Source organism: Actinomycetospora sp. TBRC 11914, assembly GCF_012933465.1.
Lineage (GTDB): Bacteria > Actinomycetota > Actinomycetes > Mycobacteriales > Pseudonocardiaceae > Actinomycetospora.
In genome coordinates, this window is record NZ_JABBND010000001.1 from 1 (window position 1) to 57671 (window position 57671).

The 57671-nt window shown below is 74.4% G+C and carries 48 protein-coding genes, 4 tRNA genes and 1 pseudogene (1 of these 53 running past the window's edge); 34 read left to right on the forward strand and 19 right to left on the reverse strand.

Going from position 1 to position 57671, the window contains the following annotated elements; genetic code table 11:
• The first annotated feature begins 389 nt into the window (after nt 1-389).
• Together HH311_RS00005 and HH311_RS00010 are read left to right on the forward strand one after the other, a co-directional pair.
• Nucleotides 390-463: transfer RNA gene (locus HH311_RS00005), tRNA-Arg, on the forward strand.
• 125 nt (nt 464-588) lie between these two features.
• Nucleotides 589-1317 (forward strand): metallophosphoesterase, encoded by a 729-nt coding sequence (locus HH311_RS00010; protein WP_169181569.1) that lies wholly within the window; start codon nt 589-591, stop codon nt 1315-1317.
• Between the two features lie 26 nt (nt 1318-1343).
• Here the strand turns inward: HH311_RS00010 and HH311_RS00015 are convergent, their stop codons facing one another.
• Nucleotides 1344-2249: an NAD-dependent epimerase/dehydratase family protein gene (locus HH311_RS00015; protein ID WP_169181570.1), complete on the reverse strand. Its 906-nt coding sequence runs from the start codon at nt 2247-2249 to the stop codon at nt 1344-1346.
• A gap of 19 nt (nt 2250-2268) precedes the next feature.
• Between HH311_RS00015 and HH311_RS00020 the strand changes: the two genes are divergently transcribed.
• Both HH311_RS00020 and HH311_RS00025 read left to right on the forward strand, forming a co-directional pair.
• Complete coding sequence (locus HH311_RS00020; protein WP_169181571.1) at nt 2269-2709, forward strand: nucleoside 2-deoxyribosyltransferase; 441 nt, start codon at nt 2269-2271, stop codon at nt 2707-2709.
• A 122-nt stretch (nt 2710-2831) separates the two neighbouring features.
• Nucleotides 2832-4289: a wax ester/triacylglycerol synthase family O-acyltransferase gene (locus tag HH311_RS00025; protein ID WP_169181572.1), complete on the forward strand. Its 1458-nt coding sequence runs from the start codon at nt 2832-2834 to the stop codon at nt 4287-4289.
• Nucleotides 4290-4305: 16 nt separating this feature from the next.
• Here HH311_RS00025 and HH311_RS00030 read toward each other — a convergent pair whose 3' ends face one another.
• On the reverse strand, nt 4306-5811 hold the full coding sequence (locus HH311_RS00030) for a gluconokinase (RefSeq protein WP_169181573.1): 1506 nt from the start codon (nt 5809-5811) through the stop codon (nt 4306-4308).
• Between the two features lie 118 nt (nt 5812-5929).
• Here HH311_RS00030 and HH311_RS00035 point away from each other — a divergent pair.
• The 7 genes from HH311_RS00035 (at nt 5930) to selB (ending at nt 15910) form a co-directional block, all read left to right on the forward strand.
• Nucleotides 5930-6025 (forward strand) — tRNA-Sec (locus HH311_RS00035).
• A 58-nt stretch (nt 6026-6083) separates the two neighbouring features.
• Nucleotides 6084-9317, forward strand: a complete 3234-nt coding sequence (gene fdh, locus HH311_RS00045) for a formate dehydrogenase (protein WP_248291976.1) — start codon at nt 6084-6086, stop codon at nt 9315-9317.
• Between the two features lie 38 nt (nt 9318-9355).
• Nucleotides 9356-10441: a 4Fe-4S dicluster domain-containing protein gene (locus HH311_RS00050; protein ID WP_169181575.1), complete on the forward strand. Its 1086-nt coding sequence runs from the start codon at nt 9356-9358 to the stop codon at nt 10439-10441.
• Entirely contained in the window at nt 10438-11523 is a 1086-nt protein-coding gene (gene nrfD, locus HH311_RS00055; RefSeq protein WP_169181576.1) for an NrfD/PsrC family molybdoenzyme membrane anchor subunit, read from the forward strand. Before HH311_RS00050 ends, nrfD begins: the two co-directional genes overlap by 4 nt.
• A gap of 137 nt (nt 11524-11660) precedes the next feature.
• Nucleotides 11661-12743, forward strand: coding sequence for a permease (locus HH311_RS00060; protein WP_169181577.1), 1083 nt, complete (start codon nt 11661-11663; stop codon nt 12741-12743).
• Nucleotides 12740-14044, forward strand: a complete 1305-nt coding sequence (gene selA / locus HH311_RS00065) for an L-seryl-tRNA(Sec) selenium transferase (protein WP_169181578.1) — start codon at nt 12740-12742, stop codon at nt 14042-14044. The genes HH311_RS00060 and selA overlap by 4 nt, the downstream gene beginning before the upstream one ends.
• A 27-nt stretch (nt 14045-14071) precedes the next feature.
• Nucleotides 14072-15910, forward strand: a complete 1839-nt coding sequence (gene selB, locus HH311_RS00070) for a selenocysteine-specific translation elongation factor (RefSeq protein ID WP_169181579.1) — start codon at nt 14072-14074, stop codon at nt 15908-15910.
• 129 nt (nt 15911-16039) lie between these two features.
• On the opposite strand, the gene HH311_RS00075 is transcribed toward selB, so the two are convergent.
• The 3 genes from HH311_RS00075 to HH311_RS00085 all read right to left on the reverse strand — a co-directional run bounded on the left by HH311_RS00075 (nt 16040) and on the right by HH311_RS00085 (nt 17891).
• Entirely contained in the window at nt 16040-16765 is a 726-nt protein-coding gene (locus HH311_RS00075; RefSeq protein ID WP_211189516.1) for an RNA polymerase sigma factor SigF, read from the reverse strand.
• A gap of 53 nt (nt 16766-16818) precedes the next feature.
• The gene (locus HH311_RS00080) at nt 16819-17220 is read right to left on the reverse strand and encodes an ATP-binding protein (protein ID WP_248291977.1); all 402 of its coding nucleotides are present in this window, start codon (nt 17218-17220) and stop codon (nt 16819-16821) included.
• A gap of 269 nt (nt 17221-17489) precedes the next feature.
• Entirely contained in the window at nt 17490-17891 is a 402-nt protein-coding gene (locus HH311_RS00085) for an anti-sigma factor antagonist (protein ID WP_169181582.1), read from the reverse strand.
• A gap of 299 nt (nt 17892-18190) precedes the next feature.
• Between HH311_RS00085 and HH311_RS00090 the strand changes: the two genes are divergently transcribed.
• Entirely contained in the window at nt 18191-18490 is a 300-nt protein-coding gene (locus tag HH311_RS00090) for a WhiB family transcriptional regulator (RefSeq protein ID WP_312029846.1), read from the forward strand.
• 24 nt (nt 18491-18514) lie between these two features.
• Here HH311_RS00090 and HH311_RS00095 read toward each other — a convergent pair whose 3' ends face one another.
• Nucleotides 18515-19021, reverse strand: a complete 507-nt coding sequence (locus tag HH311_RS00095) for a proteasome activator (RefSeq protein WP_396027410.1) — start codon at nt 19019-19021, stop codon at nt 18515-18517.
• Nucleotides 19022-19132: 111 nt separating this feature from the next.
• Between HH311_RS00095 and HH311_RS32985 the strand changes: the two genes are divergently transcribed.
• Nucleotides 19133-19906, forward strand: a complete 774-nt coding sequence (locus HH311_RS32985) for an ATP-binding protein (protein WP_169181583.1) — start codon at nt 19133-19135, stop codon at nt 19904-19906.
• Between the two features lie 16 nt (nt 19907-19922).
• On the opposite strand, the gene HH311_RS00105 is transcribed toward HH311_RS32985, so the two are convergent.
• Nucleotides 19923-20975 carry a DNA topoisomerase IB gene (locus HH311_RS00105; RefSeq protein ID WP_169181584.1) on the reverse strand — a complete coding sequence of 351 codons (1053 nt, stop codon included), beginning with the start codon at nt 20973-20975 and terminating at the stop codon, nt 19923-19925.
• A gap of 95 nt (nt 20976-21070) precedes the next feature.
• Here HH311_RS00105 and HH311_RS00110 point away from each other — a divergent pair, with 95 nt between their 5' ends.
• The 3 genes from HH311_RS00110 (at nt 21071) to malQ (ending at nt 25464) form a co-directional block, all read left to right on the forward strand.
• On the forward strand, nt 21071-22762 hold the full coding sequence (locus HH311_RS00110) for a RecQ family ATP-dependent DNA helicase (protein ID WP_169181585.1): 1692 nt from the start codon (nt 21071-21073) through the stop codon (nt 22760-22762).
• A gap of 87 nt (nt 22763-22849) precedes the next feature.
• On the forward strand, nt 22850-23248 hold the full coding sequence (locus tag HH311_RS00115) for a hypothetical protein (protein ID WP_169181562.1): 399 nt from the start codon (nt 22850-22852) through the stop codon (nt 23246-23248).
• Nucleotides 23249-23373: 125 nt separating this feature from the next.
• The gene (gene malQ, locus HH311_RS00120) at nt 23374-25464 is read left to right on the forward strand and encodes a 4-alpha-glucanotransferase (protein ID WP_312029847.1); all 2091 of its coding nucleotides are present in this window, start codon (nt 23374-23376) and stop codon (nt 25462-25464) included.
• A 158-nt stretch (nt 25465-25622) separates the two neighbouring features.
• Here the strand turns inward: malQ and HH311_RS00125 are convergent, their stop codons facing one another.
• Together HH311_RS00125 and rfaE2 are read right to left on the reverse strand one after the other, a co-directional pair.
• Nucleotides 25623-26474, reverse strand: a complete 852-nt coding sequence (locus tag HH311_RS00125; RefSeq protein ID WP_169181586.1) for a glycosyltransferase family 2 protein — start codon at nt 26472-26474, stop codon at nt 25623-25625.
• On the reverse strand, nt 26471-27970 hold the full coding sequence (gene rfaE2 / locus HH311_RS00130) for a D-glycero-beta-D-manno-heptose 1-phosphate adenylyltransferase (RefSeq protein ID WP_169181587.1): 1500 nt from the start codon (nt 27968-27970) through the stop codon (nt 26471-26473). The genes HH311_RS00125 and rfaE2 overlap by 4 nt, the downstream gene beginning before the upstream one ends.
• 275 nt (nt 27971-28245) lie before the next feature.
• Between rfaE2 and HH311_RS00135 the strand changes: the two genes are divergently transcribed.
• Nucleotides 28246-28638 (forward strand): STAS domain-containing protein, encoded by a 393-nt coding sequence (locus HH311_RS00135; protein ID WP_169181588.1) that lies wholly within the window; start codon nt 28246-28248, stop codon nt 28636-28638.
• Here HH311_RS00135 and HH311_RS00140 read toward each other — a convergent pair.
• The 7 genes from HH311_RS00140 to HH311_RS00170 all read right to left on the reverse strand — a co-directional run bounded on the left by HH311_RS00140 (nt 28629) and on the right by HH311_RS00170 (nt 35966).
• The gene (locus HH311_RS00140; RefSeq protein ID WP_169181589.1) at nt 28629-29372 is read right to left on the reverse strand and encodes an SDR family oxidoreductase; all 744 of its coding nucleotides are present in this window, start codon (nt 29370-29372) and stop codon (nt 28629-28631) included. The two genes, HH311_RS00135 and HH311_RS00140, sit on opposite strands and share 10 nt — an antisense overlap.
• Nucleotides 29369-31018 (reverse strand): PfkB family carbohydrate kinase, encoded by a 1650-nt coding sequence (locus HH311_RS31205; protein ID WP_312029848.1) that lies wholly within the window; start codon nt 31016-31018, stop codon nt 29369-29371. Before HH311_RS31205 ends, HH311_RS00140 begins: the two co-directional genes overlap by 4 nt.
• Nucleotides 31015-31704: an SIS domain-containing protein gene (locus HH311_RS00150; protein WP_248291978.1), complete on the reverse strand. Its 690-nt coding sequence runs from the start codon at nt 31702-31704 to the stop codon at nt 31015-31017. The genes HH311_RS31205 and HH311_RS00150 overlap by 4 nt, the downstream gene beginning before the upstream one ends.
• Complete coding sequence (locus tag HH311_RS00155; protein WP_169181590.1) at nt 31701-33026, reverse strand: glycosyltransferase; 1326 nt, start codon at nt 33024-33026, stop codon at nt 31701-31703. Before HH311_RS00155 ends, HH311_RS00150 begins: the two co-directional genes overlap by 4 nt.
• 182 nt (nt 33027-33208) lie before the next feature.
• Nucleotides 33209-34270: a glycosyltransferase gene (locus HH311_RS00160; protein ID WP_312029849.1), complete on the reverse strand. Its 1062-nt coding sequence runs from the start codon at nt 34268-34270 to the stop codon at nt 33209-33211.
• Between the two features lie 51 nt (nt 34271-34321).
• Nucleotides 34322-35392, reverse strand: coding sequence for a glycosyltransferase family 9 protein (locus HH311_RS00165; RefSeq protein ID WP_169181591.1), 1071 nt, complete (start codon nt 35390-35392; stop codon nt 34322-34324).
• Nucleotides 35393-35405: 13 nt separating this feature from the next.
• The gene (locus HH311_RS00170; RefSeq protein WP_312029850.1) at nt 35406-35966 is read right to left on the reverse strand and encodes an HAD-IIIA family hydrolase; all 561 of its coding nucleotides are present in this window, start codon (nt 35964-35966) and stop codon (nt 35406-35408) included.
• 218 nt (nt 35967-36184) lie between these two features.
• On the opposite strand from HH311_RS00170, the gene HH311_RS00175 reads away from it, so the two are divergent.
• From HH311_RS00175 to HH311_RS00195, 5 genes are all read left to right on the forward strand, one after another.
• Nucleotides 36185-36643, forward strand: coding sequence for an ATP-binding protein (locus tag HH311_RS00175; RefSeq protein WP_312029851.1), 459 nt, complete (start codon nt 36185-36187; stop codon nt 36641-36643).
• Nucleotides 36644-36777: 134 nt separating this feature from the next.
• Nucleotides 36778-37518, forward strand: a complete 741-nt coding sequence (locus tag HH311_RS00180; RefSeq protein WP_169182552.1) for an RNA polymerase sigma factor SigF — start codon at nt 36778-36780, stop codon at nt 37516-37518.
• A gap of 52 nt (nt 37519-37570) precedes the next feature.
• Nucleotides 37571-38506: a glycosyltransferase family 9 protein gene (locus tag HH311_RS00185; RefSeq protein ID WP_312029852.1), complete on the forward strand. Its 936-nt coding sequence runs from the start codon at nt 37571-37573 to the stop codon at nt 38504-38506.
• Nucleotides 38507-38514: 8 nt separating this feature from the next.
• On the forward strand, nt 38515-39591 hold the full coding sequence (locus tag HH311_RS00190) for an NADH:flavin oxidoreductase/NADH oxidase (protein ID WP_169181592.1): 1077 nt from the start codon (nt 38515-38517) through the stop codon (nt 39589-39591).
• 77 nt (nt 39592-39668) lie between these two features.
• Entirely contained in the window at nt 39669-40619 is a 951-nt protein-coding gene (locus HH311_RS00195; protein ID WP_169181593.1) for a DUF1206 domain-containing protein, read from the forward strand.
• Nucleotides 40620-40672: 53 nt separating this feature from the next.
• Here HH311_RS00195 and HH311_RS00200 read toward each other — a convergent pair whose 3' ends face one another.
• On the reverse strand, nt 40673-41452 hold the full coding sequence (locus HH311_RS00200; RefSeq protein WP_169181594.1) for a DUF4239 domain-containing protein: 780 nt from the start codon (nt 41450-41452) through the stop codon (nt 40673-40675).
• A 150-nt stretch (nt 41453-41602) separates the two neighbouring features.
• Between HH311_RS00200 and HH311_RS00205 the strand changes: the two genes are divergently transcribed.
• Nucleotides 41603-43093, forward strand: coding sequence for an FAD-dependent monooxygenase (locus HH311_RS00205; RefSeq protein ID WP_169181595.1), 1491 nt, complete (start codon nt 41603-41605; stop codon nt 43091-43093).
• On the opposite strand, the gene ligD is transcribed toward HH311_RS00205, so the two are convergent.
• On the reverse strand, nt 43090-44028 hold the full coding sequence (gene ligD / locus HH311_RS00210) for a non-homologous end-joining DNA ligase (RefSeq protein WP_169182555.1): 939 nt from the start codon (nt 44026-44028) through the stop codon (nt 43090-43092). The genes HH311_RS00205 and ligD overlap by 4 nt on opposite strands.
• A 393-nt stretch (nt 44029-44421) precedes the next feature.
• On the opposite strand from ligD, the gene HH311_RS00215 reads away from it, so the two are divergent.
• From HH311_RS00215 to HH311_RS00265, 11 genes and pseudogenes are all read left to right on the forward strand, one after another.
• Nucleotides 44422-44646, forward strand: a complete 225-nt coding sequence (locus HH311_RS00215; protein WP_169181596.1) for a hypothetical protein — start codon at nt 44422-44424, stop codon at nt 44644-44646.
• 44 nt (nt 44647-44690) lie between these two features.
• Entirely contained in the window at nt 44691-46706 is a 2016-nt protein-coding gene (locus HH311_RS00220; RefSeq protein WP_169181597.1) for an SDR family oxidoreductase, read from the forward strand.
• Nucleotides 46703-48334: an AMP-binding protein gene (locus HH311_RS00225; RefSeq protein WP_169181598.1), complete on the forward strand. Its 1632-nt coding sequence runs from the start codon at nt 46703-46705 to the stop codon at nt 48332-48334. Before HH311_RS00220 ends, HH311_RS00225 begins: the two co-directional genes overlap by 4 nt.
• 115 nt (nt 48335-48449) lie before the next feature.
• On the forward strand, nt 48450-49520 hold the full coding sequence (locus HH311_RS00230) for an acyl-CoA dehydrogenase family protein (RefSeq protein WP_169181599.1): 1071 nt from the start codon (nt 48450-48452) through the stop codon (nt 49518-49520).
• Nucleotides 49521-49648: 128 nt separating this feature from the next.
• Nucleotides 49649-50350, forward strand: a complete 702-nt coding sequence (orn, locus tag HH311_RS00235; RefSeq protein WP_169181600.1) for an oligoribonuclease — start codon at nt 49649-49651, stop codon at nt 50348-50350.
• 80 nt (nt 50351-50430) lie between these two features.
• Nucleotides 50431-50503, forward strand: a tRNA-His gene (locus HH311_RS00240).
• A gap of 70 nt (nt 50504-50573) precedes the next feature.
• A tRNA-Lys gene (locus HH311_RS00245) sits at nt 50574-50646 on the forward strand.
• 92 nt (nt 50647-50738) lie between these two features.
• Nucleotides 50739-51989, forward strand: a complete 1251-nt coding sequence (locus tag HH311_RS00250) for a phage integrase central domain-containing protein (protein WP_169181601.1) — start codon at nt 50739-50741, stop codon at nt 51987-51989.
• Between the two features lie 944 nt (nt 51990-52933).
• Nucleotides 52934-53272: a pentapeptide repeat-containing protein gene (locus HH311_RS00255; RefSeq protein WP_169181602.1), complete on the forward strand. Its 339-nt coding sequence runs from the start codon at nt 52934-52936 to the stop codon at nt 53270-53272.
• On the forward strand, nt 53229-53453 hold the full coding sequence (locus HH311_RS00260) for a pentapeptide repeat-containing protein (protein WP_248292031.1): 225 nt from the start codon (nt 53229-53231) through the stop codon (nt 53451-53453). The genes HH311_RS00255 and HH311_RS00260 overlap by 44 nt, the downstream gene beginning before the upstream one ends.
• 610 nt (nt 53454-54063) lie before the next feature.
• Nucleotides 54064-54848: pseudogene (locus HH311_RS00265) on the forward strand (IS256 family transposase); the annotation flags it as partial.
• A gap of 1772 nt (nt 54849-56620) precedes the next feature.
• On the opposite strand, the gene HH311_RS00270 reads toward HH311_RS00265, so the two are convergent.
• Nucleotides 56621-57671: the final stretch of a tetratricopeptide repeat protein gene (locus HH311_RS00270; RefSeq protein WP_169181603.1), read on the reverse strand. Its footprint extends 2771 nt past the window's final position; 1051 of the gene's 3822 nt are visible here — the last part of the coding sequence; its start codon lies beyond the right edge, outside the window; its stop codon occupies nt 56621-56623.

Here is a 57671-nt window from a genome sequence, read left to right on the forward strand (position 1 = left end):
GCGCCGAACCCGCCGGTTTCCCGGCGATCCCGTTCGCGGTGATTCCCACGCTACACGATCGTCGTCGGGGCGTTTCGCGGGGGGTGATCCCCGTTCGGGCCCGTGGAAGGACGACCGCGCAGACCTCCGCCCACCCGCCGGAGCAGGCAGGCGTCGATCTCGTCTTCATCTGTGGTGACCGCCGGCGGGAGCGACTCCCGCGCGATCTTCGCGACCCCGGCCGGCCGCACAGAGCGTCCGTTCCCCGGGTGCGGCGACAACAGTACGCCTGCGCGCGGGCACCGTCGAAGCAGGGGGGTGCCCTGGTCGATCGGGCCAGGTCAGGTCGTGGGCGACCCACCTCCACGGGGCGCCGCCCGGACCCTGCCCCGTACCCTCACGGGGCGCAGGCCCCCGTAGCTCAGCCGGACAGAGCAAGGCCCTTCTAATGCCAAGGTCGCAGGTTCGAGTCCTGCCGGGGGCGCGCCTGCCACGCCACCGTGCCGGCCACGACCGGCGCGACCCGGCCGTGCCCGGCGTCTTCCGACGAGCCTGATCGCGTCGGGGAAAGCACTCCCGAGCACCGGTGGTACCGGCCATGCTCGACCGGTGCTCATCGCCCACCTGTCGGATCTGCACCTCGATCTCGGCCGGCGCAGCGCCGACCGCGTGAGGACCGTCGTGGAGCACGTCCGCGCCCTGTCGACCCGCCCCGACCTGACCGTGGTCACCGGCGACGTCGCCGACCACGGGGAGGCCGCGGAGTACGACCGGGCCGCTGAGCTGCTCGACGGACTCGGGGCGTTCCTCGTGCCGGGCAACCACGACGCCCGGCCCACCATGCGGACGCTGCTCGGGCTCCCGGACGGCGCCCCGTTCGCCCGGACCACGGTCGTCGGCGGCACGACGGTCCTCCTCGCCGACTCGCTCCTCGCGGGGCACGACCACGGCGAGCTGTCGCCCGAGAGCCTCGCCCTCCTGGCCGAGGTGTCCGCCCGGCCGGGACCGGTGGTCGTCGCGCTGCACCACCCGCCCCTGCCCGTCGGCAGCGCCCTGCTCGACCCCATCCGGCTGCGGGACCCCGAATCGCTGCTGACCCCGCTGCGGGAGCGCGACGACCCCGCGGTCGTGCTGTGCGGCCACGCGCACACCGCGCTGAGCGCCACCGTCGACGGCGTCCCCGTCCGGATCGCCCCGGGCGTCGCGTCGACGTTGCGCCTGTCCTACGAGCCCGACCCAGACACCCTGGACCGCGCCGCTCCCCCGGGGCTGGCGCTCCACCACCTCGACGAACGCACCGGGGCGCTGCACACGCACATCCGGGCCTTCGCGACCTGAGCACCGACCGAGAGCGCACGCGACGCTCAGCGCCCGACCGCCGCCCACGCGTCGGCGACGATCCGCTCCGGCGTCGACCGCGACGCGGTCCAGCCGAGCTCGGCCCGGGCCCGCGTCGGGTCGGCCACCAGGCGCGGCGGCTCCTCGACCGGGTCGTCGTGGTGCACCGGCACCGGGCGGCCGGTGACGGCGCCGACCACCTCCACGAGCTCGGCCACCGACGTCGGGCGCCCCGAGCCCAGGGTGTAGGCCCGCCACGTGCCGGGCCCGGCGACACCCAGCGCCGCCACGACACCCTCCGCGAGGTCGGCGACGTGCACCAGGTCGCGGACCGCCGACCCGTCGCCGTGGACGGTGAAGCGCTCCCGCTCCCCCAGCACCGTCGCGAGCAGGCCCGGGACGAGCCGGGTCCGGTCGCCGTCCCCGCGCCCCGCGACCGCGCCGGCCACGTTGGCGGCGCGCAGACAGACCACGCCGGCGCCGCCGGCGAGGGCCACGTCCCGGGCGAGGAGGTCGGCCGCCAGCTTGCTCGCCGCGTACGGATGGGCCGGGGCGAGCGGGGCGTCCTCCCGGACCGGGTCGTCGGCCGGGGCGTAGACCGCGCACGTGGACGTCATCACCACCGGGACGTCGGGCCCGGCCGCTGCCAGCACCGTCCGCGTCCCGTCCAGGTTGGTCCGCCAGAAGCCGAGCGGGTCGGTCCACGACTCGCGGACGCGGACGCGCGCGGCCAGGTGGCAGACGGCGTCGGCGCCCCGCAGCGCGGTCGCGACGACGTCGGGGTCGAGCACCGAGCCCGTCACCGGCCGGACACCCGTGGGCAGTCGTCCCGGGTCGCGGGCGAGCCCGACCACCTCGTCGCCGCGCGCGAGCAGCACGTGCGCCACCGCCGCCCCGACGAAGCCCCCGGCCCCGGTCACCACCACGCGCACGGCGCGCCATGATCGCAGGGTGCGCCGCACCGCCTACGTCGCCAGCCCCTACGGCTTCGCCGAGTCCACCCGGCACTTCTACGACCAGCGGCTGCTCCCGCTGGTCCGCGCCCACGTCGACGTCATCGACCCGTGGGTGGTGGACCTGCCCCCCGGTGACGACCCGGCGCAGCGCTGGCTCGCGCTCGGCGACGTCCATCTGGCCGCGATCGCCGAGCGCGCGGACCTCGTCGTCGCCTGCCTCGACCAGGAACCGCCGGACAACGGCACCGTCGTGGAGGTGGCGTGGGCCGCGGCGCACGGCCGCCCCGTCGTCGCCTACCGCGGCGACCAGCGCCAGGGCGGCGAGGAGGGCCTGTCGTACAACCTCATGATCGGCGCCGCGGTCCGGCGCAGCGGCGGCGTGGAGGTGGCGACGCTCGAGGATCTCGACCGCGCGCTCGCCCGACTGGCCGCATGACCAGGGCGGTTTGACCCCTCGGTGCGACGGGCACCACAGCCCTCCGGACGGGCGCCGCGACATCCCGACGGCACGCAGGGCGTTCTTCCCACGAGACACCCCACGGCGGGAGGATTCTGGGCATGGGTGTGATGTCGTTCCGGGACTCGATGTTCCTGCTGGCGGAGTCCCGCGAGCGGCCGACCCACGTCGGGTCGCTCCTGCTCTTCGACCGCCCGGAGGACGCCGGGCCGGACTTCCTCGGGGACCTCCACCGGCGGCTGGTGTCGTCGAACGAGGTGGCGCCGACCTTCGCGCGCCGGGCGGTGCGGTCGGTCGGGACGCTCGGGCAGTGGGCGTGGGAGACCGACCACGACCTCGACATCGAGTACCACGTGCGGCTCTCCGCGCTCCCGCGCCCGGGCCGGATCCGGGAACTGCTCGAGCTCGTCTCCCGCCTGCACGGCACGCTGCTCGACCGCCACCGGCCGCTGTGGGAGTTCCACCTCATCGAGGGCGTGGAGGGCGACCGGTTCGCGGTCTACTTCAAGATCCACCACGCGATGATGGACGGCGTCACCGGCATCCGGCACCTGCAGAAGGCGCTCACCACCGACCCCGACGTCCGCGAGATGCCGCCGTTCTGGCAGGTCGACCCGCGCTCGAGGCGCCGGCCGTCGTCGGAGCGGTCCGCCGAGGTCGCGGTGCCCCCGCAGCAGGGCGGGGTGCTCTCGACGGTGGGCGGCGCCCTGGCCGGCGGCTGGAACACGGTGAGCGCGGCGGTGACGGACACCGCCCGGACCACCACCCAGGCGCTCGGGATCGCGCCGGCCCTCGTCGGCGCCCTCTACGACGGCCTCGCGAGCCGGGACACGACACTGCCCTTCGAGGCACCGCACAGCATGCTCAACGTCCCGATCACGGGGGCCCGCCGCTTCGCCGCCGAGTCGTGGCCGCTCAAGCGGATCCAGCGGGTGCGGGAGCGCACCGGGTCGACGGTGAACGACGTCGTGCTCGCGATGTGCTCCGGCGCGCTGCGGCGCTACATGCTCGACCTCGAGGAGCTGCCCGAGCGGCCGCTGGTGGCCGCCCTGCCCGTCTCGCTCGGGACCAGCGGGGAGGGCAACCAGCTCGGCGCCATCCTGGTCACGCTCGCGACCGACGAGCCCGACGCCGCCACGCGCCTGGCGCGCATCAAGGCCTCCGGGCGGGCCGCGAAGGCGAACCTCGACCAGCGCGACCCGATGGCGATCGCCGCGCTGTCGATGGCGGTGGCGGCCCCGCTGCCGCTCGGCGCGGTGCCCGGGACGTCGTCGGTGCTCAACCCGGGCTTCAACCTGATCATCTCCAACGTCCCCGGCCCCAAGGCGCCGCTGTACTGGGAGGGCGCGAAGCTCAGCGGGCTGTACCCGCTGTCGGTGCCGCTGGACGGGCAGGCCCTCAACATCACGGTCTTCTCCTACGCCGATCACATGGAGTTCGGGCTGACCGGCGACCGGCGCAGCGTGCCGCGCCTGCAGAAGCTGCTGGGCTACCTCGAGGACTCGCTGGCCGAGCTGGAGGAGGCCGCCGACGCCGCGGACGCGCTCGCGGAGGCGTGAGGGTCCCGACGACGGGTCAGGTCGCCCGGAGCTCTCCGGTCACCTCGGCGAGGGCGTCCTGGGCCCGCTCGAGGAGCGCGAGCCGGTCGGTGTAGCGGCGGGCGGCGGCCGTGGGCCTCGCCGTCGTCGGGATCCCGACGTGGTCGGCGGCCCCGGTGAGGGCGTCGACGCCCGGGTCGAGGGCGCCCACCGCCTGCAGACCGAGCAGGGCGGCGCCCCACGCCGAGCCCTGGTGCCCCTCGGGGTAGCCGACGGGGACGCCGAGCACGTCGGCGAGCAGGCCGCGCCAGAAGGGGCTGCGGGCGAACCCGCCGGTCGCGCGCACCTCCTCGACGGCCATCCCGGCCTCGTACAGCGACTCGAGGACCAGCCGCAGCTGCAGGCAGACCCCCTCGAGGAGCGCCCGCGTCAGGTGGCCGCGGCGGTGGGTGTGGCGCAGCCCGAGGAAGGCGCCGCCGAGCGCGCCGTCCCAGCGCGGCGCCCGTTCGGCGAGCAGGTGCGGCACGGCGAGGAGCCCGTCGGCGCCCGGGAGGACGTCGGCGGCCTCGGCGAGCAGCGTCGCGCGGTCCGCACCGAAGGCCTCCGCGGCCCAGTCCAGGACGACACCGCCGTTGGTGGTCGCCCCGCCCGCGACCCAGCGCTCGCGCGTGAGCTCGTAGCAGAACAGCCGGCCCCGGGGGTCGACGCCGGGACGGTCGACCGCGAGCCGCAGCGCGCCGCTGGTGCCGATCGAGCAGGCGAGCACGCCGGGGCGCACGGCGCCCAGCCCGAGATTGGCCAGCGGCCCGTCGCCCGCGCCGGCGACGACCGGCAGGCCGCGCGTCACGCCCCAGGCGTCCGCGACCCGGTCGGTGAGGTGCCCGACGACGTCGGTGGTGTCGACGAGCTCGTCGAGGGCGTCGGGCACGAGGCCGGCGAGGTCGAGGGCCTCGTCGTCCCAGGTGCGCGTCGCGAGGTCGCGCAGCCCGGTCCCGGAGGCGCACGAGGCGTCGGTGACCCGGCGGCCGGTCGCCCGCCCGACGACGAACTCCTTGAGCCCGCCCCACCGCGCCGGCGCGGTGTGCAGGCTCGGGCGCTCGCGGCGCAGCCACGCGAGCTTCACCAGGGGGCTCATGGCGTGGACGGGGGTGCCGGTCCGCCGCTGGAGGGCGACCACGTCGACGGCGCCGGCCCGCCACCGGGCCGCGACGTCCGCGGCCCGCGAGTCGGCCCACGTCATCAGCGGTCCGACCGGCTCGCCGGCGGCGTCGACGCCGAGCAAGCCGTGCATCGCGCCGCTGAACGCGACCGCGACGAGCTCGCGGTGCCCGGCCGCCGTCGTGACCGCGTCGCCCACCGCGTCGCCCACGGCCTCCCAGACCACCTCCGGGTCCTGCACGGCCGCGCCCGGCTCCGGCTCGGCGAGCGGATAGCCGGCGTCCCCGGCACCGAGGACGGTGCCGTCGGCGGCGAAGACGACGGCCTTCGTCGAGGTGGTCCCGAGGTCGACGGCGAGGACGGCGGTCGGGCGCGGCTCGGACAATCCTCGGGACCCCATGATCGACGACGGTTTCCTGACGTCCAGTGTCTGCAACGAGGCTTTCCTGACGTCCGGGACCTCGACACTGCACGGCGGCCGGGTCCTCCCTAGGGTGGCGACCGGAGGCGTCAGGGTTCCTGGTGGGCCCCGCGGTCTTCAACACCGACGTGGCCGGGTATCTCGGCCAGGCGGGTTCGATTCCCGTCCGCCTCCGCCACTTCTCCCCCGGTCCAGAGTCGGGCCCCGGGGCCACCACATCCCAGGAGGTCCACCCCATGGGCGTCCGTACCTGGCTCGGCGAGTGGCCGATCTTCCGCCAGGCCACCGGTCCCGATCCCCTCGCCCGCGGCGCCGCCGTGGAGAGCCCGCGCACGAAGGCGCTGGAGCCGCGCACCGACTCCGCCGACGCCGTCGTGAAGTCGGTCTGCCCGTTCTGCGCCGTGGGCTGCGGGCAGAACGTCTACGTGCGCGACGGGCGCGTCACGCAGATCGAGGGCGACCCCGACTCCCCGATCTCCCGCGGGCGGCTGTGCCCGAAGGGGTCCGCCTCGACGTCGTTGGTGACCTCCCCCAGCCGCGTCACGACGGTCCGCTACCGCCGGCCGTACGGCACGGAGTGGGAGGACCTCGACCTCGACACCGCGGTCGACATGATCGCCGACCGGGTGATCGACGCCCGGCGCCGCGGGTGGCAGGACACCGACGACGAGGGCCGCGTCCTGCGGCGCACGCTGGGCTTCTCCAGCCTCGGCGGCGCGACGCTGGACAACGAGGAGAACTACCTCATCAAGAAGCTGTTCATGGCGCTCGGCGCGATCCAGGTGGAGAACCAGGCGCGCATTTGACACAGCGCCACCGTCCCCGGTCTGGGGACCAGCTTCGGCCGCGGAGGGGCCTCGAACTTCCAGCAGGACCTGATCCACTCGGACTGCATCGTCATCGAGGGATCGAACATGGCGGAGGCCCACCCGGTGGGCTTCCAGTGGGTCATGGAGGCGAAGGCGCGCGGCGCCAAGGTCATCCACGTCGACCCGCGGTTCACGCGGACCAGCGCCGTCGCCGACCTGCACGTGCCGTTCCGGGCGGGCGGCGACATCGCCTTCCTCGGCGGGCTCATCAACTACGTGCTGGCCAACGAGCTCGACTTCCGCGAGTACGTGCAGACCTTCACCAACGCCGCCGACCTCGTCGGTGAGGACTTCGTCGACACCGAGGACATGGCCGGGCTCTTCTCCGGCTACGACCCCGAGACCGGGCGCTACGACCCGATCAGCTGGCAGCTCGAGGACCAGTTCGAGGCGCCGGCGGCCGGGCAGCGCGACCACTGGGAGGCCGGGCTGCGCGAGCACCACGCCGCGCAGACCTCCGACACCGGCGGCGGCAGCGGTCAGGGCGCGGCCACGACGGACAACCCGGCCCGCGACGAGACGCTGCAGCACCCCCGCTGCGTCTACCAGGTGCTCAAGCGGCACTACGCCCGCTACACACCCGAGGCCGTCTCCCAGGTGTGCGGCATGGACCCGGAGCAGTTCCTCGAGGTCGCGCGCGCGATCACCGAGAACTCGGGCCGGGACCGGACGACCGCGTGGGTGTACTCGGTGGGCTGGACCCACCACAGCGTCGGCGCCCAGTACATCCGCGCCGCGTCGATCCTGCAGACGCTGCTCGGCAACATGGGCCGCCCGGGCGGCGGCATCCTCGCCCTGCGTGGGCACGCGTCGATCCAGGGCTCCACCGACATCCCGACGCTCTACGACCTGCTGCCGGGCTACATCCCCATGCCCAACGCGCACCTGCACGAGGATCTGCAGAGCTTCCTCGACGCGGACGCGGCGAAGACCGGGTTCTGGGGCAACATGGACGCCTACCTGATCAGCCTGCTCAAGGCGTGGTGGGGCGACGCGGCGACCGCGGAGAACGACTGGGCGTTCGACAACCTGCCGCGCCTGACCGGCAACCACGGCACGTACGGCATCGTCCGGGACCAGATCGACCGGAAGAGCTTCGGCTACTTCCTCGTCGGCGAGAACCCGGCGATCGGGCACGCCAACGGCAAGATGCAGCGTCTCGGCCTGGCCAACCTGGAGTGGCTCGTCGTCCGGGACATGCAGATGATCGAGTCGGCCACGTTCTGGAAGGACGGGCCGGAGATCGAGACCGGGGAGCTGCGGACCTCCGACATCGGCACCGAGGTCTTCTTCCTGCCGTGCGCCAACCACACCGAGAAGTCGGGGACGTTCACCAACACCCAGCGCCTGCTGCAGTGGCGCCGCGAGGCGGTGCACCCGCCGGGCGACGCCCGCTCGGAGCTGCACTTCTACTACCACCTGGGCCGGAAGATCCGGGAGAAGCTGGCGGGCTCGACCGACGAGCGGGACCGCCCGATCCTCGACCTCACGTGGGACTACCCGACGTTCGGGATCCACTCCGAGCCGGACCCGGAGGCGGTCCTCGGGGAGATCAACGGGTACGACGCCGAGGGCCGCCCGCTCTCGACCTACACCCAGCTGAAGGCCGACGGGTCGACGACGGCCGGCTGCTGGATCTACACCGGGGTCTACGCCGACGGGATCAATCAGGCCGACCGGCGCAAGCCGGGCTCGGAGCAGGACTGGGTCGCCGCGGAGTGGGGCTGGGCCTGGCCCGCGAACCGCCGCACGCTCTACAACCGGGCCTCGGCCGACGCCGAGGGCAAGCCGTGGAGCGAGCGCAAGGCCTACGTCTGGTGGGACGACGAGTCCGGACGCTGGACCGGGCACGACGTGCCGGACTTCGAGGCGACCAAGGAGCCCGGCTACAAGCCGCAGCCGGGCGCCCGCGCGCAGGACGCGCTCGCCGGCACCGACGCGTTCATCATGCAGGCCGACGGCAAGGCGTGGCTGTACGCGCCCGCCGGCCTGGCCGACGGGCCGTTGCCGACCCACTACGAGCCGGTCGAGTCGCCGGTGGCGAACCTGCTGCACGACCAGCAGGACAACCCGGCCCGGGAGGACATCGACCGCGCCTGGAACCGGCTCAACCCGGCGCGCTCCGAGGTCTATCCGTACGTGTTCCTCACCTACCGGCTCACCGAGCACCACACCGCCGGCGGGATGAGCCGCACGCTGCCCTACCTCTCCGAGCTGCAACCGGAGTTCTTCTGCGAGGTCTCCCCCGCGCTGGCGCGCGAGCGGGGGCTCGAGCACATGGGGTGGGCGACGCTCGTCTCGGCGCGGACGGCCATCGAGGCCCGCGTCCTGGTGACCGAGCGCATGAAGCCGCTGCGGATCGGGGACCAGACCGTCCACCAGATCGGCCTGCCCTACCACTGGGGGGCCAACGGGGTGTCGACCGGCGATCCCGCGAACGACCTGCTCGGTGTGGTGATGGACCCCAACGTCCACATCCAGGAGTCGAAGGTTGCGACCTGCGACATCCAGCCGGGCCGGCGCCCGCGGGGCCCGGCACTCCTCGAGTTCGTGGAGCAGTACCGGCGCAAGGCCGGCGTCGAGCCGGGAGGGATCCACTAGATGACTTCGGGAGACGAAGCGGAGCGGGAGCTCGACCGATGACGAACGTGTGGGACGCGTTCTCGAGGACGGACGACTCGCTCTACGGGCCGCTGCCCGACCCGGCGGCGAACGCGGGGTTCGCACCGGACCACCCCAAGCGGGTCGGGTTCTTCACCGACACCTCGGTGTGCATCGGGTGCAAGGCCTGCGAGGTGGCCTGCAAGGAGTGGAACCTGGTCCCCGACGACGGGACCGACGCCTCCGACCTCTACCGCCTCACCGGGATGTCCTACGACAACACCGGTGACCTCGGCGCCTCGACGTGGCGGCACGTGGCGTTCATCGAGGACGTGCGCCCGCACGGGACGGCGACGACCGCCCACGGCGGCGAGGTCACGACGGGGCACATCCCGGCCGGCCTGCCCGCGCTCGGCGGCGGCGCGCTGCCGAAGGCGCGGGACGCGGCGACGGCGCCGCCCGGCCCGGGCGGGAACGGCGAGGGCACCGTCGACCTCCTGTCGCTGCTGCCCGAGTCCGGCGCGCACGGCCAGCAGACCCCCGACGACGAGCGCGACGTCCGGTGGCTGATGGCCTCGGACGTCTGCAAGCACTGCACGCACGCCGGGTGCCTCGACAACTGCCCGACCGGGGCGCTCTTCCGCACCGAGTTCGGCACCGTCGTGGTGCAGGACGACATCTGCAACGGCTGCGGGTACTGCGTGCCGTCGTGCCCCTACGGCGTCATCGACGTCCGCGGGTCCGACGGCGGCGCCCACAAGTGCACGCTCTGCTACGACCGCCTCGGCAGCGGGCTCGAGCCGGCCTGCGCGAAGGCGTGCCCGACGAACTCCATCCAGTTCGGCGACCTCGACGAGCTGCAGGCCGCCGCGGACGCGCGGCTCGCCGAGCTGCACGGGCGGGGGGTGGAGGAGGCCCGGCTCTACGGGCGCGACGAGGACGACGGGGTCGGCGGTGACGGCGCGTTCTTCCTGCTGCTCGACGAGCCGGAGGTCTACGGGCTGCCGCCGGACCCGATCGTCACCACCCGGGACCTGCCCGAGATGTGGCGCAACGCGGCGCTGACCGCCGTCGGCCTCGGCGTCGCCGCGGTGGCGGCGTTCTGGAAGGGCGGCCGGCGATGACCCACGACACGAACCCCACGGAGATGCCCGAGCGGTCGCGCATCGACCACGACCAGGTCAAGCCCCGCCGGGGCGGGGGCCGCAAGGGCGAGCAGCTGCAGGTCCCCGAGGCCGAGTTCCGCTCCTACTACGGCCGGCCCATCATCAAGGCGCCGGTGTGGAAGAACCCGGACGTCCCGCTGTACCTGTTCCTCGGCGGGCTGGCCGGGTCGTCGTCGGTGCTGGCCGCGATGGCCACCGCGACGGACCGGCCGACGCTGCGCCGGGCGGGCCGTGTCGCGGCGGTGGGCGGCGCCATGGGCGGCACCGTCTTCCTCATCCACGACCTGCACCGCCCGAGCCGCTTCCTGCACATGCTGCGGGTGTTCAAGCCGACCTCGCCGCTGTCGGTGGGCTCCTGGATCCTGTCGCCGTTCGCGGCCTTCGCGACGGCGACGGCGGGTGCGGAGGCGCTGTCGTCGGTCGTCGGCGACACCCGGTGGGGTCGCTTCGTCCGCCGCGCCGGTGACGTGTCGGGCGTCGCGACCGCGGCCGTGGGCCCGGCGCTCGCCACCTACACGGCGGTGCTGATCTCGAACACCGCGGTGCCGACCTGGCACGAGGCGCACCGCCACCTGCCGGTGCTCTTCGCCGGCAGCGCGGCCGCGGCCGGCGGTGGCTGGGGACTGCTGTTCTCCTCGGTGCGCGACAACGAGCCGGCCGCCCGGCTCGGCGTCCTCGGCGCGGCCGTCGAGCTCGCGACCGAGGAGAAGATGACCCGCGACCTCGGCATGCTCGCCGACGTCTACGACAAGGGCCGCGCGAAGACGCTGATGACGGCGTCGAAGGCCTGCCTGGCCCTCGGCGCGGTCGGTGCCGTGCTCGGCCGCAGGCGACGGTGGGCCGCGGCCCTCTCCGGCGCCGCGCTCATGGCCGGGTCGGCCCTGACCCGGTTCGGGGTGTTCGACGCCGGGATCGCCTCGGCGAACGACCCGGCGCACATCGTGGTCCCGCAGCGCGAGCGCATCCGGCAGCGCGAGGAGGCCGTCCGGCCCGGGACGACGCCGCCCGACCGCCGGTACGTGCCCGCGGCCGGGTCGTAGGCCCGCTCCGGGCGCACGAACGGCCGGTTCGTCACCGAAGAAGGTCACGAACCGGCCGTTCGTGCGTCGTGGGGTGGGGCCGGGCCCACACCGGGCTCCCGTGCGGGAGCGCCCGACGCCCCGCAGACTGATCTCCCGTGACGACCTCCGGCTCCCCCGTCCCCCGGGCCGTCCCGGCCGGCGTCCTCGCCGGGGTGGTCGCCCTCCTGGCCGTCGGGCTCCTGCTGTGGGCCAAGTGGCTGCCGTACGCGGCCAAGCTCCCGACGGTGGCCGGGTCGCGGTCGTTGGGCAGCTCGATCGTGACGGGCGGGGCGGCCGCGCCACCCCCGGTGTCGCTGTCCGCGGGGCTCGCCTTCGCGGGGACCTACTTCGTGGCGATCGGGCCCGCACTCCTCGCGGGCCTGCTGCTCGCGGCGGCGGTGCAGACGGTGCTGCCGAGCGACTGGGTGGCGCGGCTGGTCGGGCGCGGGCGCGGCGCGGTCGCCGGCGGGACGCTGGCCCTGCCCGGGATGATGTGCAGCTGCTGCGCGGCACCGATCGCGGTGGGGCTGCGCCGCCGCGCCGCGGACGTGCGGGCCGCGCTCGCGTTCTGGCTCGCGAGCCCGGCGCTGAACCCGGTGGTGCTCGCCTTCTGCGCGTTCGTGCTGCCGTGGCCCTGGACGGTGCTGCGCCTGGCCGGCGGGCTCGTCGTCGTCGGGCTGGCGGCGCTCCTGGCCCGACGGGGCCGGACCGTCCCGCGCGACGCCGAGGACCTGGTGGGCAGGGACGCACCCGGCGACGCACCCGACGAGCGCCCGCTCCCCGTCCGGTTCCTCACCGCGCTCGGCGGCCTCGCGCTGCGTCTGCTGCCCGAGCTGGCCGTGCTCGTCGTCGTGCTCGGGGCGCTGCGGGGTCTGCTGTTCCCGGTCGGGGCCGGGCTCGCGGCGACGCACGGCCTCGTCGTCGTGGGCGTCGTCGTGCTGCTGGCGGTCGCCGGGACGCTCCTGCCGGTGCCGACCGGCGCGGAGGTCGCGGTGGTGGCCGCGCTCCTCGCCGCGGGCGTCGCCCCCGCGGTCGCGGCCGCGCTGCTGCTCACGCTCCCGACCGTCAGCCTGCCCTCGCTGCTCATGGTGCGGCGCGCGTTCCCGCGGACGCTGCTGCTGGGCGTCGCGGGCGTGGTCGTGCTGGTGGGGGTCGCCTCGGCGCTCGTCGTCGCGGCAGGAGGATCCTGGGGCGCATGACAGGGGCGAGCACCGTGGACCCGCGGCGACGGATCCCGCGCACCGACGCCGTGCTGGCCGACCCGCGGGTGGCCGGGGCGGTCGACGTCGTCGGGCGCGCCCGGGTGAAGGACCTCGTCACCGCCGCCCAGGACCGCGCCCGCCGCGGCGAGCTCGCGCCCGAGGAGGTGACCGACGCCGTCGTCGCCGAGCTCGCGCGGCTCGGGCCGACCGCGGCGAGCCTGCGCCCGGTGATCAACGCCAGCGGGGTGCTGCTGCACACCAACCTCGGGCGGGCCCCGCTCTCGGCGGCCGCGCGGGACGCCGTCGTCGCCGCGGCCGGGACGACCGACGTCGAGCTCGACCTCGCGACCGGGGACCGCGGCCGTCGGGGGGCCGGCGCGCTCGACGCGCTCGCCGCGGCGGTGCCGGACGCGGGCGGGGTGCACGTCGCCAACAACGGCGCCGCGGCCCTGGTCCTCGCGGCGACCGCGCTCGCCGCGGGCCGGGAGATCGTGATCGCCCGGGGCGAGATGGTCGAGATCGGCGACGGGTTCCGGGTGCCGGACCTGCTGGAGTCGACGGGCGCGCGGCTGCGCGAGGTCGGCACGACGAACCGGGTGCACCCCCGCGACTACGCCGACGCGGTCGGGCCCGACACCGGGATGATCCTCAAGGTCCACCCGTCGAACTTCCTGGTCACCGGGTTCACCTCCGCGGTGCCGACGGCCGGGCTGGTCGGTCTGGGGGCACCCGTCGTCGTCGACATCGGGTCGGGTCTCCTCGCGCCCGACCCGGCGCTGCCCGACGAGCCCGACGCCGCCACGGCCCTGCGCGCGGGCGCCGACCTCGTCACGGCCTCGGGCGACAAGCTGCTCGGCGGACCGCAGGCGGGTCTGCTGCTCGGCACCGCGGAGCTGGTGCACCGGCTGCGCCGCCACCCGCTGGCGCGGGCGCTGCGGGTGGACAAGCTGACCCTGGCCGCGCTCGAGGCCACGCTGCGCGGACCGGAGCCGCCGGCGCGGGCGATGCTGCACACCCCGGTCGCCGCGCTGTGGGCGCGGGCCGAGGCGCTCGCGGCCGAGCTGGGGCTCCAGGCCGTGGCGTGCGCGGCCGCCGTCGGGGGTGGCGGGGCGCCGGGCGTGGAGCTGCCGAGCGCGGGGCTCGCGCTGCCGGTCGGGGCGGCGGCCGCGCTGCGGGCCGGGACCGACCCCGTCGTCGCGCGGGTGGAGCACGGCCGGTGCGTGGTCGACCTGCGCTCGGTCGACCCGGTCGACGACGCGCGCCTCGCGGTGGCGATCCGGGCCGCGGTGCTGCCATGAGGAGGTCGACACCGTGAGGTCGGCACCGTGAGGGTCGTCGCGACGGCCGGCCACGTCGACCACGGCAAGTCCACGCTGATCCGGGCGCTGACCGGGATGGAGCCCGACCGGTGGGCCGAGGAGCGCCGGCGCGGGATGACGATCGACCTCGGGTTCGCCTGGACGACGCTGCCGGGCCTGGCCGAGCCGGTCGCGTTCGTCGACGTGCCCGGGCACGAGCGGTTCGTGACGCAGATGCTGGCGGGCGTCGGGCCGGTCCCGGCCACGATGTTCGTCGTCGCCGCCGACGAGGGCTGGATGCCGCAGTCCGGCGAGCACCTCGACGCGCTGCACGCGCTCGGGGTGCGGCACGGGCTGCTGGTGGTGACGCGCTCGGACCTCGCCGACCCCGAGCTCGCGCGTGACGAGGCGCTGGAGCACCTGGCGGAGTCGTCGCTCGGGCGGCTGCCCGCGGTGTGCGTGTCCGGCGCGACCGGCGAGGGGCTCGACGAGCTCCGGACCGCGCTGGTCTCCCTGGTCGAGGGGCTCCCGGCGCCCGACCGCGGCGGCGACGTGCGACTCTGGGTCGACCGGGCGTTCACCATCCGGGGCGCGGGCACCGTCGTCACCGGGACGCTCGGGGGCGGACGGATCGCGGCGGGCGACGAGCTGGTGCTGGCCGGCGCCGACGGCGACCGCCCGGTGACGGTGCGGGGCCTGCAGGCGCTGGGGGCGCCGGTCGAGGCCGCCGAGGCCGTGTCCCGGGTGGCGGTGAACCTGCGCGGCGTGCCGCTGGAGGCGCTCTCCCGCGGGGACGCGCTGCTCACCCCGGGGCGGTGGCTGGCGACGTCCGTCGTCGACGTCCGGCTCCACCCGCCGCGCGGGACCGGCGCGCGGAGCGCCGACGACGCCCTGCCCGCGCAGGTCATGCTGCACGTCGGGTCCGCGGCCGTGGCGGCCCGCGTGCGGCCGCTCTCCCGCGCCGACGCCCCGGACGCCGGCGCCGAGCCGGGCACCCGCACGCTGCGGCTGACACTGCGCGTCCCGCTGCCGCTGCGCCCCGGCGACCGCGCGCTGCTGCGCGACCCGGGCGCGCACGCCGTCCTCGGCGGCGTGACGGTGCTCGACGTCCGCCCGCCCGAGCTGCGCCGGCGGGGCGCGGCGCGGTCGCGGGCAGCGCAGCTCGCCGGGACCTCCGGGGCACCCGACCCGGCCGCGGAGCTGCACCGTCGCAAGCTCCTGCGGATCGACGACCTGGCGGGGCTGGGGCTCGCGGGGGCGCCACCCGACGCGCCGGGGCTGGCGGGCTGGCTCGTCGACCCGGAGCACCTGGACGCGCTCGCGGGCCGGCTCGTCGACGCGGTCGCGGAGCACGCGCGGGCGGACCCGCTCGACCCGGGGCTACCCGCGCGGGCCGCCGCCCGGGCCCTGGAGCTGCCCGAGCCGCGGCTGCTCGCGCTCGTGCTCGCCCGTCCGCCCGCCTCGGACGACCTGACCGAGGAAGGCGGACGGATCCTGCGCCGTGGCGACGGCGGGCTGCCGCCGGCCGTGCGGACGGCGCTCGCGGAGGTCGCGAAGGACCTGGCGTCGTCGCCGTTCGCGGCACCCGACGCGGACCGGCTCGCCGAGCTCGGGCTCGGGGCGAAGCAGCTGGGGGCGGCGGTGCGGGCGGGGGAGCTGCTCCGGGTCGCCGACGGGGTCTACCTGCTGCCCGACGGCCCGGACCGCGCGGTCGAGGTGCTCGCGACGCTCGAGCAGCCGTTCACGGTGTCGGCGGCCCGCCAGGCGCTGGGGACGACGCGGCGGGTGGCGGTGCCGCTGCTCGAGCTGTTGGCGCGGACGGGCCGGACCCGGCACGAGGGGGGAGCGCACTCCGTGCGCATGTGAACGATTTTGGTCGCTGGGACGACCAAAATCGTTCACAACATAAGGGGTCGCGCAGTCTCGCGACGCACCCCGTCCATGTGAACGTTTTTGGTCGTCCCAGCGACCACAATCGTTCACATGGCCTCCGGCCTATTCCGACAGCTCCTGCCGCAGCGCCGCCAGCGTGCGGGTGAGCAGCCGGGACACGTGCATCTGCGAGACCCCGACCCGCTCGGCGATCTGGGTCTGGGTCATCCCGCCGAAGAAGCGCAGCATCACGATCGTGCGCTCCCGCTCGGGCAGCCGGCGCAGGGCGGGCTGGACGGTCTCGCGGTGCTCGACCTGGGTGAGCTCGTCGTCGTCGGTGCCGAGCACGTCGGCGAGGCGCCCGGAGGAGGGGTCGTCGACGAGCATGTCGTCCAGCGAGCTCGACCGGTACGCGTTCGCGGCCTCGAGCGCCTCGAGGACCTCCTCGCGGGGCCGCTGCAGCCGGTCGGCGAGCTCACCCGCCGTCGGGGCGCGGCCCAGCTCCTGGGAGAGCGCGGGCATCGCGGAACCGATCGCGAGGCGCAGGTCCTTGAGCCGGCGCGGCACGCGCGTCGACCACGCCTTGTCGCGGAAGTAGCGACGCACCTCGCCGGTGATCGTCGGCACCGCGTAGGACAGGAAGTCCGAGCCGCGCTCCGGGGAGAACCGGTCCACCGCGTGGATCAGCCCGACCGTGGCGACCTGCTCGAGGTCCTCCTGCGGCTCGCCGCGCTGGGAGAAGCGTCGGGCGATGTGGCGCGCCAGCGGGAGGTAGCCCTCGACGAGGCGGTCGCGCAGGGCCTCGCGGCGGGGGTCGTCCGCGGGGAGGTTGGCGTGCTCGATGAGCATCGGCACGAGGTGGCCGTAGGAGTCGTCCCCGCGCTGTTCCCCGGCCGGCGCGCTCACGTCGTCGACCGGTCCTTCAGCAACCGGATGCCGATCCACCCGCCGTCGCCACCGAGGACCTCGGCGGCGTCGGTGAGGGTGTCCAGCACCCGCCAGCCGAACGTGTCCTGGCGCAGCGTGGTGGGCGACTCGACGGGCACGCGGGCCACCACGGCGATCCGGCCCTCGGCGACGGTGAACCCGCACCGCAGCTGCCCGCCCGGCGCGGCCAGCGGCACGAGGGCCGAACAGGCCTCGTCGACGGCCATCCGCAGGTCGGACACCGCGTCGAGGTCGAAGTCGGCCCGGGCCGCGAGGTCCGCGGCGACGGCGCGCACCGACGGGATCAGTGCCGGGTCGGCGTGCACCCGCACCTCGACCGGGCTGGGCACCTCCGCGAGGTCCTTCGTGGCCGGCAAGCCGTCGACCTCCGTCGCCGCTCCCGGAGCGGGAACCTCGGGCACGCGCTCACGCTGGGCGGGTTCGGGCGTCTGCACGACTGCGGGTCTCCGTTTCGCGGCGGGTCGGACGGGGCCGACGAGATGTTCCGGGGGTGGGGGCACGATCGGGCACCGGGGGTGCGGCGATCGTGCGTCACCGTATCGGCGCACGCGTCGCCGGTCACGACCGGTGGCGACGAGCGTGTCGGCTGCCCGTCGCGACGGTGTTCTCCCCGGGGCGGGCCGCCTCAGGCGGCCAGCGCCTCCTCCACCGTGGGGTGGATCTCGAAGAGGTCGGTGAGGCCGGTGGCCTGCAGCGGACGGCTGACCGGCCGGCTGTCGGCGACCAGGCGCAGGGCCACACCGCGGTTGCGCGACTCGTCGAGGGCCTCGACCAGCAGCGCGAGCCCGCTCGAGCCGAGGAACTCGACGGCGAGCATGTCGAGGACGAGCACGGTGAGCCCGGCCCCCAGCTCCTCGGTGACCTTGGCCCGCAGCGCCGGCGTGGTCAGCATGTCGATCTCGCCGGACAGGCGGATCACCGACGTGTCGCCGGAGCGCTCGACCTCGACCCCCATCGGCTCCTCGGTGGAGAAGTCGTCCTCGGTCGCCACGACCTCACGCCCCCCGTTCCCTGCGCTCTCGGACATGCACTGCACTCCTCTTGGGTGTCTCTGGGCTGCGGTGACGCCAGTGCGGCCGCACGATACCCACTGTCGGCGACCCTACTCGCGACGCACGGTCGCCGACCCACCGCGGCGAGGATGGCCCGTCCCACCACTCACCGCCCGGTCGACCGCCACCCGTCCGTGGACCACCGGGTCCGACCGGGTGATCGAACCCGGGTTTGTCGTGGTCGAGGGATGGCTATACCCGCGCTGACCGGGTCGGGCCACACCGTTCCGACCCTCCACGGCGCCCAGCGCGCTCTTCGTACCTGGAGGTCCTCGTGGCCGACGTGCGCCTGCTCCCCGGACCGATCATCGACGAGTGGGACTGGCAGCTCCACGGGTCCTGCCGCGGGATGGACTCGAGCTTCTTCTTCCACCCCGACGGTGAGCGTGGCCCGCGTCGCGAGCAGCGCGCCAGCCAGGCGAAGAAGGTCTGCATGAGCTGCCCGGTCCTCGAGCCGTGCCGCCGCCACGCCCTCGCCACCCGGGAGCCCTACGGCGTCTGGGGCGGGCTCACCGAGGACGAGCGCCGCTCCGCGCTGCGCCGCCCGACGAGCGACGTCGTCCTCGAGGCCTGACGCCGACGGGGCCGCCGGACGGCGTCAGAGGTACTGGCCCCCGAACTGACCCCCCTCGACCGCCTCGCCGAGGGCACCCCCACGACCCCGCCGCATCTGCTCCAGCTGGCCGCGCGCCGACATCTGCTGGGCGAGCACGGCGCTCTGGATGCCGTGGAAGAGCCCCTCGAGCCAGCCGAGCAGCTGGGCCTGCGCGATCCGCAGCTCCGCCTGACTGGGCACCGCGTCGGTGTCCAGCGGCAGCGAGATGCGGTCCAGCTCGTCGCGCAGCTCCGGGGCGAGGCCCTTGCCCAGCTCGTCGATCGAGCGGGCGTGGATGTCCGCGAGACGCGCGCGCCCGGCCTCGTCGAGCGGGGCCTGCCGGACCTCCTCGATGAGCTTGCCGACCATCCCGGCCACGCGCATGACGGCGCCGGGCGACTCGACCAGCTCGCCCGTGCCCGCGCCATCGCCCGCGCCGCTGGCGGCCGCCGCGGCCAGCGCCGACCGCTCGCGGGCCTCCTGGATCACGCCCTCCGCGTCCTCGCTCACCACCCCATGATGTCCTGCCCGGCCCGGGCCCGCCCGCGCACCGTCCCCGATCCGTCGTCCACCCGGGCTTGGGTCCCCCGGACCCGGGGTACCACGGCCGCGAGGTGAATCGTGCAGAAGCTCGCGTGGGAAGTCCGGCCCGCGCCGCCCGCGGGCGGCGCGGTGGTCGTGACGGTCGGCGGTGACCTCGACCGCGCCGGTCGCGCCGAGTTCGTCACCGGGCTCACCGCCCTGATCGGCGAGCACCACGGGGTGGTCCTCGACGTCTCCGCGCTGGTCCCGCACCACAGCTCGACGGTGCACGTCTTCACCGAGGCCCTGGCCCGGGCCGGCGGGTGGCCGGGCGCCTGCCTCGGGCTCGTCGCGCCGGACCCGGCGCTGTCCTCGCTGCTGACCGCCTCCCGGGTCGACCAGGAGGTGCCGGTCTACGACACCGTCGACGAGGCGCTCGCGCACCTCGCCGACCGTCCGCCCGTCGTGCGCGACAGCTGGCGCTTCGAGGTCGACCCGCACGCGCCCGGCCACGCCCGCGCCCGGGTCCGGGAGGTCTGCCGCCGCTGGGGCCTCGACGTCGACGTGCGGGAGGCCGCGGAGATCGTCATCACCGAGCTGCTCACCAACGCCGTCGAGCACGCCACCAGTCCCTCGGTGGTGGAGGTCGAACGGCACGGCGACGCGTTCCGCATGGCTGTGCGCGACTACGACACCGGCGCGACCGGCCACGACGTGCCGGCGGCGACGACGTGGCAGGCGCCGCCGACGTCGTCCCCGCGCGGCCGGGGCCTCGCGATGGTGGCCGCGGTGTCGCACTCCTGGGGCGTGCTGCGCCACCCCGACGGCAAGACGGTGTGGGCCGAGATGACGGCCCGGCCCGCGACCGCCTAGACCGCCGGGCCGGTCCCTAGGCCCCGCCGCGGTCCCCGACGAGCGTCAGCACCGCCTCCTCGATGCGGTCGCGCATCGCGAGGTCGGAGGGGTCGGCGCCGAGGATCGCGTCGCGCACCGTGCGGCCGGCCTCGAAGTGCTCGACGAGCACCGGGTCGACGTAGGAGCGCTTGGACACCGCCGGGGTGTTGCCGAGCTGCCCGGCCACCGTCTTCATGGTGTGGGTGACGGCGGCCTTGAGCTTGCGCTGCGCCCGCGGCGGGGCGCCGTCGTCGTCGACCTGTGTCGCGAGCGCGACGGCGGCCACCACGCCGGCGTTCCAGGTCCGCAGGTCCTTCGCGGTGAACTCCTCGCCGAGGAGCTCGCGGACGGCGTCGTTGACGTCGTCGGCGGTGACGTCGTGCCACGTCCCGCCGCGGCGGCCGCGCCGCCAGGCCAGGAGGTCGTCCCCGCCGCCCCGGCGGCGCTTGAGCGAGGAGATCAGCCGGTGGGTCTCGGGGTCGTGGATCGTCATGACCCGGTCGACCCCGGCCTTCGCGGTGTAGTGGAACTCGACCGCGCCGTCGCGGCGGGCGGTGGCGTGGTCGCGGCGCAGCGTCGCCAGGCCGAAGGACGCCTCGCTGTGGCGGTCGCGCTCGGCGTACTCCTCCCCGCCCACGCGGAACGCGCCGAGGTCGAGCAGCCACACCGCGCCCGCCATGACGCGGTCGCGGCCGAGGCCGTCGGTGGCGAGCTGTTCGGTGAGGCGACGGCGGGCGTCGGGCATGAGCGCGCCGAGACGGGCGACCCGGGCGAACTTCTCCGCGTCGCGCTGGGTGACCCAGTCGGCGTGGTACCGGTACTGCCGCCGGCCCGCGGCGTCGGTGCCCACGGCCTGGATGTGGCCGTCGGGGACCGGGCAGATCCAGACGTCGCGCCAGGCCGGGGGGATGACGAGCGCCTCGATGCGGTCGAGCGCCTCCGGGTCACGCACGGCCTCGCCGGTCGTGAGGTCGTGGTAGCTCCACCCGCGGCCGCGCCGACGGCGCCCGATCCCCGGGCCGTGGGGGTCCACCTTCTGCAGCGTCACCGCGTCGGCGTACCCGTCACCGCGTTGCCCACAACCGTGGCGTCGACCTGCGATCGGACCGTTTCGGGCGGGTCGGCGATGCCCATCCCGGCGCCGTGACCGACGAGCTCACCCAGGGCCCCTGCGGACCCGTCGCCGCCGATCTCGCCGACGCCGTCGGCCCGGCCACCGTCCGGGTGCTGGGCGAGGGCGCGGAGCTCGGCAGCGGCCAGCGCGACGCGATCCTCGCGACGCTGACCACGGACGCCCTCGCGGTGCTCCCGCCCGCCGCCGGCAAGACCGCGATCTACGCGATCGCGGGGGCGGTCCTCGGCGGGCGCACCGTCGTCGTGTCTCCGACGCTGTCGCTGCACCGCGACCAGGTCGCGCACCTGCGCGACGCCGGCGTGAGCGCCGAGGCCCTGAACTCCGAGCTCCCGGCCGGGCGCCGCGGCGAGCTCCTGAGCGCCTTCGCCGCCGGGGAGATCGAGGTGCTGGTGACCTCCCCCGAGCAGCTCGCCCGGCCCGACGTGCTCGCCGAGCTGGCGGCCGGCTCGCCGACGCTGCTGGCGGTCGACGAGGTGCACTGCGTGTGCGACTGGGGCCCGGACTTCCGGCCGGACTACCTCGCCCTCGCGCCCGCCGCCCGCGCCCTCGGATCGCCGCGGGTCCTCGGGCTCACCGCGACCGCGTCGGTGCCGGCCCGCGAGGAGATCCTCGAGCTGCTCGGCATCCCCGACGCCTGCGTGGTGGTGCGCGACGTCGACCGCCCCGCCACCCACCTCACCGTGCACCTCGTGCACGACGAGGAGGCCAAGTGGGAGCAGGCGGTGGACCAGGTGACGACGCTGCGCACCGAGGCGGGCCCCGTCGGCATCGTCTACGTGACCACCCGCGGGCACACCGAACTGCTCGCCGAGCGGCTCACCGCCGCGGGGACGGCGGCCGAGGCGTACCACGGCGGGCTGCGCAAGGCCGACCGGCAGCGCATCCAGGACGCGTTCATGGGCGGCGAGCTCGACGTCGTCGTCGCCACCAGCGCCTTCGGGATGGGCATCGACAAGCCCGACGTCCGCTGGGTGGTGCACGCCGACGTGCCGACCTCGATCGACGCCTACCACCAGGAGATCGGCCGGGCCGGGCGCGACGGCGGGTCGGCGCGCGCGGTGCTGCTGCACCGCCCGCAGGACCTCTCGCGCCCCAAGCTCTTCGCCTCCGGGCGCGACGCGAAGGCCGCGGCGCTGGCCACCGTCGTCGAGGCGGTCCGGCTGCACCCCGACGACGGCGTCGCGCAGGCCGAGCTGGCCGACGCGGCCGGGCTGTCGAAGGCCGCGCTGTCCCGGGCCGTCCCCGCGCTGGTGACCGGCGGTTCGGCCCGCCAGGTCCCCGGACGGCGGCTGGCGGCCGGGACGAACACCGATCCCGCGACCGCGGTCGGCGAGTCCGCGGCCGGGCTCGTCGCCCGGAGCCGGGAACGGCAGCAGAGCAAGGTCGAGCTGGTCCGCCGGTACGCCGAGGGGCGCGGCTGTCGTCGGCGCACCCTGCTCGAGGTGCTCGGCGAGCCCCGCGAGGAGCCCTGCGGGAACTGCGACCACTGTGACTCCGGCGACGTCGGCGATCCCGGGGAGCGCTCCGGGACGTCCCACGGACAGCCGGCACCGGGCGAGACCGTGGCCCACGAGGAGTGGGGGCGCGGAGTGGTCCAAACGGTGGAGGACGACACGGTGGTCGTGCTCTTCGACGACGCCGGATATCGCACGTTGTCGATACCGGTGGTCCGCGAACGCGGCCTGTTGACCCCCGTGTGACCGGGCCGGTGTTTCGGTGTCACACAGCGTGCGCACCCTGGTAGTAGTTGTCCCCGTAGACGTTTGTCATCCGAACGGAAGGTGACCGTGCTCCTCGATCCCATCTCCACCCGGCTCGACACCGCCGTCCCCGCCGCCCCTGCCCCCGACTCCCCGATCACCCCCATGACCGTGCTGCCCGACGCTCCCGCCCCCGAGGCCCCGGCCGCGCCCGCTCCCGAGCTCCCCGCCGACCTCGCGCCGCTCGTCTCCCGCGCCCGCCGCGAGCGCGGCTCCGCGCTCGCCCTCGTGCACCTGCTCCTCGAGCGCGGCTGGACCGCCACCGAGGTCGGGGCCGCGCTCGACGGCGAGATCGGCCTCACCCGCACGCAGATCGAGGCGCTCGCCACCGTGCGCCGGCCGCGCACGTCGGCGTCCGACGTCGCCGACCGCCTCGTCGCCTCGCGCCGCCCGCTCGCCCGGGTCCCGCACCAGCGCCGTCCGTAGGTCCGCTGCGCCGCGTGGGCACTCTCCGGTGGTCACGACCACCGGAAAGTGCCCACGTGCCGAGGGCACCGTTCGGGCACCTGGGACCCTGACCCCCCGCATCGCCCGACCCCCGAGGAGCACCGGTGCCCTCCGTCCCAGACGACCTCGCCGAGCTCGCGGCGGCCCACGGCGTCGCCACGCGCTACCGCGACGCGGCGGAGCGCACCGTGGAGGTCGACGCCGACGTCGTCGTCGACGTCCTCGCCGCCCTCGACGTCGACGCGTCCTCGCCCGACGGCATCCGGGACGCCCTGGCGTCCCGGTCGGCCCGCGACCTCCCGCCGACGATCGTCGCGCCCACCGACCGCGCCCTCCCGGGCCCCGGTGAGCTGACCCTCGAGGACGGCACGGTCCGCAGCGTCACCGCCCTGGACGCGGCGACCACCGCCGAACTGCCCGTCGGCTACCACCGGCTGCGCTGCGGGACGGACGAGGCGACGGTGCTCGTCGCGCCGCCGCGGGCCCCCGAGCCCCCGCGCACGTGGGGCTGGATGGTCCAGGTCTACGCGCTGCACTCCGACGAGTCGTGGGGCTGCGGCGACCTGGTCGACCTGCGTGACCTGCTCACGGCCGCCGCCGGGCAGGGCGCCGGCGCGGTGCTGACCAACCCGCTGCACGCGCTGCGCCTCGACCCGACCGTCGAGGCGTCCCCGTACTCGCCGTCGTCGCGCCGCTTCCTGCACCCGGTGTCGCTGCGCGTGCAGGCCACGCCCGCCTACCGGGCGGCCCCGGCGCACGTCCGCCACGCCGTCGACCGGCTCGCGCCCGGCCACGACACCGCCGACGTGCTCGCCGAGCGCGACGACCGCGGGCTCATCGACTACGACGAGGTGTGGAGCGCCAAGCGCTCCGCCCTCGCACTGCTGCGCCCCTTCGCCGGGTCGGTCGGCGCGCTGCCCGGCATGCCCGACCGGGAGCCGCCGCTGGTGCCCGGCGGGTTCCTCGCGCCCCCGGACCCCGAGGCCGCCGACGAGCACGCCACGACCGAGGGGGCGCTGGCCGCCGAGCACCGGGCCGCGCTGGCCGCGATGGAGCCGGGCCTGCGCGACGTCGCCACGTGGTTCGCGCTGGCCGAGCGGTACGGCCCGGAGTGGCGCAGCTGGCCCGAGGGGCTGCGCTCCCCCGACGGCGAGGGCATCGACGCCGCGCGCGCCGAGCTCGCCGACCGCATCGTCTTCCACGCCTGGTGCCAGTACCTGCTCGACCTCCAGCTCGCCGAGGCCCACGCGGCCACCTTCGGGATGCCGGTCGGGCTCATCGCCGACCTCGCCGTCGGCTGCGCCCCGGACGGCGCCGACGCGTGGGCCCTGCAGTCCTTCCTGGCGCCCGGGGTCCACGTCGGGGCCCCGCCCGACGACTTCAACCAGCGCGGCCAGGACTGGTCGCTGCCGCCGTGGCGCCCCGACCGGCTGGCCGAGGCCGGCTACGGCCCGGTGCGCGACATGCTCTCCGCGGTCCTGCGCCACGCCGACGGCGTGCGGATCGACCACGTCGCCGGGCTGTGGCGGCTCTGGTGGATCCCGCCGGGCCGCCCGGCGACCGAGGGCACCTACGTCTCCTACGACGCCGAGGCGATGCTCGCCGTGCTGGCGATCGAGGCCACCCGGGCCGGGGCCATCGTCGTCGGGGAGGACCTCGGGACGGTCGAGCCGGAGGTCACCGAGGGCCTCGAGGCCCGCGGGATGCTCGGGTGCGCGGTGCTGTGGTTCGAGCGCGACGACCACGGCGACCTGCTGCCGCCGCAGCAGTGGTCGCAGACCAGCCTCGGCACGATCTCGACGCACGACCTCCCGACCGCCGTCGGGTTCCTGCGCGACGAGCACGTGCGGGTCCGCGAGGAGGCGGGGCTGCTGACCGACGCGGACGGCGCGCGCAAGCAGGCCGAGCGGGACCGGGCGGAGCTGCTGGCGCTGCTCGTCTCCCAGGGCCTGCTCGCCGAGGGCGACACCGACGAGGAGCGGATCGTCGCCGCGATGCACGCGCTGCTGGCGCGGGCCTCCTCGCGGATCGTGCTGGCCGCGTTCACCGACGTGCTCGACGAGCCGCGGCAGCCCAACCTGCCCGGCACCACCGACGCCTACCCGAACTGGCGCATCCCGCTTCCGAGCTCGATCGAGGAGATGCTGCGCGACCCGCGGGTGCAGGCGACGGTGCAGACGCTGCGGAACCGGTAGGCCGCGAGCTCACCGCGACGGAAGCAATGGCACATTCCTGCCATCCGACGCGAGGACGGCGCCGCTCGCTCGTCGTCGGGCCACCCACCCCCAGCGAAGCAATGGCACATTCCTGCCATCCGACGCGAGGACGGCGCCGTTCGCGCACGGCGGCCCCCTCAGAGCGAGCGGAGATCCACCGCTGACTGCCCCCGGTCGGGCAGCGTCGTCTCGGACTCCTGGTGGTACGCGCCACTGGGCAGGATGCCCGCCCCGCCACGGCGGGCCATGACCCGCTGCTGGACCAGTACGTCCTCGCCGTGCGCGTTCTCCGGGACCTCGCGCCAGAAGTCGAACCCGCCGGCCTCGGTCAGCGCGGACCGGTCGAAGAGCACGCAGCCGGCCGCCCACGCGATCCGGTAGGCGCGCCACGTCGACGCCGCCGGCACCGGCCCGCCGCGCGTGTCGAGCCCGAGCGACTCGGCCAGGTGCACGCCGTTGGCCGCGTTGCCCAGCCGCCAGCGCTCCCACGCCGCCGAGCCCTTCTCGATCCGCTCGGGACGGACGCCGTCGCTCCACTCGGCGTAGTGCGCGCGCTCCGCGGGCCGGTCGTCGTCGACGTGCGAGAGGCCCTGCATCGCGGCCGCGACCATCCCGCAGCCCAGCGTGCGCAGCGCCGTGTGCAGCCGCGCGAGCACGCCCGGCTCGAGCCACACGTCGTCGTCGAGGAAGAGCACCGCGTCGGCCTCGGCGCACGAGAGCAGGAAGGCCCGCTGCTCGGCGATCCCCCGCCGCGGCAGGTGGCGGCGCAGCTCGACCTCGACGCCGCGGTGGCGCAGGACCCGGACCATCGCCGTCGCCGACGCGGTGTCGAACGAGGCCGGACCGGACCCGTCGTCGGGACCCGACTGGTCGGAGACCACCACGCGGAACGACGGCCCACCCGTCTGCGCGGCGAGCCCCGCCAGCGTCGTCGCCAGCTCCACCGGCCGGTCCCGGGTCGGGATCATCACGTCGACCTCGTGGCTCATGCCTGCACCCGGCCGCCGCGGATCCGCTCGAGCGTCGCGGTGGTCGACCGGTCGGCCAGGTAGTCCAGGATCACCACGCGCCCGCCGGAGGCCTCCACGGTCGGGGTCTCCGGCAGCATCTCCGGGGTGTAGTCGCCGCCCTTGGCGTAGACGTCGGGGCGCAGCGCCTCGAGCAGCTCCACGGGGGTGTCGTCGGCGAACCCGACGACGTGGTCGACGCACGAGAGCGCGCCGATGACCGCCGCCCGGTCGGCCAGGGTGTTGACGGGCCGGTCGGGGCCCTTGAGCCGCCGCACGCCCTCGTCGGCGTTGAGCGCCACGACGAGCACGTCGCCGAGCCGCTTGGCCTGGTTGAGGTAGGCGACGTGGCCGCGGTGGACGACGTCGAAGCAGCCGTTGGTGAACACGATCCGCTTGCCGGCGGCCCGGTCGGCGGCGACGAGCCGTTCGAGCTCGGCCGCGGTCGCGAGCGTCCCGCCGGAGGCGCCGACGCGGGCGGTGAGGTCGCCGGTGGAGCACACCGCGGTCCCGGCGCGCCCGACGACGACGTCGGCGGCGGCCTGCGCCAGCTCGACGGCGGTCGGCGCGGGGGTGCCCGCGGCGAGGGCGAGGGAGAGCGCGGCGGTGAACGAGTCGCCGGCCCCGCAGGCGCGGCTCTCGGGGACCGGGCGCGCCCACGTGCGGTGGGCCGGCAGGCCGTCCGCGAGCAGCAGCGCGCCCTCCCGGTCGAGGGTCACGACGACGCTGCCCGCGCCGGACCGGGCGCGCAGCTCACCGGCCGCGGCCTCGGCCGCACCGGCGCGGTCCGGCCCGCCCAGGTCGCGCCCGAGCAGGGTGGCCGCCTCGCCGGCGTTGGGGGTGACGACGTCGGGCGTCACCGGCGCCCAGCGGCCGGGGTCGTGCGCGTCGACGACGAGGACACCGCAGCGGGCCCGCCGCGCGGCGAGGGCGGCGACCGCCGCCTCGTCGAGGACGCCGGTGCCGTAGTCGCAGACCACGACGGCGTCGGGGTCGGTCTCGAGGGCGGCGTCGAGCGCGGTGGTGAAGCCGTCGTGGGAGCGCGGCGGCGGGAGGGTGTCGTAGCGGGCGACCATGGCCTCGTCGGCGACGATGCGCCGCTTGGCCGCCGTCGGGCCCTCGCCCGCGAGCAGCCCGGCGGTGTCGACGTCGGCCTCCTCGAGCAGCCGCCGCAGGGTGCGGCCGTCCTCGTCGTCGCCGGCCACCGAGACCAGGCGCACCTTCGCGCCCATCGCGGCGAGGTTCACGGCGGTGTTGGCGGCGCCGCCGGGCGAGGCGTGGGTGACCTCGACCTCGACGACGGGGACGGGGGCCTCGCGGGAGAGCCGCCGGGAGGGGCCGCTCATCCAGCAGTCGAGGACCGCGTCGCCCACCACCACGACGCGCGGCGCGGCCGCGGCGAGGCGCTCCGGGAGGTCGGCCGCCAGGGGCGCCGACGTCAACGGCTGGGACACGGGGTTGGTCGTCCTCTCGGTCATGGTCGGGGGCCGTCGTCGGTGGTCGGCGGCGGTCCTGGAGTCCTCGGTGGCCCCGGCGGAGTGACGGTCGCCCGGCGGGCCACCCGAACGGAGGGGGCCCACGGGGACGCTGCGTGGCCCGGCCGCGGGCGGCTCGCTAGGGTTCGGCAACGCCGCCGCGGGGTGGAGACACGCGCCCCCGGCCCCCGCCGACCTGCCGTCCCGAGCACTGCCCCCGCGTCGCGCCGCCGCCGCGCCACGCGAGGTCGCGCGGTGCCCGTGTCCCTGGAGGCCGAGTGCACGCCGATCCCGCTGCCGACGGGCCCGCTCCGGGCACCGTCGACGTCGCGGTGCGCCCGGCCGGGCCCGGTGTGCACGTCGTGGCGGTCGTCGGCGACGTCGACGCGGCCGGCGTCGGTGCGGTGCGGGCGGGGGTCGACGAGGCCGTCGGCACCGGGGCGCGCACGGTGGTGCTCGACCTGACCGGCGTGGTCCTGCTCGCGTCCGCCGGCATGACGCTGCTGCTCGAGGTGGACCAGGACCTGCGCGGGCGCGGCTGCGCCCTGCTGCTGGTCGCCGGCTCGGTGCGCTCGGTCCGCCGTCCGCTCGCGATCACCGGGCTGGACCGGGTGCTCACGCTGCACGACGACGTCCCGGGCGCCCTCGAGGCCGCGTCCGATCACGGGTAGGAGCCCTCCTCGGAGGCGGCCACCACCATCTCCCGCACCTCGCTGCCCGCGGGGCGGGTGAGCGCGTACAGCACGGCGTCCGCGGTCTCGGCGGGGTCGTTGAGCCGGGCGTCGGCGCCCGGCTTGTACTGGTCGGGCCGGTCGTCGAAGAAGTGGGTCCACATCCCGCCCGGCACGAGCAGCGTGACGCCGACCTTGCCCGCCCACTCGGCGGCGAGCGCCCGGGTGAACCCGACGACGCCGAACTTCGAGGCGCAGTAGGCGGTGGCGTCGGAGACCGCCTTCACCCCGAGGGTGGAGGAGACGGTGACGACCTTGCCGCGCCGGGCCTCGAGGTGCGGCAGGGCGGCGCGCACGACGGCGGCGGTGCCGAGCAGGTTGACCGCGATCACGCGCTCCCACTCCTCGCGGGCCACGTCGACGATCCGGCCGCAGCGGTCGATCCCGGCGGCGGTGACCACGGCGTCGATCCCGCCGTGGGTGTCGGCGGCCTGCGCGACGGCCGACTCGGCGGCCGCGGTGTCGGCCAGGTCGACCTCGACGAAGGCGTGCCCGGCGTCGGGCGCCTTGAGGTCGAGCACGACGGGGGTGCCGCCGGAGGCGGCGACGGCGTCGGCGACGGCCGCGCCGAGCCCCGACGAGCCGCCGGTCACCAGGACGGTGCCCAGCGCGCCGGCGGGGCGGGAGGGCTCCGTCGTCGAGGCGGGATCGGGGGTGGGCAGCGGTGAGCTCATGCGGTTCCTTCCTGGTGGTGATCCGGCGCGCCGACGCCCGCGGCGGCGGCGAGCCGGGTCGACGAGCGCCCGGCGTGGTACGGGACGGCGACGACGTCGCCGCCCCAGGAACGGACCAGACCGGCCTCGGGCAGGTCGTCGGGGACGTAGTCGCCGCCCTTGACCCAGACGTCGGGGCGCAGGTGTCCGAGCACGGTCTGGGGGCCGTCCTCGTCGAACACGGCGACGGCGTCGACGCAGGCCAGCGCGGTGAGGAGCTCGGCGCGGTCGGCCTGGCCGACGATCGGGCGCGCGGGCCCCTTGAGCCGGCGCACCGAGGCGTCGGAGTTGAGACAGACGACGAGCACGCCGTCGGGCCCGGCCAGTTCCCTGGCGGCGCCCAGGGTGCGGGCGTGCCCGGCGTGCAGGAGGTCGAAGCAGCCGCCGGTGGCGACCACGCGGGCGCCCCGGGCGCGGGCGGCCTCGACGACGGCGAGGGCGTGGTCGCCGTCGCGCTCGGGACGGTTTGGGCGAAGGGCGCCCACGGCCGATCTAGTCGAGCGAGGGTGCCCATCGCTCGAGTCGGCCTCGGTGCCGCCAGCCTGGTGGTGGGCGCCCACGGCCGATCTAGTCGAGCGACGGTGCCCATCGCTCGAATCCGCGGACGCGAGCTCCGGGCCGGCCGATGCGCGAGGGGAACTTCCGGCCGCTCTAGTCGACCGAGGGGTCCCCTCGCGCGGCAGGAGGCCCGGGGCGTGCCAACCGTCCGCGTCGCGGCGGACCGCGCCCGCTCCCCCGCCGCCGACGAACGACCCGGCGGCGGACACGGCATCGGAGACGGCCTCGTCGGCGGTGCGGCCGGCGGCCAGGGCGAGCGCGGCGGCACCGGCGAACCGGTCCCCCGCGCCGCACGGGTCGCCGCCGGTCGCGGCACGGGCGGGCACGACGGCGAGGCCGCCGGCGCCCTGCAGCACGGCGCCTCGGGCCCCCGCCGTCACCGCGACCGACTCGGCCCGCCAGCCCGTGCGCAGCGCGGCGGCTGCGCGGGACGCCGTCGGCAGCCAGTCGCCGTCGGGCTCGCCGGAGGCCGCGCGGGCCTCGGCGAGGTTGGGGGTCGCGAGCGCGACGCCGGGGACGGGGTCGGTGCCGCGCGGGTGCGGGTCCCAGACCACCGGGACGCGCCGCGCAGTGTCGGTGAGCAGGTCGCGCACGCCCGGGTCGGCGGTGACGCCGCGGCCGTAGTCGGCGACGAGCACCCCGGCGGCGTCGGCGAGGGCGTCGCGGGCCGCGGCGAGGGCGGCATCGTCCCACGGCCCGGCGTCGAGCCCACCACGGTCGAGGCGCAGCAGCGGCCGATCGCCCGCGAGCATCCGGCTCTTCACCGGCAGCGAGCCGCCGGCGGGCAGCGCCACGACCTCGACCAGGCCGTCGAGCAGCGCCCGCACCCGCCGGGAGTCGGCGTCGTCGCCGAGCGGGGCGACCAGGCGGACCGGGCGCGGCGAGGCGAGCGCGGCGAGCAGCGCGGCGAGCGCGGCGCCGCCGGGGCGCTCGTGCTCGGCGTCCGCGTCGAGCACCGGGACCGGGGCGTCGGGGCAGAGCCGGGTGACGCGGCCGTCGACGTCCACGTCGAGCAGGGCGTCGCCGACGACGACGAGGGGGCCGCTCACCGCGCGCCCCCGGGATCCTGGACGACCGAGCGACCCAGGGCCGCGTCGACCATCTCGCAGAGCAGGTGGACCGCGACGAGGTGCGCCTCCTGCACCGAGGGCGTCGCACCCGGCAGGCAGATCGCCTCGTCGCTGAGCCCGGCCAGCGGGTTCGGGTCCGCCCCGGTCACCGACCACACGGTGACCCCGAGCGAGCGGGCCACCTCGGCGGCGGCCAGCAGGTTCTCGCTGCGCCCGCTCGTGGAGAGCAGGACGAGGACGTCGCCCGGGCGGCCGTGGGCCCGGACCTGCCGGGCGTAGATCTCGGTGTAGCCGTAGTCGTTGCCGAGCGCGGTGACCGTCGAGGTGTCGGCGTGCAGGGCGATCGCCGAGAGCGGCTCGCGCTCGCCCCGGTAGCGCCCGACCAGCTCGGCCGTCAGGTGCTGCGCCTCGGCCGCGCTGCCGCCGTTGCCCGCGGCGAGCAGGCGCTGCCCGCGACTGAGCCGTCCCGCCAGCTCGGTGCCCCACGCCGAGAACCGCGGCGCGTGGGTCCGCAGCGCGGCGAGGGTCGCGCCCAGGCCGTCGAGGTGGTCGTCGACGACGCTCCGGGCACGTCGGGCCGGCGCCGGCGGCGCGGCCGGCGCGGCCGCGGCCGAGGTGACGGTGGGCCGACCCGGCATCCGGTCGGCCTGGGACGTGGGGCTCATGAGCGCACCCCGGTGAGGCCGGCCGCCGGGAGGGACGAGGCGGATGCCGTGGCCCCGACGCGGGCGGTCAGGACGTCGCGGTAGACCGCCTCGGTGGCGGCCGCGACCCGGTCCCAGCCGTAGTCCGTCTCGGCGCGGGCACGTCCGGCCCGGCCCAACCGTGCGGCCCGGGCCGGGTCGGCGAGCAGGGCGCCGAGGGCGCGGGCGGCGGCGTCGGGGTCGCCGGGCGGGACGTGCAGGCCGGTGTGCCCGTCGACGACGGTGTCGGCGAGCCCACCGACCCGCGCGGCCACGACCGGCCGTCCGCAGGCCATGGCCTCGAGCGGGACGAGGCCGAAGGGTTCGTAGGCGGGCAGGCAGGCCACGACGTCGGCCGAGCGCATCAGCTCGGGCATCGCGGCGGGCGAGACGCGGCCGACGAAGTGCACGCGGTCGGCCACACCCTCGGCGGCGGCGATCGCGCGCAGCCGCGCGACCTCGGCGTCGTCGTCGAGGGTGGTGGCGGTGGGGCCGCCGGCGACGACGAGCTCCGGCGCCGGCCCGGTGACCGCGAGGCGCCCGAGGGCGCGGATCGCGGTGTCGACGCCCTTGCGCGGCACCAGCCGGGAGACGGCGAGGATGCGCGGCGGGCCGGGGGTGGGGGCCGGACCGGGCGTGAAGTGGCCGACGTCGACGCCGCAGGGCACCACGTCGACCCGGTCGGCGGACACGCCGAGCGCGACGAGCTCGGCGACCTCGTCGCGGCAGGTGGCGATCACGCGGTCGACCGAGGCGGCGAGGTCGCTCTCGCGGGCGACCCGCTCGGGCGGGCTGGTGTCCTGCGCGCCCTGGTGGCGGCGCTTGACCGACCCGAGGGCGTGGAAGGTCTGGGTCACCGGCACCCCGGTGGCGCGACCGGCCTCGAGGGCCGCGATCCCGGACATCCAGAAGTGCGCGTGCGCCACGTCCGGGGTGCGCTCACGCCAGCGCCGCCGCAGGACCGCCGCGAACTCGCCCATGTGCTCGAGCAGCTCGTCCTTGCCGAGCTCGACCGCGGGTCCGGCCGGCACGTGGTCCACCACGACCCCGGGCCCGAGGGCCACCCGCTGCGGGGACACCGGGTCGGTCCGGCGGGTGTGCACCACGACCTCGTGGCCGGCACGACCCAGCGCGGTGGCCAGCGCGTGCACGTGCACGTTCTGGCCCCCGGCGTCGACGGCGCCGATGCCGGCCCCGACGGCCCGGTGGGCGGCGTCGGCGGCCTCGGCGGGCCCGGCGGTGCCGGCTGTCGGCGCCGTGCACGCGAGCGGACTCGCGTGCTCGGAGATCATGGCGATCCGCATGCACAGTCCTCCTGCGGGCGTGCGGTAGCGCGCACCCCTCCCCGGTCCGTGACGGACCGGCGGGTGCACGTCGCACGATGGGTGGCGGTGGACCGGGGGCCGTGGGCTGAAGCTCCGGTCACGGGACGAGCGTCGTCCGGGGGACGGGTCGGGTCGGGCCGTCGTCGGCCCGACGGGGTCGTCTAGAGGGGGACGGCGACGGCGCCCGGGGCCGCGGTCGTCGACCCGGCGGGCGCGGGGGACGGGGTCGATCCGGCCACGGTGGCCAGGACCTCGTCCCAGTCCTCACAGAACCGGGTGACCGCCCAGCGCCCGAGCGCAATCTCCCGACCTCGTGCACCGTGCGCACGGGCGAGGTCGGGGTCGGCGCGGTAGGTCCGGATCGCGTCGTGCAGCACCGCGGGGTCCGTGGCGACGACACCGGCGTCGGCGGGCACGGACACGGCGGCCTCGGCGGTGGCGAGACCCACCACCGGCATCCCGAGCATCATCGCCTCGATGAGGGCGAGCCCCAGCGAGGTCCACCGGATCGGGTGCAGGTAGAGCCGCCGCGCGGCGAGCTCGGCGTGCATCCGGGCCTGCGGCAGGTCCCCGACGACTCGGATGTCCGGGTGGTCGACGGCCTCGGGCAGGCGCTCCGAGCCGATGCCGAACACGTCGAGCCCGACGGCGTCGGCGAACCCGGCCAGCAGGTCGGTGCCCGTGACGCGGTGGCGCCGGACGGGCTCGTTGACCACGACGGCGGCCCGGTCGAGCTCGCCGGTGTACCGGTGCCCCGGGTCGAGGACACCGTGCTCGACGACGTGGACCGGGGCCCGGCCGCAGTCCCACATCAGGGCGTTGAAGTGGGTGACGTGGACGACCGGGATGTCGTCACGCTCGGCGAGCGGATGCCGCGTGGCCGGAGCGTCGCCGCGGGGCGTGTTGTGCTCCACGAACACCGCGGGCACGTCGATCCCCGGGCGCCGGCCGGTCCAGCGTTCGACGAGGTCGATCTCCTCGACGCGTTGCAGCACGACGACGTCGATGTCGTCGGCGGCCGCGGCGAGCTCCTCCGGTGATCGCTCCACGGCCGCATCGGGCCAGGTCCACGCGCCGGGACGCCCGCCGCCCCACGGCCCGCGCTCGGGCAGGGTGGGCAGCAGGTACCGGTGCGGTCCCTGGACGAAGGCCGTCGACCAGGACCCGTGCACGTGCCAGTGCAGCACCGTCAGCGACGGCTGTGCGGCGGGGCTGGAAGTCACCGGCGAGAAATCCCTGCGGGAACGACCTGATAAACGCTGCCCGGGGAACTACTACTCTCCGTGACCGGTGAGCCTCGCCACGGCCGCCACCACGGCCTCCGCCGGCACGCCCGCCAGGCAGGGATGACCCGGCACCGGGCAGTCGCGGGCGCGGGTGCCGCGGCACGGCGCGGTCTGGTCGCCCAGCAGCACGTGGGGCACGCCGTAGGGCGCCCACCGCACGGGCGGGACGACGGGGGCGAACAGCGACACCACCGGTGTGCCCACCGCGGCCGCCAGGTGGGCCGGCCCGGTGTTGCCGACCACCACGGCGTCGGCGCCGCGCAGCACCTCGGCGAGGACGGCGAACGACGTGGCCCCGCCCAGGTCGGTGCCGTGGCCGGCGGCGACGGCGGCGGTGAGCGCGGTCTCGCCGGGCGAGCCGGTGACGACGACCCGGTGTCCCGCGCCGTGCAGCGCCGCGACGCCCTCCGCGCACCGCTCCGGCGGCCAGGCGCGCGCCGGGACCGACGCCCCGGGGTGCAGCACGACGTAGGGGTCGCCGGGCCCGATCCCGCGGTCCGCGAGCAGCGCGCGGGCGGCCTCGGCCGTGCCGGGCGGGGTCGTGACCCGCAGGCACCCGTCGTCGTCGGGCCCCGCGGTGAAGCCGCCGCGGGTCGCGATCGCGAGGGCCCGCTCGGCCTCGGGGAGATCGTCGGGCAGGTCGGCGGTCGGGTCGTGGGCGGGGTCGCCCGGGCGCGCCCGGACGTCGAGCAGCCCGCCGGGGAAGTCGACCGAGGCCGCGGTGATCCGCCGCACCCCGGCCAGGCGCAGGACGAGCGCGGTCGGCAGCGGCGACTGGTGGAACGACGTGAACACGACCGCCTCGTCCGCCGCCAGGGCGGCGAGCGCGGTCACCGCCTCCCCCACCGTGTCCGGGGTGACCGGCGGGGCGTCCCCGTCCACCCACCCGCAGTGCCACACCACCACGCGGGCGACGCCGGGCAGCAGCTCCGCCGCCTGCCGGCCGCGCGGCCCGACGACGGCGACCACCTCGTGCCCGCCGGCGGCCAGGGCGCGGATCGCCGGGCCGGTGAGCAGGACGTCGCCGTCGGAGTCGAGGCGGACCGCCAAGATCCTCATACGGCAAGCATCCTCACGGGACGTCCAGGAGATCGAGGGCCTCGAGGAGGTCGCCGGCCACGAGCCCGGCCGCCGCCACCTCCTCGGCGCGCGTCGTGGGCGTGGGCACGAGGACCCCGCGGGCGCCGGCCGCGCGGGCGGCGCCGAGGTCGGCGGCGATGTCCCCGACGACGGCGCAGGCGGCCGGGTCGACGCCGAGCCGGCGGGCCGCGTCGAGCACGAGGCCCGGGGCGGGTTTCCGGCAGGCGCACCCGTCGGCCTCCCCGTGCGGGCACCAGGCCCAGACCCCGATCGGCCCGACGAGCTCGTCGAGGCGGGCGTTCACCGCCGCGACGTCGGCCGGGGTGAGCAGGCCGCGGGCGACCCCGGACTGGTTGCTGACCACCCCGGTCGGGATGCCCGCGCGCCGCAGCCGCTCCAGCGCCGGGCGGGCCGTCGCGACGGGGTCGACCTTCGCCGGGTCGCCGTTGTAGGGGACGTCGTGGACGAGCGTGCCGTCGCGGTCGAACAGGACCGCGGCCGGCGGCCTCGGGACGGGCGGGCCGGGGACGGGGCGTCCGTCGGGGGCGGGCACGGCGCCGAGGACACCACGGCCCGACCCGGGCCGCAGGGCGGGCCCGACGCCGTCGTGGGACCCCGCCCGGGGGCGGCCCCGGTTTGTGGCGGAGGGCCCCGGGTACACGACCGGCGACCGAGGACGGCCGGGGAGCCCCCCGCCGCGGAGATCTGGTGCGCCACGAGGGGTCCGGGACCGGACGTCCGTCGCGGTGCTGATCCGACGAGGAGGTGCCCGTGGCGCGGCCCGATCCCCCTGTCACGCACGGCCCCGACCCCGGCGACCGCTTCATGCCCCCGGAGGACGTCGAGGTACGCGTCCCGGCCGTGCCGCGTGCCGTGATCACGATGCGCACCGTCGCCGCCGACCTCGCCGCCCGCGCCGAGTTCACCCTCGACGCGGTGGCCGACCTGCGGATGGCCGTCGACGAGGCGTGCTCGAGCCTGGTGGCTCTCGCCCGTCCGGACACCCGCCTGACCTGCAGCTTCATCGTCGACGAGGAGCACATCACGGTGACCGCATCCGTCCTGACGACCGGAGCGGAGCGGCTCGACACCGACTCCTTCGGTTGGCGCGTCCTCACGACGCTGGCGGACGACGTCCGCATGCTCTCGGCCACCCCCGGCACCACCGGCGACCCGTTCCGGCTCGCCCTGCGCCTCTCGGTCCAGCGTCTCGGGACCCCGATTTCGTGACGGCCCACGACGTCGACTCCGCGACGGACACTCCCGGGACCGCATCCGACACCGAGACCGTCGCGGACGGAGCTCAGGAGAACGGCACCCGCGGTCAGGAGCGCCGCGGCAGCCGCGGCGAGTACGACCACCTGATGCCGCTGCTCGCCGAGCACGCCTCGCTCCCCCAGGGCGACCCGCGGCGGGCCCGGCTGCGTGACGAGCTCGTGCGCGGGCACCTCCCGGTCGCCCAGCACATCGCGCGGCGCTTCTCCCGCCGCGGCGAGCCGGAGGAGGACCTCGAGCAGGTCGCGACCCTCGGGCTCATCAACGCCGTCGACCGCTACGACCCGGCCCGGGGCACCGACTTCCTGTCCTACGCGGTCCCGACGATCACCGGCGAGGTCCGCCGGCACTTCCGCGACCAGGCCTGGTCGATGCGGGTGCCGCGCCGGCTCAAGGACCTCAACGTCACGCTGTCCTCGGCGATGTCGCAGATGTCGCAGACCCTCGGGCGGGCCCCCACGGCCGCCGAGCTCGCGACGCACCTCGATCTGCCCAAGGAGGACGTGCTCGAGGCGCTGGAGGCCTCGAACGCCTACCGGTCGGGCTCGCTGGACGAGATGCTCGTCGACGACCCGGACTCCGGCACCGTCTCCGACCTGCTCGGCGAGGCCGACGCGGCGCTGGACAAGGTCGAGTACCAGCAGTCGCTCGCGCCGCTGCTCGCCCAGCTCGCCCCCCGCGAGCGGACGATCATCATGCTGCGGTTCTTCAAGAACATGACCCAGTCCCAGATCGCGACCGAGGTCGGGATCTCGCAGATGCACGTGTCGCGGCTGCTCGCGAAGACGCTCGCCCAGCTGCGCGACGGGCTCGGGGAGAACGCCCGTTAGCCCCACCGCCCTCGTCCTGCGCGACCTCGGGCTCGGCGACCTGCTGGTCGCCGTGCCCGCGCTGCGCCTGCTGCGGCGCGCGCTGCCCGACCACCGGGTGGTGCTGCTCGGGTCGGCCTGGGTGGGCGACGTTTCGGGGTACCCCGTGGACGCGGTGACCGACGACGAGGGCGCGCCCGCGCCCGACGTCGTCGTCAACCTGCACGGCCGCGGGCCGCAGAGCCACGCCCGGCTCGACGCGCGGGCCGGCGACCGGCCGGTCCGCCGGGTCGGGCACGCGGCCCCGGGGTGGGATGGGCCGGCCTGGGTCGACGACCCGGAGCGCCCGGAGCGGCGGCGCTGGTGCGACCTGCTCGCCGCGTGCGGGCTGGTCTCCGACGACGAGGCCGCGGCGGCCGCGGACGACCTCCGGCTCCCGGTCCCCCCTGTTGCAAGCGAAGCCCTATCGGCGTGCTCCCCTCATCTGGCATCCAGTGGCAGGAAAGCCCCGTCGTCGGGTCCCGTCGTGGTGCACCCCGGTGCGGCGTTCGGCGCCAAGCGCTGGCCCGTGCGGCGGTTCGCGGCCGTGGCCGCGGCGCTGGCGGGTGACGGGCACCGCGTCGTCGTGACCGGCGCCCACGACGAGGCCGCGCTCACCGGGGCGGTCGCGGCGGCCTGCGGTGGGCTCGACCTGGCCGGCCGAACCAGCCTCGGCGAGCTCCTGGCCCTCGTCGCCGGCGCCCGCCTGGTGATCGCCGGCGACACCGGGATCGCCCACGTCGCGACGGCCTACGGGGTGCCGTCGGTGACGCTGTTCGGCCCCGTCGGGCCCGCGCAGTGGGGCCCGCCGGCCGACCCGCGCCACGTCGTGCTGACCGACGCCTCGGTCCGCCGCGGCGAGCGCTTCGCCGACGACCCCGACCCGGCCCTGCTCGCCGTCACCGCCGAGGACGTGATCCGGTGCGCGCGCACCCTCGTCGGGGAAGCCACCGGGCCGGGTGATCGTTGAACCGTCACGTGACCAGCGAGCTCTTCACCCCGATCACCCTGCGCGGGACGACCGTCCGCAACCGGATCTGGGTCGCCCCGATGTGCCAGTACTCGGCCACCGACGGGCTGCCGGACGACTGGCACCTCGTCCACCTGGGCCAGTTCGCCGCCGGCGGGGCCGGTCTCGTGATGACCGAGGCGTCCGCCGTCGTCCCCGAGGGCCGGATCAGCCCGCAGGACGCCGGGATCTGGAACGACGAGCAGGTCGCCGCCTGGCGCCGGATCGTCGACTTCCTGCACGCCCGCGGGGCCACCGCCGCGATGCAGCTGGCGCACGCCGGACGCAAGGCGTCCACGATCCGGCCGTGGGAGGGCAGCGGCCCGGTGACCGCCGACGACGGCGGGTGGACCCCGGTCGCGCCCTCGGCGGAGGCCTTCGCCGACTACACCGAGCCCCACGCGCTCTCGCTCGACGAGATCGCCGCCCTGCCCGGCGCGTTCGCGGCCGGCGCCCGGCGCGCGCTGACCGCCGGGTTCGACGTCGTCGAACTGCACTTCGCCCACGGCTACCTGGTCCACCAGTTCCTCTCGCCGCTGTCCAACCACCGCGACGACGCGTACGGCGGGTCCTTCGACCACCGGATCCGCCTCGCCGTCGAGATCGTCGAGGCGGTGCGGGCCGAGGTCGGGGACGACGTGCCCGTCCTCGCCCGCATCTCGGCCACCGACTGGTCCGACGGCGGGTGGACCGCGGACGACTCGGTCGCCCTGGCCCGCGCGCTGGCGCAGGCGGGCGCCGACCTCGTCGACACCTCCACGGGCGGCAACGTCCCGCACGCCGACATCCCGGTCGGGCCGGGGTACCAGGTGCCCTTCGCCGAGCGCATCCGCCGCGAGGCCGACGTGCCGACCGGCGCCGTCGGGCTCATCACCGACCCGGCGCAGGCCGAGAAGGTCCTCGCCACCGGGCAGGCCGACGTCGTGCTGCTGGCCCGCGCGTTCCTGCGCGACCCGCACTGGCCGATGCGCGCCGCCCACGAGCTCGGCGTCGCCGACCAGGTGACCTGGCCCGACCAGTACGCCCGGGCGGCGCGGTGGCCGTGACCCCTCCCGGGTGGTGGCTCACAGGTCACAGCGAGCCCCTAGCGACACGGCGGCGCCGACCGGGTACCACTGACTCCATGAGCTCGCCGCCCGGGTCGCCCGCCGTGGGCGGAGCGATGACGGCGGCGGCGACCGAGCCCGGGCCGTCGCCCGAGGAGCCCGGCGCCGCGCGGGGCGTGGCGGTCGACGCGGCCGTTCGCCCGGTGACCCACCGGCGCCGGCGGGCCCGCCCCAGCGACCGCGACGCCCCGGCGTGGGTGGAGGCGCTCGGCCGGGTCGGGCTGGTCGCCTACGGCCTCGTCCACCTCGGGATCGCGGTGCTCGCGATCCGGATCTCCGACCTCGGCGAGCGCGACCAGCACGCCGACCCGCGCGGCGCGATCGAGCTGGTGGCCGCCGGCGGCGGCTTCCTCGGCCGGTGGCTGCTCGCCGCGGCCGCGCTGGCCCTGGTCGCGTTCGCGGTGTGGCAGCTGCGCGCGGCCGCCGTCGGGTTCAACTGGGCCAAGCCGGAGGAACGGTGGCGCAAGCGGCTCGGGGCGTTCGCGAAGGCGATCGGGGTGCTCTCCGTGGCCTGGCTGGCGGCCGAGTTCGCGACCCGGCTCCAGGGCCGCCGGAACGCCTTCCAGTCGACGGTGGACGACGTGTTCGCGCACACGGCCGGCCGCTGGTTGGTGGCCGCCGTGGGCCTGTTCGCCATCGGGATGTTCGTCTCGATGACCTACACCGGCGTGCGGGCGACGTTCATGGGCGACCTCGTCCCCGAGAAGCTGCCCGGGCACCGTCGGACGCTCGCGCTGGTCACCGGGTCGCTGGGGAACCTGACGCGGGCGATCACGTTCGGCGTGATCGGCGTGCTCACCACGCTGGCGGCGTGGGAGGACCGGCCGAACCGCATCGGCGGCGTCGACATCGCGCTCCGCACCCTGGCGGCGCACACCCTCGGCGCCACGATGTTCTGCGTGGCCGCGGTGGGGTTCGCGGCCTACTTCGTCTACTGCGTGATCGACGCGTACGCCCGTCACCCCTAGCTCCCCAGCTCGTCACCCCCAGCTCGTCACCCCCGGCCCGTCGCCCCTGGAGCTCAGGGCGGGGGCGCGCCGAAGTCGGACAGGACGCGCTCGAGGGGAGCCGGGTCCACGGCCACGTCGCCGGCGAAGGGGTGGTCGATCGTGACAGCGACGAACAGCAGCACCCCGATGAGCGCGGTCAGGCTCGCCGTCATCAGCGTGTGGAGCAGTGTGCTGCGCATCCCGAAGAGCATGGTGAAGCCGACCGTCACCACCGCACCGACGACGAGGGCGATCCACAGCACCGTCGGGACCCCCTGCTCGACGAAGTCCAGGCGTTGCGACCGGGCGGTGACCAGGTCGTTGAACCGGTCGGCCTCGATCCCCCGGTACTGCTGCTGGCCGGGGGTGTCGAGCGGCAGGTTGGCCAGGGTCTGGGAGGTCTCGTCGATGATGCGGGTGACCTCCGGCGAGCCGGGTTCGCCGCGGGCCATCGCCGGCCACTCGGAGTCGATCACCGCGCCGGCGTAGCGCCGCACGGCGTCGTGCAGCTCCTCGCGCGCCGGCACGGGGAACGCGCCGCTGTCGCGGTAGATGGTGCGCAGGGCGCTGGCCTCGTCGCCCACGACCTGCTCGGCGTGGCTGAAGTTCTCCCAGCTGACGATGACCACGAAGCCCAGCAGTACCGCGTAGATCACGCCGACCACGGCGATGATGAATCCGGCGACCTCGTTCTGGTCGCTCTCGTGCAGGGCGGGCCAGCGTCGTCGCAAGCCGATCTGGAGCGCGACGACCACGGCGGACGGCACCACGATCAACAGCACTCCGCTCAGCCAGATCGGGAGGCCGGTCACCCCCACGACATTGTCAGAGTGGCGACCGGAATTCGACCACGCGCACGATCGGTAGCGAATCGAACACCCTTCGAGAACTGTTCGACCGCACGTTGTCGCACACCGCCGCCGGCTGCTCGAATTTGCTCACCGAGTGGTCGGGGGTGGCACGTGGGAACGGACGCCGAGGTCGTGGTCGTCGGCGCGGGGCCGGCCGGCCTCTACGCCGCGGTGGAGCTGGCACGTCGTGGCGTGGCGGCCCGGGTCCTGGAGCGCCTGCCGGCACCGCACCACCAGACCCGCGCCACCTCGATCCAGCCGGGGACACTCGAGCTGCTCGCCTGCTCGGGGCTGGCCGACGAGGTGCGGGCCGCGTCGGTCCCCGTCCGGCGCGCCCGGGTCCTCGACGCGGACCTCGGGCTCCTCGGCGAGATGCCCTACGCCGACCTCGACTGTCCCTGGCCGTTCCAGTGCAGCCTGCCCCAGTGGCGCACGGAGCAGGTCCTGGCCGAACGGCTCACCCAGCTCGGCGGTGTGGTCGAGCGCGGCATCGTGGTCAGCTCGATGGAGGAGCGCGACGACGGGGTGCTGCTCCGGTTGGAGCAGGCCGACGGGACGTCGACGGCGGTCGAGGCCGCGTGGGTCGTCGGCGCCGGCGGCGCCCACAGCGTCATGCGGACGTCGATGGACGAGACCCTGGAAGGCTTCACCTACCCGGGGACGGTGCTGGCGGCGAACATCGGCGGCCACTCCGACGTGGCACGCGATGCCTCCAACCTGGTCGCCACCCCCGGGGGCTTCGTCCTGCTCGTGCCGCTCCCGGACGACCGCTGGCTGACGTTCGTCGGCGACCTCGACGACGACGAGGTGGCGCAGCTCGAGCACGAGGACCCGTCCGAGCTCGTCGCCGCCGGGATCGGCCGACGCATCACGGGCGACGTCACGGTGAAGGACGTCGGCTGGGCGACGTCGTTCCACATTCACCAGCGCGTGGTCCCGCGCCTGGCCGAGGGCCGTCGCTTCCTCCTCGGCGACGCCGGGCACCTGTCCAGCCCGTTCGGCGGCGAGGGCCTGAACTCCGCCCTGCACGACGCCCAGGACATCGCGTGGAAGCTCGCCCTCACGACAGGCGGACACGCGCGACCCGCGCTGCTGGAGAGCTTCGAGATCGAGCGCCTCGCCGCCGACCACCACGTGCTCGACGTCTCGGAGAAGATCGACGGGATGGCCCGGTCCGCGGTGGAGGCCGCGCGCACCGGGATCCGACCGAGCCCGGCCACCCCGGCCCAGCGGACCGCACTGGCCCGGTCACGCTGCCTGCTCGACATCACCTACGCCGGCAGTCCCATCGTCGGGGAGCACCTCGGCCCGGGCGTAGCGCCCGGCCCGCCGGGCCCCGGCGAGCGCTTCCCCGGTCGCGCGGCCCTGACCGGCACGGCACACCACCTCGTGGTCTCCGGCACCGCGGACCCCGCCGGGCTCGAGCACCTGGGGCGCCGCTGGCGCGGGCTGGTCGACGTCGTCCGCGGCGTGGACGGTGCTGCCCCGTCGGGCGCGCTGCTGGTGCGGCCCGACGGGCACGTCGGCTTCCGCGGCGTCCCCGCCGACGCGTCCGGGCTCGCCGCGCTCGACGCCTTCCTCGACTCCTACCTCGTGCCCTAGGGGGTCTCGCGCACCACCTCACGCGCGTCCTTGTCCTCGCGCAGCCCCTGGTAGCGGGGGTGGCGCAGCCGGCCGTCGGAGGTCCACTCACCGAACCCCACCTCGCAGACGAGCTCCGGGCGCACGTAGTGGGCGCCGCGCTCGCGGGGCGCGTCGGAGAAGGGCGAGGTCCCGACGGCGAGGGGGTCGAGCCGGGAGCGCAGCAGCTGCAGCGCGGCGTCGTCGAACCCGGTGCCGACCTTCCCGGCGTAGCGCAGCGCGTCGCCGTCGTGGTAGCCGACGAGCAGCGCCCCCAGGACGTGCCGCGACCCCGCCGGGTCGGTCCACCCGCCGATGACGAACTCCTGGTCCTTGACGCACTTGAGCTTGAGCCAGTCGCGGCTGCGCCCCCCGGTGTACGGCGCGTCGAGCCGCTTCGCGATCAGGCCCTCCCAGCCGTCGGCGCAGGCCTCGTCGCGCAGGGCCAGGGGGTCGCCGTCGAGGGTCGGTGAATGGAGCAGGGGGCCCCGTTCGTCTCCTTCCCGGCTGTCCCGGACCACCGTCTCGAGCAGAACCCGCCGCGTCGCCAGCGGCAGGCGCGTGAGGTCGAGGTCGTCGAGGACCAGCAGGTCGAACATGTGGTACTCGATGTCGACCCCGGTGGCCCGCGCCCGCCGCGGGTCGGACAGGTGCATCCGCGCCTGCAACGACCCGAACCTGCCGTCCTTCGCCACGACCTCGCCGTCGAGCACGAAGCGGTCCGGCCCCGCCGACTCGAGCGCCTCGACGACCTCGGGGTAGCTGGCGTCCGCCGGCTTCTGGTTGCGGCTCCACAGCCGGGGACGCTCGCCGCGGTCGCGGGTGGCGATGATGCGCACGCCGTCGTACTTCCGCTCGAAGCTCCAGCCCGCCGGCCCGGGCGGCGGGTCGGTCGGCTTGGTCAGCGTGGCGAGCATCGGCGCCCGGAACCCGGCGTCGGGCGCCCGGCGCAGGGCGCGGACCTGGTCCGGGGGCAGGTTGTCGAGGTCGAACGGGGTCACGCGGACCTGTATAGCCCGCGGGAGGGCCGCTGGTCAGCGCAACCTGCGCGCCACCCACACACTCCGGGCTCGCCCTCGCAGGGCTGTGAGCCGACCTGCGCGCCGCGCACACACTCCTCCCACCGGCCGCGATGCTCCAGGTCGGACCTGTGCGCGACGCGCAGGTCCGGGAAGGTCCGATCAGCCGCCTCGGCCGACGGTATGCGTGACGCGTCGGTCTGCACAGGACCGAGCACTCGCCGCGCGCGCCACGCGTCGGTCTCCGCCCCGGCCCTGCGACGCGCGCCACACCCCGGCAGGATGGCCACCATGAGCGAGCAGCCCGGCGGAAACCGCTCCGACCAGGACCCGGCGCAGCGCGCGGAGGACCTCGAGCAGCGCTACGTCGGCGAGCACGAGCACACCGAGGAGCTGCTCGAGGGCCTCGACCCGGAGCAGCCCGACGCGGCGAAGACGACCGCCGACGTCGAGGGCGTCGCCCCCGGTCGGGGCGCCGAGGAACACGTCGAGTCGATGAGCCGCGACGATCCGTAGCCAGCCGTGGCGCAGCCCGGTGAGTCGTGCCACGATCCTCCGCCATGCGCTATCTCGTTACCGGCGGTACCGGGTTCCTCGGGCGCGCTGTCCTCGCCCGTCTCCTGGCGCGGGAGGACTGCGAGGCGGTCTACGCGCTGGTCCGACGCGGGTCGGTCGACAAGCTGCGCCGCCGCACCCGGGAGATGGACGGGGCCGACAAGCTCGTCACGGTCACCGGTGACCTCACCGCCGAGCGGCTGGGGCTCTCCGACGAGACCGTGATCGACCTCGCGGGCCAGGTCGACGAGGTGCTGCACCTCGGCGCCGTCTACGACGTCACGGCCGACGACGCCGCCAACCGCGCGGCCAACGTCGACGGCACCCGCCACGTCGTCGCGGTCACCGCGGAGATCGGCGCCCGCTGCCTGCACCACGTCTCGAGCGTCGCGGTCGCCGGGGAGCACGTCGGGGTGTTCACCGAGGACGACTTCGACCTCGGCCAGGAGTTCGGCAACCCGTACCACGAGACCAAGTTCGCCGCGGAGAAGATCGTCCGCGAGGAGTCGACGACGCCGTGGCGGGTCTACCGGCCGGCCATCGTCGTCGGGGACTCGCAGACCGGCGAGATGGACAAGATCGACGGGCCGTACTACCTGATGGGCGCGATCAGCGCCCTCGGCCGCCTCCCCGGCTTCCTGCGGGTGCCCGCGCCCGAGCTCGGCGCGACCAACATCGTCCCCGTCGACTACGTCGCCGACGCGATGGTCCGGCTGGTCCACACCCCCGACCTCGACGGCCGCGCCTTCCACCTGGTCAGCCCGCGGCCGCAGCCGCTCTCCGAGATCTACAACGCGCTGGCCGGCCCGCTCGGGGCCCCGAAGCTGCTGCCGGTGCTGCCGGCACCGGTCGGGAAGGCGCTCACCCGCGCCGCCGAGGGCCTGGGCGCCACGTCGGCCGGCGGCTCGGCCCGCGACATCGCGCTGGCGGAGTTCGACATCCCGCCCGAGGTGCTGCCGCACCTGACGTTCCCGTGCGTCTACACCGCCGAGGCCACCGTCGAGGCCCTCGACGGCCTGACCCCGCCCGAGTTCGGCGACTACGCGCCGGTGCTCGTGCAGTACTGGCGCGAGCACCTCGACCCGAACCGCGCCCGCCGTCGTCGTCCCGGTCCCCCGCTGCTGGGCCGCCGCGTCGTGATCACCGGGGCGTCGAGCGGCATCGGGCGCGAGACCGCGCTCAAGGTCGCCCGCAACGGCGGCGTGCCGCTGCTGGTCGCGCGGCGCACCGAGGAGCTCGAGCACGTCAAGGCCGAGATCGAGCGCGAGGGCGGGCAGGCCCACGTCTACTCGTGCGACATCACCGACGGCGAGTCGGTCGACGCGCTGGTCAAGGCGATGCTCGCCGACCACGCCGGCCCCGACACCGGCATCGACATGCTGGTCAACAACGCCGGCCGGTCGATCCGGCGCTCGGTGAAGCTCGAGCTGGACCGCTTCCACGACTTCGAGCGCACCATGGCGATCAACTACTTCGGGGCACTGCGCCTGACGCTCGCCCTGCTGCCGCACATGATCGAGCGGCGGTTCGGCCACATCGTCGACATCTCCTCGATCGGCGTGCAGACCGGGCCCCCGCGGTTCTCGGCCTACGTGGCCTCGAAGGCCGCGCTCGACGCGTGGGCCCGGATCGTCGCGACCGAGGTCATCGGCGACGGCGTCACGTTCACGACGATCCACATGCCCCTCGTCCGCACGCCGATGATCGCGCCCACGCGGATCTACGACGCCTTCCCGACGTCGAGTCCCGAGGAGGCCGCGGACATGGTGGTCCACGCGCTGGTGGACCGCCCCAAGCACGTCGGGACCGCGCTGGGCACGTTCGGCGCCGTCTCGGCCAACCTCGCGCCGCGGCTGGTCGACGTGGTCATGCACGTCGCGTACCGGGTGTTCCCCGAATCCTCGGCGGCCCGTGAGGGTACTGATGAGAAGACCCCCGGAGAGGACCGTGCCCTCGAGGCCGGCCCCCTGTCCCGGGGCGCGCAGGCCTTTGCCCGACTGCTTCCGGGAGTGCACTGGTGAGGACCCCGTTCGGAACCCCGACCGAGCTCGCGACGGGGGTGCGCCTGCTCATCGAGTCCGGCGTCGTCGCCCCGATCCGACCCGACCGCGTGGTGCGGTTCCCGGTCGCGCTCTACCGCTACGGGTTCACCCCGACGACGGCGTTCGTCGTCGGGGCGTGGCGCCACCCGCACCGCATCGCGATCGTCGACGACCGCGGCACGCTGACCTTCGACGAGCTGCACCAGCGCACCGACCGCCTCGCCCGCGCGCTCGCCGATCGCGGCGTCGGCCCGGGCAGCCGCGTCGCGGTGCTGTGCCGCAACCACCGCGGGCCCATCGAGACGATCGTCGCCAGCTCGAAGATCGGCGCCGACGTCGTCCTGCTCAACACCGGGCTCTCGTCGCAGCAGATGGCCGCCGTCGCGAAGGAGCAGGAGATCACGACGATCGTCGTGGACTCCGACCTCGCCGACCGGCTCGAGGAGGTCGACGGCTCGGTCAAGCAGATCGCGGGCTGGGTGGACGCCGGCGCCGGCTGCTGGGGCGACGACACCCTCGAGGGCCTCATCTCGGTCGACGGCTCCAAGCCCCTCCCGACGCGGCCCCCGACGGGCAAGACCATCGTCCTCACCTCGGGCACCACCGGGACGCCGAAGGGCGCCGAGCGCCCGTCGCCCAGCGGCATCGGCCCGGTCAACGCGATCCTCTCCCGCATCCCGCTGAGCGCCCAGGAGCCGGCGCTGGTCTCGGCGCCGCTGTTCCACACCTGGGGGTTCGCGGCCTTCCAGATTGGCTCGTTGATGGGCTCGACGCTGGTGCTGCGCCGCCGGTTCGACCCCGAGGACGCGCTCGCCCAGCTCGCCACCCACCGCTGCACCTCGATGTACGCGGTGCCGGTGATGCTGCAGCGCATCCTCGAGCTCGGCGACGACGTCATCGCCCGCTACGACACCTCGGCGCTGAAGACGGTGACCGCGACCGGCTCGGCGATGCCGCCGCACAAGGTCTCGGAGTTCCTCGAGACCTTCGGCGACAAGCTCTACATGCTCTACGGCTCGACCGAGGTCTCGTGGGCCTCGATCGCCAAGCCGGAGGAGCTCCGTCAGGAGCCCTCGACGGCGGGCCGCCCGCCGGTCGGCACCACCGTGAAGATCCTCGGCGCCGACGACCAGGAGCTGCCGCCCGGCGAGACCGGCCGCATCTTCGTCGGCAACGACATGCTCTTCACCGGCTACACCGGCGGCCGCGGCGAGACCGAGGTCGTCGACGGCATGCTCGGCACCGGCGACCTCGGCCACTACGACGAGAACGGCCTCCTGTTCATCTCCGGCCGCGCCGACGACATGATCGTCTCCGGCGGCGAGAACATCCACGCCGGCGAGGTCGAGGGCCTGCTCTCGGACATGGACGGGGTGAAGGAGGCCGCCGTCGTCGGGGTCGACGACGAGGAGTACGGCCAGCGCCTCGCCGCCTACCTCGTGCTCGAGGAAGGCGCCTCGCTCGACGCGGACGCGGTGCGCGACCACGTCAAGAACCATCTGGCGCGGTTCGCCTCGCCCCGCGACGTCGAGTTCCTGGACTCGCTGCCCCGTAACCAGACCGGCAAGGTGGTGAAGTCCGAGCTCGGCTCGTCGTCCGAGTCCTAGCGGTGACGGAGGCGCTGGACCGCACCGGCGCCGTCGTCGCGAACCCCGACCGAAGTAGTCCTCGCCTTCCCGCTCCCCCCACGGAGAAGCTCGAGACATGGGCACTCACCCTGGTTTGACGACGGACGCGGATCCGGTGGCGCTCGCCCGCGAGGTCACCGACATGCTGCTGCTCAACGCGGCGGACGCCGACGACCCCGCGATCGGGGTCCAACGCTCGATGCTGCGCTGCCTCGCGGCGCAGGGGCTCTACAGCGTGGCGGCGCCGGTCGCCGACGGCGGGCTCGGCCACGACGAGCGCACGCTCGCCGAGGTCGAGGAGGTCCTCGCCGGGGCCGACGCCGCGACGTGGTTCGTCATGACCCAGCACTGGAGCCCGCAGGGGCTCACCGCCGGCTCGTCCTACCCGGCGGCCGACGAGTACCGCCGGGCGCTCGCCCACGGCGACGAGCTCGGCGGGATCGCCATCGCCCACGTCCGCCGGCCCGGCACGCCCGCCGTGCGGGCGGAGCCCGACGGGCACGGCGGCTGGCGGTTCCGGGGCCGGGCCGAGTGGTGCACCGGCTGGGGCCTGGTGGACCTGGTGCTCATCGCCGCGATCTCCGACGACGACCGCGTCGTGTTCGCCCTGCTCCCCGCCCACGAGCGGCGCGGGCTGCGGGCCTCGGCGCCCTACGCGCTCGCGGTGATGGGCGGGACGCGGACGGTCGGCCTCGAGTTCTCCGACATGCCGGTCGCCGGGAGCGAGGTGGCCGCGATCGTGGACCGCGAGGAGTGGCGCCGCCGCGACGGCGACACCGTCGTCGACACCAAGCCCGCGACGATGGGCCTGCTGCGCCGGGTGATCGACGAGACGGTGCGCACCGGGCACGAGCGCGACCGCCCCGCGGCGCTCGAGGAGGCCCAGGCGCTGGCGGCGCTGGCGTGTCCGTTGCGGGAGCGGGCGTACGAGCTGCGGTTCTCCCCGGACCGGCGTCGCTTCGTCGAGGAACGACTCTCGCTGCGGGGCCGGATCGCGGAGCTGATGGTGCGGGCGGCGGCCGGGCTGGTCGCGGCGCGGGGTGGTTCGGCGATGTACGCGTCGAGCCCGGAGCAGCGCTGGCACCGCGAGGCCATGTTCCACCTGGTCCAGGCGCAGACCGAGGACGTCCGGGCGGCGCAGCTGGCGGCGTTCTCGCTTCCGTAGGTCTCCCAGCGTCAGGAAAGCCTCCCTATCGGCGTGCTCCCCTTACTTTGACACTGAACGTCAGGAAACCGACTTTCACGCCGACCCGGCGCCGCGCCGGGCTGAGCCGATCTCGCTAGGGTCGGGGCGTGAACGGACGTCTGGTGTGGATCGACTGCGAGATGACGGGGCTGGACCTCGCGAACGACGCGCTCATCGAGATCGCGGCCCTCGTCACCGACGCCGACCTCGTCCCGCTCGGTGAGGGCGTCGACGTCGTCATCCACGCCGACGACGACGCTCTGGCGAACATGCCGGAGGTCGTCGTCGACATGCACGCCAAGTCGGGGCTGACCAACGAGGTAAGGGCCTCGTCGGTCACGCTGGCCGAGGCCGAGAAGCTGGTCCTGGACTACATCCGCGAGCACGTCCCGGACGCGCGCACCGCTCCCCTGTGCGGCAACTCGATCGCCACCGACCGGGGCTTCATCGCGCGCGACATGCCCGAGCTCGACGCGCACCTGCACTACCGCATGATCGACGTCAGCTCGATCAAGGAGCTGTGCCGGCGCTGGTACCCCCGCATCTACTACGCGCAGCCCGAGAAGGGCCTGGCCCACCGCGCGCTGGCCGACGCCCGTGAGTCGATCCGCGAGCTCGAGTACTACCGCCGGACGGCGTTCGTGCCGCTGCCCGGCCCGTCGACCGACGAGGCCCGGGCGGCGGCGTCCGACGTGCTCGCGGCGGACGCGGCCGGGGCCGGCGCCGCGGAGGCCATCGAGGCGGGTCAGCACGGGACGGCCGGCGGCCAGGCGCCCGCGCCCGGCTCGGAGGGCCAGCCCCAGGGGTAGTCCGGGGGACAACCCTCTGTCCGTGGGGGCACCCGTTGCTTGTAAGCTCTGACCCGTCGCCAGCGAGATCGGCGATGATGGTGGGTGTAGCTCAGCTGGCAGAGCACTGGGTTGTGATCCCAGGTGTCGCGGGTTCAAGTCCCGTCACTCACCCGGACGCGGGGGTACCGGAGGTACCCCCGCCGTCGGGCCGGAAGATCGAGGTTGCTAGTCTTCTGGTCACGCGCCGTTAGCTCAATGGGCAGAGCAAGTGACTCTTAATCACTGGGTTCGGGGTTCGAGTCCCTGACGGCGCACCCTTCGTTGCAGGTCATCGGCGCGCTGTGCTTTCCTCCGTGAGGTCGACGGTCCGTTTACGGGCCACTTACTCCTCCGGAGGCCGCCCGCGATGGCTCGTCCGCCCCTCCCCATCGGGACGCCGGGGACCATCCAGGTCGTCCAGGACGGGGCTGGCGCGTGGGTCGCACGGTGCCGGTTCCGCGATCATGACGGTGTCACGCGAAGGCTCCGGAAACACGGGCCGAGCAAAACCGGAGCACGCAACGCGCTACACGACCTCATCCGCGAGCGGCAACGTGGCAGCAGCACCGGATCACGGGAGCTGACGCCAGCCTCGCGCTTCAGCGATGCAGCCAACCTCTTCCTCGCGAAGATCGAGCGCAAGCGGGAGGACTCGACCCATGCGCTGTATGTCTTCCACCTCGACAGCACGATCCTCCCGGCCCTGGGGGCTCTGCGCCTCCGTGAGTGCTCTGTGGCCCGGATCGACGCCTTCCTCGAGGCCCTCGAGCCGCGCTACGCCGCCAACACCCGCCGCAAGCTTCGCTCGATCGTGAGCGGGGTCCTCCAGGTCGCTGTGCTCCACGAGGCACTCGCGAGCAACCCGGTCCGCGAGCTGGAGCGCATCGAACAGCCCAAGGGGCAGCGAAAGGCGAAGCCGCGTGGATTGACGCCCGAGGAGCGCCGCGCACTGCTGCTATGGCTCGACAGCTCGTCCGACGACGTCGCGGTCCTCCGCAAGCAGCAGCTCGCCCGCAGCGCCGACCTGCCTGACCTCGTGCGCTTCTTTCTCGGGACCGGTCTACGAATCGGCGAAGCCCTCGCGACGCGCCGGCTCGATGTGAACCTCGACGGCGTCTCCGTTGAGGGCGCCGACGGCAGCCTGCGGGTCCCGGTCGTGACCATGGCCGGCAACGTGACGTGGGTGAAGGGCAAGGGGCTTGTTCGTCACGACGGCAAGACCGAGGCCGCCCTCCGCGTGATCCCACTCCCCCAGTTCGCGGTCGACATGCTCCGCCGCCGCCTCGACGAGCCGGGCGACGACGACTGGCCGATCTTCCCGGCTGCTGGCCGGGACGGGCGGGTGACCTACCGCTGGCCCGCCAACGTCCGGCGCACACTCCGGTCGGTCCGCCAAGACGTTGGGCTCGACTGGATGACCCCGCACACGTGGCGCCGCACCTATGCCACGATCCTCGATGACGAGGTCACGCTCACCGACCGCATGAAGGCCGATTTGATGGGCCACGCACATTTCCTTAAGGACGCCTACGTGAGCCGCGGCGAGCTCCACACTGGCGCTGCGGTCGTCCTCCACACGGCGCTCATGGGGAGCTCGAACTCAGGTGCCGCGGATTAAAAGGATTCTGGTTCCCGACGACCGCAGCCTCTACCAGCAGCTACGTCCACAGCGACGGTCACTCGGGTTCCACCCTAGCCCACCGGTTGATGTCGTTTCGCACCACGACCCGCACCACGGCAAACCGACAGGCACCACGGTTCGACCTGCACCACGGCGGCATGCAGGCAGCAGCATCGGCAAGCCCTGTGCTCGACTGTTGCGAGGCGAGCGTCGCTGCGTCCTGGCACGATGCCGGGACACGCCTGTGAGCGGCGCGGGCGGTCTACGTTCCCCGTCATGGGGGAGGGGCCGAACGAGGACGGTCAGTCACGTCGCGAGCGTCGGGTGCGGGTACTGCGCTGGGCCCGGGTAGCGGCCTGGGTCGTGCTGGTCGTCGTCGTGCTCGGTGTGGCGGTGTGGGCGTGGCGGGCTGCCCCGAAGGCGTACCCGCTCTACACCCCGCCGGCGGGGGCGCCGCCGCTGTCCCCGGAGGTCGCCGCGACGGACCGCGCGACCCGCTCGCAAGCCATCGTGACTATCCGCGCGAGCGTGCTGGCCGCGCTGGCCGGCGTCGGCGCTCTGGTGACCATCGGGATCAATTACCGCAACTCCCGCACCAACGCGGCCACCCTGGCCGCCACCCAGGCCACGTTCCGGGTCACCGAGCGCGGGCACCAGACCGGGCGCTACACCGCCGCCATAGAGCAACTCGGCAACACCCGACTCCACCGCGATCCGCCTCGGCGGCATCTACGCCCTCGAACAACTCGCCCGCGACTCCGTCGACGCCGGGCGCCCCGGCGACCAGGCCACCGTCGTCGAAGTCCTCTCCGCCTTCATCCGGCTCAGCGCTCCCTCGTCCGCCCGCTCGGACTCCCCGGGCCCGGACAGCAACCCCAAGGCACCCGAGTCGGCCGGCGCCGGGGGGTCCTACCGGCCCTTGACATAACAACCGGCTGGCGGTGGACGTGCAGGCCGCGCTAACCGTGCTCGGCCGCCTCCCGCCCCTCGAGGGTGTGGCCCGGGCCGACCTCGCCGACGCCCACCTCACCGGCGCCAACGTCGCCGCGGCGGAGCTGAGCGGTTCCTACCTCCGGAGGGCGACCCTGACCAGCGCCGACCTCAAGGGCGCGGACCTGACCGGCGCCGAGCTCCGGGGGGCGACCCTGACCCGCGCCATCCTCGGCGAGGCGACCCTGAACCGCGCCATCCTCGGCGAGGCGGACCCTGACCGGCGCCTACCTCAGCGACGCGGACCTGACCGGCGCCGACCTCGGCGGGGCGATCCTGACCGCCGCTGACCTCAGGGGGGCGGACCTGATCGGCGCCGTCCTCTATTGGGCGGACCTGACCGGCGCCGACCTGCTGCGCGCAAAGGGAGCCGACCTCACCGAGGAGCAGTGGGCGGTGGTGGAGCGCCGCCCGGACGGGACGCCGGGAACCAGAGAGGGCGGGCGACCTCGTCCGCGCCGGACGCCCTAACGGAGCCAGAGGAGGACAACGACGTACACCTTCGGACCTTGATCAACGGCCGGGGTGTGTCGCTTCGGCCCGGTGGATCAGAACCCGCGATAATCGCACTTATCTGACCTAACGCGGCGTCTGGCCATCTTCCTGGCAGCGCGCCAGCTCGGTAGGCTCCGAAGGTTCACCTGCCGGGTCGCCCGGAGATAGCGGCGCACGCCTGAGCGTCTTCTGATCCGTAGTTACGTGCCTACCGCGGGCATGCCGGGTTTTAGTGGGCATGAGCGGGCACGAAAGGCGACCCACCGGGCACCAGAGGCATCAGTGGGAAGCAGTTGGTGGACCAGCTCGTGGACCGAGATCAACTGAGCATCCTCAGGAAGATCGCCGGCTAAGGACTCGCTACGGCATCGCTCGAGCGCGACGGCCCGGCACCGGATTGCTCATCCGCCGGCGACCGATTGGGTGTGCGTAGCCGGGTGGTCTCCGACGAGATGTGGACGGCTCGGTGGCGTCCAGCAGGGCGGTGTACGACCCGCCACCTGCGCAGGGCGTGGCGTCGATGACGAGGGCGGCCACCGCGTGATTCTCAGTTCTAAGTTCCCGCTCAAACCGAGGAGTCCACGCGATGGCCGCGTCGGCGAGTATCGACCCTGCCCATTTTCTGCACGAACACCTGGCCCAGGCGAGTCCTGACCTGCTGCGTTCGCTGCTGACTACGATGATCGACACCCTTGATGTCCGCGGAGGCCGACGCGGTCTGCGGCGCCACCCACGGCGAGCGCAGCGAGGCCCGGGTCAACCAGCGCAACGGTTACCGCGACCGCGACTTCGACACCCGCGCGGGCACCCTGGACGTGGCGATCCCCAAGTTGCGCTCGGGCTCGTATTTCCCGGCTGGTTACTCGAGCGCCGTCGCCGCGCCGAGGCCGCGCTGACTTCGGTGGTGGCGACCTGCTACCTGCTAGGGGTCTCCACTCGTCGGATGGAGAAGCTCGTCGAGTACCTCGGGATCACACGGCTGTCGGAGTCGCAGGTCTCGGGGATGGCGGCCGACCTCGACGAGCAGGTCGCGGCGTTCCGCACCCGGCCACTGGACGCCGGCCCGTACCTGTTCGTAGTCGCGGACGCGCTGGTGCTCAAGGTCCGCGAGCAGGGCCGTGTCGTGAATGTGCACGCGCTGATCGCGGTCGGGGTTAACGCTGACGGACACCGCGAGCTGCTCGGCTTGCAGGTGTCGTCGACCGAGGACGGCGCCGGATGCCTGGCGTTCTTCCGTGACCTGGTCGCCCGCGGCCTCTCAGGCGTCGGGTGGTAGCCAGCGACGCGCACCGCGGGCTGGTCGAGGCGATCGGCGCGACCCTGGCCGGCGCGGCCTGGCAACGGTGCCGCGACGACCGTCGGTCCCACCTACCGCACCACGAGCCGTCGCTAGCCGCCATTTCGCACCACGACCCGCACCATGCCTGGACCGTGCGCCTCTATGACGCCCGCAGACAACAACCGGGGCGCTTGGCTCGGTCGAAGCCCCGACTGGCTTTGAATGCCGTCACCGTCGCTGCCAGGGCCAGGTACCGGCTCCACGGCAGGGAAAAGGCCTCCCGCCCTGGCGTCGAGCACGTCCCCCGGCTTCGGCCTGACCAGACCCGCCAACCGCCCAACACGTCAGTCGAACTTGTGGCTCGTTCAACCAGGTTGACCTAGCGTGCTATCTTCCCCGTCGCTGGTGGAGCCGGTCCCGCCCGGACAGTCGGCACCGGGCATGCCGTCGCTGTCGGCATCTCTGCCGTCCCAGGGTGCTCGCCGCTTAGAGCGGCGATCACCCGCATGCACCACCGGAACCCTCGATGGAGTGCATGCTAAACACCCTGCGCACGCGTCAGGGACCTGCCAACACAGCGAGTCGCCGACCCCGCGAGGACCGATCCGGGCGCAATCGCTCCGCGTGGTTGTCGTCACCCCACCGGCGTGGCCCGTCCCCCGGGCGATGTCGGGGCCAGCTCAGGCGCTTCACCACCCAAACCTCGCCCGATTGTGGTGATCGAAGAGATGCGGTAAGTCCTTACAGGTGGCAAGTCCGACCGAGGGCGCGACGGAACGTTCGACCGAGACCACGGGTCCCAACTTAGCGAAGGGTAGTGATGACCACACGCAGCGTGATGCTGTGCTCGCGGGTCCCGCAAAGCAAGTCGAGCGCGAGCGCAAGGTCGACCCCGTTCTCCAGCTTGCATTCGATTCGGCGAAGCAAAGACTGACTCAGCAAGACGCAACTCTCACTGCACTTAGGAACCGAGCGACTGGCCTTCTCGCAGCATCTTCAGTTGGAACAAGCGTCGCAGCCGCTGTCGGTCTAATAAATCTAGATCCCAATCGCGGAAGAATGTATCCGCTTTGGGCAGGATGGACAATGGTAACCAGTGTCTTGCTCGTCGGCCTCTGCGTCATCATCGTGATCTGGCCTGCGCAACGTTGGGCCTACGGCCTAGAGCCGGGGCGAGTACTGCAAGACCTGAACCTGCCCATTGATGAAGCATACCAGAACGTCACGAAAGCCCTGGCCCGCGCTAGCACGTCCAATGCAATACCTCTCGCGGTACGTCAACGAGTTTTCGAGTGTGGCGCCGCCCTTCTCATTATTCAAACCGTTCTCATTGCTCTCTCACTCAGCCTGGGAGGACGGGGCACATGACGAAAGAGTCTAACGACGAAGATGACGCCTGGGAAGAGTACATCTGGACTTCAGGAAACTATTCAGCAGAACGAGGGCTTCCCTCGTACGGCGGTCATCCACCTCAATCCGACGGCGGACCGGGCTCTCGGAATCAACCTCTCCCGAGAGAGTACGAGGCCCTCGCGAGTATCGGAGATGAAATTTTTCGAGCAGGAAGGAGGTGCTATTTCTCCCCCGAAGTCACTCGCGAACTCACCCAACGAATCTCACAGCTCCTAGAACAAGCGCGCCGGGGAGAGTATGGCGGCCGGGAGCCCGATGCAGACGAGCAACGTTAGCACCCCCACGTCCTGCCCTCGACCCTAGCCAGCCCAAACGGCGCCACCTTTCAACGCCAGCGAAGGCTCCGATTCCGAGAAAGAGGCCAAGCTGCCCCCTCCCCTTCGCAGCTTAAGGCTTCGAGAGGGCGTCCCAGGTCACAACCTACTCCTAAGATCACCGCATTGCGACGCGCCTATCTAGACCTCCAAAAGCGTCTCCACCCCCGACGTGAAGGGCGGGCGTATATCGGGCGCTTTAGGGAAACCATCACCTGGAGGAGCGAGGACATCTGATTCGGTATTTGGCTGTCGGTGACTTGGGCCCAAGTGTCCGATAGTGCCTCGAAGCCGAGCTGCTCGACCACAACTGCTAGGTGATCAAGGAGGCTACTCGCGGGAGGTTCTACAAAGCGGTCGAACAAGAGCACCGCTCTTACCAGCAGTCTCAGTGCCTCATGGGGATCCTTCATATCCTCCGCGAGCAGTGCTAGCACATCGAGCGCCACGCCCACTGACGGCCTATCGCCCAGCTGCTCCCAGACCGCCAGTGAGCGCGAGTAAAGGCGATGCGCATCTTCGAACCTATTCTGCAGGTGAGCAACATTGCCGAGATGCATATAGTTCGACGCCAACAACTTGAGGTCTTGAGAATCTTGGGCGATACTCAAAGACCGGCGTAGCCAGCTCTCTGCCTCATCAAGAGCACCGCTATTCTTCGCCAAGACTCCGAGCTTGTGGTACGTCGCCGCGACATCCTGTGGTTGACCGAGTTGCTCATGAACTACTAGTGCCCGTCGCAGCAGACGCCGTGCCTTGCCAAATTCTCCGCGAGCGTGGGCCACCTCACTCAGCTGATCGTAGTTGCTAGCCAACCCGGGAAGACTGCCAAGCACCTCGTTAGCCTTTAATGACTGCTGGAACCAACGCTCCGCCTTATCAAGCGCTCCGCGGCGCAAGTCCACAGCGCCCAGCAGACTGTAGCTCGTAGCTAATGTCGTCTGGTCTCCCGCATCGGACCTTGCGCTCAAAGCTCGAACGTACCAACTCGAAGCTTCGTTTAGATCACCCTGACGCTCTGCCAACAGGCCTAACTGATCGCAATCCCTCGCCATACCGGCTCGATCCCGCAGCTCCTCACTGATTGCAAGCGCTTGCTGCAACCACTGACGGGCCTCGGAGAAGGCGCCCTGCATGCGACAGATCATTCCAAGCTGGTGGTAAGTAGTAGCGAGATAGTAGTCACGA

What these genes read in the sequence shown, in the direction of transcription:
- HH311_RS00250 (WP_169181601.1), top strand. Translation starts at nt 50,739, where the DNA reads ATGGCTCGTCCGCCCCTCCCCATCGGGACGCCGGGGACCATCCAGGTC.
- HH311_RS00025 (WP_169181572.1), top strand. Translation starts at nt 2,832, where the DNA reads ATGGGTGTGATGTCGTTCCGGGACTCGATGTTCCTGCTGGCGGAGTCC.
- HH311_RS00195 (WP_169181593.1), top strand. Translation starts at nt 39,669, where the DNA reads ATGAGCTCGCCGCCCGGGTCGCCCGCCGTGGGCGGAGCGATGACGGCG.
- HH311_RS00165 (WP_169181591.1), bottom strand. Translation starts at nt 35,392, where the DNA reads ATGAGGATCTTGGCGGTCCGCCTCGACTCCGACGGCGACGTCCTGCTC.
- selA (WP_169181578.1), top strand. Translation starts at nt 12,740, where the DNA reads ATGACAGGGGCGAGCACCGTGGACCCGCGGCGACGGATCCCGCGCACC.
- HH311_RS00140 (WP_169181589.1), bottom strand. Translation starts at nt 29,372, where the DNA reads ATGAGCTCACCGCTGCCCACCCCCGATCCCGCCTCGACGACGGAGCCC.
- HH311_RS00125 (WP_169181586.1), bottom strand. Translation starts at nt 26,474, where the DNA reads ATGAGCCACGAGGTCGACGTGATGATCCCGACCCGGGACCGGCCGGTG.
- HH311_RS00215 (WP_169181596.1), top strand. Translation starts at nt 44,422, where the DNA reads ATGAGCGAGCAGCCCGGCGGAAACCGCTCCGACCAGGACCCGGCGCAG.
- HH311_RS00085 (WP_169181582.1), bottom strand. Translation starts at nt 17,891, where the DNA reads ATGTCCGAGAGCGCAGGGAACGGGGGGCGTGAGGTCGTGGCGACCGAG.
- HH311_RS00220 (WP_169181597.1), top strand. Translation starts at nt 44,691, where the DNA reads ATGCGCTATCTCGTTACCGGCGGTACCGGGTTCCTCGGGCGCGCTGTC.
- ligD (WP_169182555.1), bottom strand. Translation starts at nt 44,028, where the DNA reads ATGCTCGCCACGCTGACCAAGCCGACCGACCCGCCGCCCGGGCCGGCG.
- HH311_RS00155 (WP_169181590.1), bottom strand. Translation starts at nt 33,026, where the DNA reads ATGCGGATCGCCATGATCTCCGAGCACGCGAGTCCGCTCGCGTGCACG.
- HH311_RS00180 (WP_169182552.1), top strand. Translation starts at nt 36,778, where the DNA reads ATGCCGCTGCTCGCCGAGCACGCCTCGCTCCCCCAGGGCGACCCGCGG.
- rfaE2 (WP_169181587.1), bottom strand. Translation starts at nt 27,970, where the DNA reads ATGACCGAGAGGACGACCAACCCCGTGTCCCAGCCGTTGACGTCGGCG.
- HH311_RS00150 (WP_248291978.1), bottom strand. Translation starts at nt 31,704, where the DNA reads ATGAGCCCCACGTCCCAGGCCGACCGGATGCCGGGTCGGCCCACCGTC.
- HH311_RS00050 (WP_169181575.1), top strand. Translation starts at nt 9,356, where the DNA reads ATGACGAACGTGTGGGACGCGTTCTCGAGGACGGACGACTCGCTCTAC.
- nrfD (WP_169181576.1), top strand. Translation starts at nt 10,438, where the DNA reads ATGACCCACGACACGAACCCCACGGAGATGCCCGAGCGGTCGCGCATC.
- HH311_RS00075 (WP_211189516.1), bottom strand. Translation starts at nt 16,765, where the DNA reads ATGCTCATCGAGCACGCCAACCTCCCCGCGGACGACCCCCGCCGCGAG.